This window comes from Azospirillum thermophilum, assembly GCF_003130795.1.
GTDB classification, from domain to species: Bacteria; Pseudomonadota; Alphaproteobacteria; order Azospirillales; family Azospirillaceae; genus Azospirillum; species Azospirillum thermophilum.
Genome location: NZ_CP029353.1, coordinates 475,001 through 529,186 on the forward strand (window position 1 = coordinate 475,001; position 54,186 = coordinate 529,186).

The following is a 54,186-nucleotide window of genomic DNA, read 5'->3' on the forward strand; positions in this document are numbered from 1 at the left end:
GTTAAGCCGGCCTGCGCCGAAAATGTAACGGGGCTCAAGCCGTGTACCGAAGCTGCGGATGTGATCGTCAGATCACGTGGTAGCGGAGCGTTCCGTAAGCCTGCGAAGGGTGTCCGTGAGGCCGCCTGGAGGTATCGGAAGTGAGAATGCTGACATGAGTAGCGACAAAGAGTGTGAGAAACACTCTCGCCGAAAGTCCAAGGGTTCCTGCGCAAGGTTAATCCACGCAGGGTGAGCCGGCCCCTAAGGCGAGGCCGAAAGGCGTAGTCGATGGGAACCAGGTTAATAGTCCTGGGCCTGGCGGAGGTGACGGATGGGAAAGCGTGTACGCCCTTATCGGATTGGGCGTGCTGTGGACCCGTCCCAGGAAACAGCCCCGCCGTACAGACCGTACCCGAAACCGACACAGGTGGACTGGTAGAGCATACCCAGGCGCTTGAGAGAATGGTGTTGAAGGAACTCGGCAAATTGCCCTCGTAACTTCGGAAGAAGAGGGCCCCATGGGTGGGCAACCACCTGTGGGGGGCACAGACCAGGGGGTGGCGACTGTTTACTAAAAACACAGGGCTCTGCGAAGCCACACAAGGCGACGTATAGGGTCTGACGCCTGCCCGGTGCCGGAAGGTTAAGAGGAGAGGTGCAAGCCTTGAATTGAAGCCCCGGTAAACGGCGGCCGTAACTATAACGGTCCTAAGGTAGCGAAATTCCTTGTCGGGTAAGTTCCGACCTGCACGAATGGCGTAACGACTTCCCCGCTGTCTCCAACACCAACTCAGCGAAATTGAACTCTCCGTGAAGATGCGGAGTACCCGCGGTCAGACGGAAAGACCCCGTGCACCTTTACTACAGCTTTGCAGTGGTGCTAGGGATCTCATGTGTAGGATAGGTGGGAGGCTAGGAAGCCCGGGCGCCAGCTCGGGTGGAGCCACCCTTGAAATACCACCCTTGAGGTCTCTGGCATCTAACCGCGCTCCGTGATCCGGAGCCGGGACCCTGCATGGCGGGTAGTTTGACTGGGGCGGTCGCCTCCCAAAGAGTAACGGAGGCGCGCGATGGTGGGCTCAGAGCGGTCGGAAATCGCTCGTCGAGTGCAATGGCATAAGCCCGCCTGACTGCAAGACCGACAAGTCGAGCAGAGACGAAAGTCGGCCATAGTGATCCGGTGGTTCCACGTGGACGGGCCATCGCTCAACGGATAAAAGGTACGCCGGGGATAACAGGCTGATGACGCCCAAGAGTCCATATCGACGGCGTCGTTTGGCACCTCGATGTCGGCTCATCACATCCTGGGGCTGGAGCAGGTCCCAAGGGTTCGGCTGTTCGCCGATTAAAGTGGTACGTGAGCTGGGTTTAGAACGTCGTGAGACAGTTCGGTCCCTATCTGCCGTGGGTGTCGGAGTTTTGCGAGGATCTGTCCCTAGTACGAGAGGACCGGGATGGACGCACCTCTGGTGTACCGGTTGTCACGCCAGTGGCACAGCCGGGTAGCTAAGTGCGGACGGGATAACCGCTGAAAGCATCTAAGCGGGAAACCCACCTCTAAACCAGACCTCCCCACAAGAGCCGTGATAGACCATCACGTCGATAGGAGGCGTGTGGAAGGGTGGCAACACCTGAAGCTAAGCCTTACTAATCGCTCGAGCGGCTTGATTTCAGCCTTCGAGCCGGCGCCGCGCGCAGCAGCAAGCCTGCCTGCACGCGCCAGCCAGACGCCTTGTCGATGACGCCCCTGGAGGGGCGTGTCCTTGGACGAAAAACACTTGCAACGCCGGGCCCGGGCCGCTACGACAGCGGCACGCGCCGGCAAGCGCGATCCCCGAGCGGGGGCGGACGGTGAGGCATCCTTGTGCCGCGGTGACCTGGTGGTCATGGCGAGGTGTCAAACACCCGATCCCATTCCGAACTCGGCCGTGAAAAGCCTCAGCGCCGATGGTACTGCATCTTAAGATGTGGGAGAGTAGGTCGCCGCCAGGTCACCACGGCACAAGTTGGCCCCGTCCTCCCAAGCTCAGGGTTCGCACTCTTCTCATCGTCATGCCGATCCTCCCCCGGACCCACGCCGCCCACGCGTTCCGGCCGGATGCCGGACCACGGTCTTCCCGCGGGGTGGAGCAGCCCGGTAGCTCGTCAGGCTCATAACCTGAAGGTCGCAGGTTCAAATCCTGCCCCCGCAACCACCGATACAGACAGCCCGCCTCCAACGAGGCGGGCTGTCGACGTTTCGGGTCGGCGTCGCTGCACACCGCCAGCACGCCCGCCAGCGCGCCGTGTGATCTTGCCCCGGTTGGGTGGACACAGGTTCACGCAGATCTTAGCTCGGCCTGTTCGGGGGTGATGTATCCGATGGCCGAGTGGGCGCGTTGGCGATTGTAGTAGGTTTCGATGTAGGCGAACACCTCCCGGCGCGCCTGGTCGCGGGTTTCGAACCGAGTACGATGGACCAACTCGACCTTGAGAGTGTGGAAGAAGCTCTCCATGGGAGCATTATCGTAGCAGCAGCCCTTGCGCGACATGGATTGCCGCATCCCGGCCGCCTGCAACAGGTCCCGGTGTACCGCGGCCCGGATTTGAGACACCCGGCTGGGCTTCTTCAGGCGGCCAAGGGTAGCTCGGCGCACGACGGCTGATCAACCCGAAGTTGGTCGGCGCGCACCTGGGCCGGAGTGCGGTGTCCATGCCGGGCGACGAGCCAGGTTTCGTTGTAGTGGCGGGCGAACTCGACCAGAGCGCGGCGCAGCTCCTCGATGGTGTCGAAGGTGTGGACCCAGAGGAAGTTCTCCTTGAGCGTCCGGATGAAGCGCTCGGCCACGCCGTTGCCCTCCGGCTCGCGCACAAAGGACGGTGAACTGGTGATGCCCAGGCATGTGATCTCGGCTTGGAAGTCGCCGGACATGTGGTTCGAGCCGTGATCGTGGCGCAGCTTCAGCCCGGTCGCGACGCCCGGGCCGATGGCGCCGAAGTGGCGCAGCACGCCTTGGCGGACCGGCTCCAGGGCCTCGAAGCGGTTGCCGCTTTTCGAGGCGTGAATGCCGACTACCTCGGAGTTGGCGTGATCGACCGCGATGAAGACGCGCGCCACGCCCTCGGCCACGGTGATCGTCTCGCTCATGTCGGTGCCCCACATCGTGTTCACCGTCTCGGTGACGATGGTGCCGTCGTGCGCCCGTGCGCGCCGCCGCCCGACCCGATGCGGCGCCAGCAGCCCGTGTGCGCCCATCAGCCGCCTTACCCGGCGGGCCGAGGTGCGGATCCCCGCAAAGCGCAGACGCGCCCAGATCTTGCGATATCCCTCGCCATGGAAGCGCGAGACGAGGATCTGCTGGCGGATGTGCTCGACCAACTCGGCATCCGAGCAGGGGCCGAGCGGACCTCGGCGCCCGGGCATCGGTGCCGGGCCGACCGCCCGGTGGCGATACACAGTGGCGCGGGATACCCGCCACGTCCGAGCAACCCGGGCCAGACCGTAGGGGCGACCGGTGGAGGGCGAGGTGGTCCGGCTCATCGCCTCGGCCTCCGTCGGGCCAAAGGGCGTTTGCCCTCCAGGGCGGCGATCTTTTCCTCCAGCAGCTCGTTGGCCATCGTGATCTCGCCGACCTTGGCCTTCAGGCGCGCGATCTCCTCATCGCGCTCGTCGCGTTCGCGTTCCTTCATGGCGGACGCGGCCGCCGCCAGGGCGCGCTCGCGCCACTCCGACAGGCGCGCCACCGTGACGTTCAGCTCGCGGGCGACCACCTCCAGCGGTTCGCCGCGCAGCAGGCGCGTGACCGCCGCCACCTTGCGCGCCGCGGAGAAGCGTTGGGGCGTGCTGGCGTCCGCGCCCGAGGGGGCGCCTGAGCCAGCGTGGTGGGCGCGCTCCGGCGCCCCCTCGGGCTTACCCCCCTGTTCCTTGTCCATCTCAATGACCTCCGGTTGCGGTTCAATCTACCGCAGCCGGGTGTCTCATCGAACCGTACCGCGCCCCACATCCCGGCCGCCTGCAACAGGTCCCGGTAATCCCGGGAGGCATACTGACTGCCGCGATCGGAATGCTGGACGAGGCCCACGGCTGGCCGTTGACGCTGGATGGCCATGACCAGGGCGGAGGTGGCGAGTTCGGCGCGCATATGGTCGCGCATCGCCCATCCAACGATCTTCCGGGTCGCCAAGTCGAGGAGAGCCGCCAGATACAGCCAGCCTTCAGCGGTGGGCAGGTAGGTGATGTCGGCAAGCCAGACCCGGTTGGGCTCTGCTACCTGGAAGGCTTGGCCCAGCAGATCGGGAGCGACTGGCAGGCCATGGCGGCTGTCGGTCGTGACGGGCCGGAACCGGCGTGCGGCGGCACCCCGGATGCCGTGCCGGCGCATCAGACGCGCCACCCGGCCCCGGCTGGCGGCGACGCCCTCCGCGCGGAGGGCTGCATGCACGCGCGGGCTGCCATAGCGGCCATGGTGGTGACCATGAACGCGTCGGACCTCGACCAGAAGCTGTCGGTTGGCGGCGGCCCGCTGGCTTTCCGGCCGCCCACGCCACGCGTAGTAACCTCTGGCGGACACCTCGAGCACCGAGCACATAAGCCGGGTCGGGAACTCGTCCCGGTGGTCCTCAATGAAGCGGAACCTCATCTCAGTGTTTCCGAGAAGATGCTGATGGCCTTTTTTAAAATGTCGCGTTCCTGCCGGACGCGATCCAGCTCGCGTCGCAGCCTCGCGATCTCCGCCGTCTGCTCATCCGGCTTGGCCGGCATGGCCGTGTCGGATACGGCAGGGGAACCAGACCGTGGGCGCGGCGGGTGGCCTTGGGCTACCCGCCGCCAGTTCCGCAGCACCGAGGCCTGCAGGCCCAACTCCCGCGCCACATGCTCCAGGGGCCGACCGCTCGCTTCCAGCAGGGCAACAGCCTCACGCTTGAACTCGTCCGTGAAGGATCGCCTCGTCTTCGTCATCAGACACCTTCCCGCTCCACTCGGAGCTTAGCTGAGATGTCCACCGAACCGAGGCAAGATCACTTGCCGGTGTTCGGATCCTTGAGATAACGCAGCCGGTTCCAGACCAGGCGGCCGATGTACAATTCGTTGTTCAGGATGCCGGTGCCACGCTCATGGTTGCCGTAGATGGTCGAGGGCGACCATGCGGCGCCGGACGGGCCGGAAACGCCCTCGCCGTTGAGCGCCAGGGCGATGCGCTTGGGCGACAGACCGTTGGCGAAGTCGCGGAAGATGCGGCGCACGACCGCCGCTTCGGCCTCGTTGATGCGGCGCTGTCCGCGGCCCTCGCCCGCGGGGCCGGACACGACGTCATAGCCGTAGCACAAGCCGCCCCCCGAGGCGCCCGCCTCGACACGGCCGCGCAGGCCTCGGCGGGTCTTATCCGCGAGATCCTTGAGGAAGAGCGCGTTCATCGTACCCTTCAGGCCGACGTGGAGGTCGGTGATCTCGCCCTCGGCCAGAGTGATGATCGGCACGCCGGCGAATTGAAGGCGCTTGAACACGGCGGCCACGTCGGCCTGGTCGCGCGAGAGGCGGTCGAGCGCCTCGGCCACGATGACGTCGTACTCGGCCGCCATGGCCCCGGCGAGCAGCCCCTGCATGCCGGAGCGCAGCAACGTCGCGCCGCTCTTCGCGCGGTCGGCGAAGGTCTTTACGAGACTCCAGCCCTCGCGATCAATGCGCTCGCGGCACAGGCGCACCTGGTCCTCGATCGAGGCGGCGCGCTGCTGGTCTGAGGAATAGCGTGCGTAGATCACCGCTCGCATCGCTTAGGCTCCTTTATGGACGGTTGGGCGTTTGCGGCGCTCCAGCCGGACGGTGGTCTGGAGATCGCGCGCCGCCTTGGCCGAGCGGGCCATGTTGTAATGTTTCTCCGAGGTGCGCAGGGTGCTGTGCCCGAGGATGGAGGTGATGATCGGCGTATTCTCCGGGTCGTGCAAGGCGACCGTGGTCGCGGCGGCGTGGCGGAAAAAGTGCGGCGGCACCTCAATGCCGAGCGTCCGCCGTGTGGCGGCGCGGATCGCTTCTATGCAGCCGTCCCGCGTCAGGGGCCCGACGCGCCCCAGCCAGAGCTGCGACGAGGGCTCCGCGAGCAGCGTCGGGCGATGGATGGATAGGTACGTCCGCAAGGCGGGCACCAAGGCGGGAGGCCACAGGAACGCCAGCGGGCGGCGGGTCTTGACCTCCTCGGCCGGAAAGCGGACGCGGACAAGGTCGCCGTCGAACTCCAGGTGGCGGTCCAACGTCATGCCCGCGCAATTGCCTATGCGGACCGGGCGCATTGCCAGAACGGCGAGCATAAGGCCGTCACGGAAGGCGAGAGCGCGTGTGCGGGGGTTCCTGTAGGAGCGGGTCTCGGCCTCGGCCATCAGGTCCAGACCAGCCTGCACCAGGCGGGCCGAGTCGACCAGACGTGGGGTGATCTCCCGGGTGGGGAGGGCCCGGGTGATCTTGCCTCGGTTCGGTGGACATCTCAGCTAAGCTCCGAGTGGAGCGGGAAGGTGTCTGATGACGAAGACGAGGCGATCCTTCACGGACGAGTTCAAGCGTGAGGCTGTTGCCCTGCTGGAAGCGAGCGGCCGGCCCCTGGAGCATGTGGCGCGGGAGTTGGGCCTGCAGGCCTCGGTGCTGCGGAACTGGCGGCGGGTAGCCCAAGGCCACCCGCCGCGCTCACGGTCTGGTTCCCCTGCCGTATCCGACACGGCCATGCCGGCCAAGCCGGATGAGCAGACGGCGGAGATCGCGAGGCTGCGACGCGAGCTGGAGCGCGTCCGGCAGGAACGCGACATTTTAAAAAAGGCCATCAGCATCTTCTCGGAAACACTGAGATGAGGTTCCGCTTCATTGAGGACCACCGGGACGAGTTCCCGACCCGGCTTATGTGCTCGGTGCTCGAGGTGTCCGCCAGCGGTTACTACGCGTGGCGTGGGCGGCCGGAAAGCCAGCGGGCCGCCGCCAACCGACAGCTTCTGGTCGAGGTCCGACGCGTTCATGGTCACCACCATGGCCTGCCAGTCGCTCCCGTACTCGGTTCGAAACCCGCGACCAGGCGCGCCGGGAGGTGTTCGCCTACATCGAAACCTACTACAATCGCCAACGCGCCCACTCGGCCATCGGATACATCACCCCCGAACAGGCCGAGCTAAGATCTGCGTGAACCTGTGTCCACCCAACCGGGGCAAGATCACTGTTCGTCGAGCGCGGTCCGCCGGACTTCCTCCGCTCCGACAATGGCCCGGAGTTCGCCGCCACGGCGGTGCGCGAGTGGCTGGAGCGGGTCGGAGTGAAGACGCTGTTCATCGAGCCGGGTAGCCCGTGGGAGAACGGCTACAACGAGAGTTTCAACGGCAAGCTGCGCGACGAGTTGCTCGCCCGTGAGATCTTCTACACCCTGCCCGAGGCCCAGGTGCTCATCGAGCGCTGGCGCGTCACCTACAATACCGTGCGTCCGCACAGCACGCTCGGCTACCGCCCACCGGCGCCGGCCGCGGTGGTGCCGGCTCCTGTCCAGCCCGGCTCCGCTACGCTCCGCCGGACTGGACAGGAGCCGCCGGGCGGTGTTTGGCTAACATAGTCTCTGGTGTCCCACGTGGGGGCAGGTCACTCGATCTGGCGCGCACGGATGGACGGCGGTTAAGGCTCGTGCCGCAACGCAGCTTCGGCGCCGCCTGACCATTCCGCAGCGTCAGCTACACGCAGCGTCCGGACCTTGCCCTGGAGGTCACGCGGCCCGGCGCGCCGCCGGTGCTGCTGCTCCTCGACCCGAAGTACAAGATCGATGACGCCAACGGGACCCGTCCCAAAAAGGACGACATCGACAAGATGCATGCCTACCGCGACTCCATCGTATGCGGAGATGGCGCGCGCGGTTGTCCACGCGGCAATCCTCTATCCCGGCCCGCCGGTGCGGTTCGGCGAAGGCGTGTCGGCAATCCGTGCGGATCCCGAGGCGTCGGAGCAACTGGTCGGGACGATCGAGCGACTGCTCTGCGAGCATGTCTTTGGCGAGCCGACACAGCCTGCTGCTTCGTATAGTCCGGACCGAGCCTTGATTCCAGATAAGTCAAGACCGTTAGTGGGCAATTGATGCCGACAGAACTTCCGGCGCAAGAAAGGATTGTGTGCCGTAGACATCGCTCGATTATCTGCATTTTCTTCGTTCCCGACGGCGCCCGGATTGGGCTCACACATTCGGCGTGGCGATGGAGGTGTGCGTGCGTGGGATTGGTCCTGTTCGGAGATTCAACGCTACGATGGCTTGTGTGTTGGCCCTTGGGGTTTCGGCATGCAGCAGCACGGCTGTGGACTTGACCTACAACAGGGCGGCTGTCTCTGCGACATTGCCGAAGGCAAAGCCGACCGTGGAAGTGTTTGGCGTAACAGACTCCCGGAAAAATTCATCGACCCGGATCGGTGCCATTCGGGGTGGATTCGGAAACCCGATCAAGACTTTGGAAGCTTCCGCTCCGGTTAAGGACGTCGTCCGCCAAGCGTTTCTCGACGGGCTCAGCGCCCGCGGTCTCTTGGCTGCACCTGGGGCGGGAAGCTACGGCATCGAATTGACCGTGAAACGGCTTGACTCCAGCCAGCTCGTGCGGCGCGAGGCCCATTCGGATTTTGTGTTCTCCGTCATCGAAAAGACGTCGGGCCGTCAGATCTACAGCAAGGACGTCGCGGACAACCGCGCCGACGAAGGAAGCTTGGCGGGTGGCATCCTCGGTTCGGTCGAGGAGCTTCGGAAAATCACCAACGACAGCCTGCAAGCCGCCGTCGATCAGGCGCTGGACAACCCTGCCTTCCTCTCGGTCATTGGCGTGCGCTGATTCGTCCGACACACCTCCTCGGGTCGCTGGAGGGCGTTGGATTTTCGCGCCCCGCACCACCACTTAAGTCCAAGCTTCCAGGAGGGGGAGTGTGCGGTTTGCGGTCGGCATAGCTCTCGTTCTCGCGGTCATGGCGCTGCTCATGGCTTGTGGGACGGACACAGCCCCGACCGTGGTGCAGCAAAAGTCCGCACTGCCGACCTTGGGCCAGGACGTCATGACCGCGGACGACGGCATGGACCTCCCCATCCACAGTTGGGTGGCGCAGGACGAGACGCGCGCGGTCGTAATTGCGGCCCATGGAATGAACGACTATGCCGGATCGTTCGACCAACCGGCGCGCGCCTGGACTCTATCCGGGATCACGACCTACGCCATCGACCAGCGTGGCTTCGGCCGCGCTGGCCGGCGGGGCCTCTGGTACGGGGCCGACCGCATGGCGAATGACCTCCTCACGCTTGCGCGTCTGGCGCGCCAGCGCCACTCCGGCGTCCTGGTCTTCCTGCTGGGGGAAAGCATGGGAGGTGCGGTCGCGGTTCTGGCCGCGGCGCGGGCGGAACCGAACCTGTTGGCCGGCCTTGTGCTGGCGGCCCCGGCCATATGGGGGAAGGGCGCGCGGGCGGAGTTGCTGTACAGCGCGGCCATGGCCCTCAGCACCGTGGTCCCCGCCTTCACCGTGCCGCCGCTGTCGGTCGAGAACCCGTCCACGGACGACCCGGTCGTGCTGAAACGGCTGCGCGAGGACCCGCTGATCATCCATCGCACGCGCCTCGACACGCTGGCCGGGATCGTCGCCCTGATGCGCAACGCGCGCGAAGGAGCGGGGGCGGTGGCCGTTCCGACACTGGTGCTTCTGGGCGATCTCGACAGGCACGTGCCGCGGGATGGCGTTGCCGCGCTGCTGGAGCGCCTGCCGCAGCCGGGCGCCGCTCCGGGGACGACGCTGGCCTTGTACGACCATGGCCGGCACTTGCTGATGCGGTCTCTGAATGGCGGTCGAGTGACCGCCGACATTGCCGCCTGGATGCTGAGCCCGGGCCAGCATCTTCCCTCTGCCGCGGATGCGCGCGCCAAGGCTTGTCCGCAGCTTTTGCTGGCGCCAAACCGCGCGTGTGCCGCCGACCGGATTGCGGCGTCCGCCGAGCGGAAAGCGCAATAGAAGCGTGCGCTGAGCAACTTATCATTTTTGTTTCATGGTTGCAATCCAATGTCCCTACCCATTCTTTCCGGTGTGTGATAAGGAACCCCGAACTGAAAGGTTGCTTTGAATCACCGGCGCACTGGAGTTTTAGCGTGACAGCGCATTTCCGCCCTTTCGGCCCCGGCCTTTGCGCCGTTCTGCTGGCCGCGACGTTTGTTTTGGGGGGGTGCCAACGCATGCAACCCATCTACTCCGTGCAGGGGCACGCTGTTCCGGCCGCCGTGCAAAAGCTGCCGCTCAGTTCCATCGAACGCACCATTTATGAGGCGGCGACCGCGCGCGGCTGGAATGTGGACCGAGTCCGACCGGGTCTGATGCAGGCGACGCAGAAGTGGCGCGACCATTCGGCGACGGTGAACATCGTCTACTCGAACGAGAGCTTCAGCATCGACCATGTCGGTTCGTCGAACCTGAAGGAGCAGGGCGACCAAATCCACCGCGCCTACAACAAGAACGTCCACGCGCTGGAAGACGAAATCGAAAAGCGTCTGTACCGCGCGAGCTATTGAACGGCGGCGTGAGCGTGTCGATGATGAGCGCCGGTCTGCGCTTCTCCGTTCTCGATTGGTGGGCCTGGGCGCCGGGACGCGAGGGCCGGGCGGCATGGCGCGATTGGGCTGGGGGCCGTCCCGAGGCTGCAGACGGGCCAGAGCCGTCGCCGTTGCCCATGATGCTGCGCCGGCGGACTACGTCCTTCGGGCAAAAGATGGTCGCCGGCGCGCTCGCCTGCGGGCCCTTCGCTGGCAATGCCCGGTGCGTTCTGGCCTCGCGCCATGGCGAACTTTCGCGCACGCTGGGGATCCTTCGGGCGCAGTCCGTGGGGAATTGCCGTCCCCCACCGAGTTTAGCATGTCGGTCCATCATGGGCTGGTGGGTCTTCTGTCGATCCACACCGGCAACCGTGCGGGACACACGGCGTTGGCCGCTGGGCCGGACAGCTTCGGATTCGGCCTCATGGAGGCGCTGGCCGGGCTGGCCGAACGGCCGGGGGAACCGGTCCTGCTCGTCTATGGGGACGAGCCGTTGCCCGACGCCTACGCTTCTTTCCGCACGGGCGACGAGGCGGGTTTGCCGCTGGTCGTGGTACTCGCGCTGGGCGCCGCCACGGAGGGGGAACGCGCGCTGACCATGTCGGCCGGTCCGTCGGGTGATGGCTCCTCCGCCCCTGGGATGGCTGCGTTTGAGTTCCTGCGCTTCTTCCTGGCGGGGGCGGACAGCGCTGCCGCGGCGGGCGAGCGCATGCGCTGGGAGTGGCGCCGCAATGCGTGAGCGCCTCGACCGTCTCTGGCGCCTCGCCGGCACGGGCTTCGCCTTCGCTTTCCTGTTCGGCGGCGGTGCCGTCCTTGCGCTCACGGCATTTCCGCTGGTGCACCTCGTCACCCCGCCAGGCCCGCGGCGCCGGGAACGGAACCAGCGGTTGATCCACTGGGTCTTCCGCTTTTATGTGCGAATGCTGCTGGTCCTGCGCATCATCGACCTGGATCTGGTTGCGGCCGAGCGGCTGCGCGACGGCGCCGGCGGAATGATCATCGCCAACCATCCGTCGCTGCTCGACGTGGTGTTGCTGATGGCGCTCGTGCCGCGCGCACAATGCATCGTGAAGAAGGAGCTGTGGGCCAGCCCTTATCTGGGCAATCTCGTGCGCGGCACTGGCTACATCCGCAACGACCTGGAGCCCGAGGAACTGTTGGAAGCCTGCCAGAAGGCCGTCCTGGCCGGCAACAGCCTGATCGTTTTTCCTGAGGGCACTCGCTCCGTTCCCGGCGAACCGATGCGCCTGCGACGGGGCTTCGCCAACATCGCCACGCTGCTGGGTGCGGAACTCCAGCTCGTCACCATCACCTGCTCGCCGCCGACCTTGATCAAGGGCGAGCCGTGGTGGGCGATCCCGCCGCGCCGTCCGCGCTTTCGTGTCGAGGTGGGAGACCGCATCGACGCCAAGGCTTGGCTTGGCGACCAGTACCGCTCGCTTGCCGCGCGCAAGCTGGTGCGTTTCATCGAACAGTATTACGTGGAACGGCTTGCCCATGGATGACCTCGAATCTGAAGTCAAAGCATTGATCGTCACGTCGCTAAACCTCGAGGACCTGGGGCCCGAGGACATCGACAGCGAGGAACCGCTGTTCGTGGAGGGTCTCGGGCTCGACTCCATCGACGCACTGGAACTCGGCGTCGCCCTGCGCAAGAAGTACGGCCTGAAGATCGAGTCCGTGGGCGAGGACATCAAGGCGCACTTCGCCACCGTGCGCAGCCTGGCGCGGTTCATACGGTCCCAGCAGGCGGCCCAGCAGGCATAATGGAGGAATCCATGGCGGAAACGGTGATGCTCTCGCGCGACGAGATCTACGAGAAGCTGAAGGGCTACCTGGAAGACATGTTCGAGGTGCCTCCGGAACGCGTGTCGCTGGAGGCGCGCCTGTTCGACGACCTGGACCTGGACAGCATTGATGCGGTCGACCTCGTGGTGAAGCTCCAGGAGCTGACGGGCCGTAAGTTCAAGCCTGAGGAGTTCAAGAGCGTCCGCACCGTCGGCGACATTCTCGACCGGGTGCATGCGCTGCTCGCGGTTTAAGGCGCCGCATCCCGGCACCGCGGGGCTCGTCGCGGCGAGCCTCGCCTATCCGGGGGTGGTCTACCTGGGTCGGGGCGCGGTTCCGCCGCAGGTCTTCGTCGCCGTCGCGCTGGCGTTGATCGGGCTGCGGCTGGCGGCATTAGCCGGCCCAACGGCCCGCGCCTGGCGCGCGCCGCTGTTTGGGGCGGCGGCGGTCGTGGCCGCGCTTGCGCTTCTCGACCCGGCGCTCGCCGCCAAGGCTTACCCCGTCGCGGTGAGCTTGGGCTTCGCCGTCGCCTTTGGCGTGACGTTGTGGCGCCCGCCCAGCCTGATCGAACGCATTGCGCGTCTGCGGGAACCGGACCTGCCCCCGCGCGGCGTCGCCTATTGCCGCACCGTGACGGTGCTGTGGACAGTCTGGCTTCTGGGCAATGCTGGTATCGCCGCCGCGCTGGCGGTGGCTGGCAGCGTCGAGGCTTGGGCGCTTTGGACCGGCCTGCTCTCCTACCTCGTCACCGGCGTGCTGTTTGCCGGGGAGCTTCTGGTCCGACGCACCGTGCGGCGCCGGGGGCCTGCATGACCACGCTCGCGCTGTCGCGCCTGTTCGCCGGGAATCGTTCCCCCGCGGTGCCCGTCGCAGTCACGGGCGGTGCCCTGGTGGACGTCGTCCGTTTCCGAACCGATGTGGCCGGTAACGCGGCGCGGCTGTTGCACGCCGGCTGCCGTCGCGGGTTGCTGGTGACGCAGGACGCCTATTGGGGCGCGGTCGGGCTGTTCGCCTTGCTGCACGCCGGAGCGGAAGCCATCCTGCCGCCGAACGGCCAGCCCGGCACGCTGGCCGCGCTGGCCGGGGCCTGGGACTGGCTGGTCTGCGACCGCCCGCCGGGCGACGCTGGCCCCGCGCTGGTGCTGCGGCCGGGAGGGGAGGGCTTGCCCCTCGGTCCGCTGGACCCGGCAGCACCCCTCACGGTCTTCACCTCCGGTTCGACCGGGGAGGCCAAGCGGGTTGCCAAGACGCTTGCCCTGGTGGAGCGCGAGGCGGCAACGCTTGACCGCGTCCTTGGCGATGTCGTGCCGGCAGGGGCAACGGTGCACGGCACCGTCACGCACCAGCACGTCTACGGGCTCGCCTTCCGCCTGTGCTGGCCGCTCGCCAGCGGACGGGTCGTCGCCGGCCCGGCGCACGAGATCTGGGAAAGCGCGCTGGGTGCGCTGGCCGGCGGCGACGTGCTGGTCACCAGCCCGGCGCATCTGTCACGGCTGGAAGGGATCGCTCCGCTCGCCCTCGGAAAGCGGCCGAGCGTCGTCCTCTCGGCCGGCGCTCCCCTGGCGGAGGATGCGGCCCGCGCCGCGGCCGGCTTGTTCGGCGTTCCCGTGACGGAGATCTTCGGCAGCACCGAAACCGGCGCCATTGCCCTGCGGCAGCGGGCGGAATCGGATCCTCCTTGGCGCCCGCTGCCCGGAGTTGCCGTGGAGAGGGGGGCGAATGAGCTGCTTCGGGTACGAACGCCCTTCGTCGCTGGCGATGAAGGCGGTGGTGATGGGCTGTTCGAGGGTGCCGACCGGATCGTCCTATTGGACGAGGGCGGGTTCCGCCTGCTCGGCCGTGCCGACCAGATCGTGAAGATCGAGGGCAAACGCGTCAGCCTGACGGAGGTGGAGGAGCGCCTGCGCGCCCTGCCGGAGGTCACGGACGCCGTTGTCATCGACCTTGTCCATCCCACGACGCGCCTTGCCGCGGTCGTGGTTCCGAGCGTCGCCGGCGCCGCGCGTCTGGCGGAGATGGGCGCCTTTCGCTTCGGTCGGCTGCTGCGCCGTGCCCTGGCGGCAACCCAGGAACCGGCGGGCTTGCCACGGCAATGGCGTTTCGTGGATACCCTGCCGTCCGGTCCGCTCGGCAAGCGGCGCCGCGCCGACATTGTATCGCTGTTCGAGGACCCCGCATCCATGGACCACACATCCGACGCCTTGCGTGGTCGGCCGACCGAGCCCGACGTTCGTTCGATGCGTCCGCTGGAGGACGGGCTGGAGATGGAGTTGTTCCTGCCGGCCGACCTCGCGCAGTTGGACGGCCACTTCCCCGGCATGCCCATCGTGCCGGGCGTTGCGCAGATCGACTGGGTGGCGAAGCTGGCCGCCCGCCATCTCGGCGTCGGCGACGGCGTGGCGCGGCGTTTCCAGGTGAAGTTCCGCCGCGTGACCGTGCCGGACGCCACCGTCACCCTGACGCTGCGGCACGTGCCGGCGCGGCGTCGGCTGAACTTTGAATACCGGGCTGCCGACGAGGTTCTGACCAGCGGCTCCATAGCACTGGAGGGGTCGTGACCGCTCCCTTCCGCCCTTGCGCCATCGTGCCCAGCCGCAACCACTGGCGCGCCGTCGGCGCGGTGGTGGCCGGCCTGCGGGCGCGCGGGCTGCCGGTCTTCGTCATCGACGATGGCAGCGAGGAGCCGGCGCGCTCCACATTGGCCGCGCTGCACGACCCTGCGGGCGGGGTGACGGTGCGCCGGCTGGAGGTGAACCAGGGCAAGGGCGGCGCCGTGTTGGAAGGCTTCCGCATGGCCCTGGCGGGCGGCTTCACCCACGCGGCACAGGTCGACGCGGACGAGCAGCACGACCCGGAGGCGGTGCCCGACCTGCTGGACCTCGCACGTCGGCATCCGGACGCGCTGGTCACCGGGGTGCCGGTCTACGACGCGACCATCCCCAAGGGGCGGGCTATCGGCCGCTGGGTCACGCATGTCTGGGTGTGGGTGGAAACGCTGTCCCTGCGCATCCGCGACTCCATGTGCGGCTTCCGCGTCTATCCGCTCGCGGCCGTGGAGCGGCTGCTGGCGTCCGGCGAGCGGCTGGGCCGGCGCATGGATTTCGACACGGAGGTGATGGTCCGCCTGTTCTGGCGCGGCACGCCGGTCGCCGAACTGCCGGTGCGCGTGACCTACCCGCCGGACAACACCTCCAACTTCGACCTTCTGCGTGACAACGTCCGCATCTCGGCGATGCACACGCGGCTGGTCTGCACCATGCTGCTGCGCCTGCCTGGCATCCTTCGGAACCGGCCACGCCGCCTGGAGGGCGTCACGCACTGGGCCGGGCTGGCGGAACGGGGCTTGTATTGGGGCCTGCGCTTCTGTGCGGCGGCCTATCGGCTTCTGGGGCGGCGCGGCTGCCTGGCGGTCATCGCGCCGGTGGTCTTGTATTTTTATCTTACGGGGGCGGAGCAGCGCCGCGCGTCCGCCGCGTTCCTGGCGCGCGCCTTCAAGGCGCAGGGGGAGCGGCGACGGCCCACGCCTTTGGACGGTTTTCGCCATTTCCTGTCCTTCGCCGGGCGCGCGCTCGACACCTTCGCCGGCTGGACCGGCTGGCTGGGGCCGGACGCGGTGCAGCCCGGCGAGGTCGGTGCCCTGCGAGAGGCGGCGGCGCAGGACCGCGGCGCGCTCTTCATCGTCGCGCATCTCGGGAACGTCGACCTGTCGCGCGCGGTGCTGGACGCGGCGACGCGGCGGCGCCTGCTGGTGCTGGTCCACACGCGCCACGCCGAGAACTACAACCGCATCCTGCGCGAATGGAATCCGGAGGCCGCGGTCAACACGCGTCAGGTGACGGAGATCGGGCCGGAGACGGCCATCGCGCTGAAGGAGCGGGTGGAGCAGGGCCAGTGGATCGTCATCGCCGGCGACCGCGTGCCGGTGCAGAGCCGCGGGCGTGTCAGCCTCGTGCCCTTCCTGGGTGAACCGGCGCCCTTCTCGCAGGGGCCATACATCCTGGCGGCGCTGCTGGATTGCCCGGTCTACCTGCTGTTCTGCCGGCGTGAGGGCGGGCGCTACCGGCTCGACGCCGAAAAGCTGGCGGAGCGGGTGGTCCTGCCGCGCGGGCGGCGGGGGGAGGCGCTGGCCGGCTACGCCGCCGCCTTCGCCGGCCGGCTGGAGCAACACGCGCTCGCCGACCCGTACCAGTGGTTCAACTTCTTCGATTTCTGGGCCCGCCCGAAAGGGAGCACGCCGTCATGATTTCCGCGGATGTCACCATCCAGGCCCAGTTCTACGACCTGGACCCCATGGAGGTGGTCTGGCACGGCAACTACGTCCGCTACCTGGAGCAGGCACGCTGCGCCCTGCTGGACCGCATCGGCTACAATTACCCCGACATGGCGGCGTCCGGCTTCATGTGGCCGATCGTGGACATGCAGCTGAAATACGTGCGGCCCATCCGCTTCGCCCAGACGGTGGTGGTCACCGCGACCCTGTCCGAATACGAGAACCGCATCCGGATCGACTACCGCATCCGCGACGAGAAGACCGGGGAGCTGCTGACCAAGGCCCGCACCGTGCAGCTGGCCGTGAACGCCAACACCGGGGAGCTGTCCTTCGAATCCCCATCCGTGCTGATCGAGAAGGTGAGGGCGCTGCTGTGACCCGCTTCATCGTTGTCCTGCTGGCCCTCCTCGCCCTCGCCGAGACGGCCTTCGCCGCCCCGCCGGAGCCCGCAACCCTCGGCGAGGGGCAGGTGCTGCGCGGGCGCTTCGTGCAGGAACGCCATCTGAAGGGCTTCCAGGCGCCGCTGAAGAGCGAAGGGCACTTCACGCTGGTGCCCGGCCGTGGGCTGCTGTGGCGCACCGACACGCCCTTCGCCGTGACCACCGTGATGAGCCCGTCCGGCATTGTGCAGGAGGTGCGCGGGACGGAGACCATGCGGCTGCCGGCGTCCAAGCTGCCGTTCCTGTCGCGGCTCTATGCCATGCTCGGTGGGGCGCTGGGGGGCGACCTGAAGGCGCTGGAGAGCATGTTCGCCGTCGTGCGGGAGGCCGACGCGTCGGGCTGGCGGCTGGTGCTGACGCCGTTGAAGGCCGACGACCCGGCCATGCCGATCCGCAGCATCACGCTGAAGGGCGCCCGCCTCGTGGAGGAGGTGGAGATCGCCAAACCCGACGGCGACTTCGACCGCCTGCGCTTCCTCGACCAGGACCTGACAGCCGGCCCGCCCGCTGCGGAAGAGGTTCAGCTGTTGGGTTCCGCGGGCCGGTCATGAAACGCCTTGCCGCACTGGCGTGGCTGGCGCTCGTCCTGCTGGCCGGCTTGTATCTCGCCTACCGCGTCCAGGATGGACTGACCTTCCGCACCGACCTGTTGGCGCTGTTGCCGCGGGAGGAGCAGGACCCCACGCTTCAACGCGCCAACGAGGCCGTATCCCGCGCTCTCGGGCGGCGGGTGGTGGCGCTGGTCGGCGATCCCTCGCGGGAGCGGGCGCGCGCCGCGGCTTTGGCGCTGTCCGCCGACCTGAAGGTGACGGGGCTGGTCTCCTCCGCCGGGGACGAGATCGACGCCGACCGGATGAAGGCAATGGGCAGCCTGTATTTTCCGCACCGTCGCGGGCTGCTGAGCGCCGGTGACCGTACGCTGCTGCTCGCTGGCCGGGGCGAGGACATCGCGCTCCGCGCGCTCTCACAGGCTTTCGGCGTGTTCGGCATGGCCGACGCGAACCTGCTGCGCAACGATCCCTTCCTGCTGTTACCTTCCTTCTTCACGGGGCTGCCGTTTCCGCTGTCGCGGCTGACGCCCGACGACGGGCTGCTGACGGTGGTGGAGGACGGCACCACCTGGATCCTCGTGTCCGCCGCCCTGGCCGGAGAGCCGTTCGAGCTGGACGTACAGGAGCGGGTCATCGGCGCCTTCGACGCGTCCGTCGAGCGGCTGCGGCAGACGGCGCCCAATCTTCAGGTCAAACGGCTGGGCGCGGTGTTCTTCGCGCAGGCCGGGTCGCAGGCGGCGCTGGACGAATCGACGTGGCTATCGACCCTGTCGCTGGGCGGGACAGTGCTGCTGATCCTTCTGGTCTTCCGGCGCGTCGGGCCGCTCTTGCACAACCTGCTGGCGCTTGGCGTCGGGTTGGGCGTCGGTCTGTCCGGCAGCCTCGCCCTGTTCGGGGAACTGCACGTGGCTGCCCTTCTGTTCGGGACCAGCCTGATCGGCGTCGCCGTGGATTACAGCCTGCACTACAGCGCCTGCCTATTCGACCGCACCTGCGCGACCTCGCGCGACCGGCTTGCCCATGTCCTGCCGGGGATCACGCTGGGGCTCGTGACCACGCTGATCGGCTACATGGCCCTGATGCTGGCGCCTTTTCCAGGGCTGCGGCAGATCGCCGTGTTTTCCATACTCGGGCTGATCGCCGCCTTCCTCACCGTGGTGCTGTGGCTGCCGCCGCTGGACCACGCCGCCCCGCTGCGCCACGGTCATGGCATGCTGGCCGCCGCCGGTCATCTCTGGCGCTTTTGGGAGGACGCACGGTTCCGCGTCCCGCGGGTGCTGCTTCTGCTGCTCCTGGTGGTGGTCGGGGTGGTGGGGCTGACGCGGCTGCACGCGAATGACGACGTGCGCCGCCTGCAGTCCCTGTCCCCCGCCCTGGTGCAGGAGCAGGAGGAGATCCAGCGCCGCATCGGCGCCACCGCGGCGAGCCAGTTCCTGCTGGTGCGCGCGGCCGACGACGAGCAGGCCCTGCGGCGGCAGGAGGCCATCGCCGCCACGCTCGACCGGCTGGTGGGGGAACGGGCGATCGCCGGCTACCATATGCCGGCGGCCTTCGTGCCCTCGGCGCAGCGGCAGGCGGAGAACCGCGCCCTGCTGCGCGACGCGTTGGAAAGCCCCTGGCTGGCGTCGCAGCGGGAGCTGCTCGGCCTTCCGCCGGCTTCGCCGGAGAGGGATGATCCGGTGCCGCCCCTCACCCTCGCCGCGGCCCTGGGGCAGGGCGGCGTGCCGTTCCTCGGCGATCTGGTGCTGGGGTCCGGCCTGCATGTGGTTGCCCTTCAGGGGCTTGCGCGGCCGGACGCAGTGCGCGCAGCGCTGGCGGGGGTGGAGGGCGTGCGGCTGGTCGATCCCACCGCGGACTTCAGCGCGCTGCTGGGCAAGTACCGGCAGCGGGCGCTCCTGCTGATCGCCGCGTCCGCCCTGCTGATGGTCCCGGCGCTGGTCTGGCGCTACGGCTGGCGGGGGCGCTGCGGACCATGGTGCCCTCCGCGCTGGCCCTGGCCCTGGCCCCTGCGGTGGCGGCGTTGGCGGGCCAGGGCTTCACCTTCTTCCACGCCATGGCGCTGGTCTTGATCCTTTCAGCTGGCGTCGACTACAGCATCTTCTGCGCGGAAGCCGGTATTGGCGGCCCGCCCGGGGATAGCCCTGGGGATGGCCCTGGGGACGGCCCTGGGGACGGTCGAGCGACCGATCGCCGGCCGGTCACTATGATGGCGGTGTGGCTCGCGACGCTGACCACGCTGCTGTCCTTCGGGTTGCTGGCCTTCAGCCAGGTCGCCGCGGTCCACAGTTTTGGGCTGACGATGCTGGTGGGTGTCTCGCTGTCCTTTCTGCTGGCCCCGATCGCCGCGCCGAAGGGGAGCAAAATCACAACGCCATCGCGTGCACTTTGATGCGGTTTGTGTAATATCAGGCGTTCTTTTCCGGGGTGCGCGCGCTTTGGTTCAGGTCTTTCGACGATCGCTTCTTCTGTTGGGTCTGCTTCTAGGCGCCTGCACCGCCATGTCCGTCTCACCGGGCGACGCGCGCGCGCCGATGCTTGGGCCGTCGCAGCGCTTGGCGCTGCCCCGCCCCGCCGACCTCGGCCGCAGCGTGGAGGCGGCGCAGCTGATCACCGCGCACCGCGGCGGGGAGACCTTCGTGTTCGAGGGACATGTCAGCGTGACGCCGGAGCGCTTCATGCTCGTCGGGCTCGACACTCTGGGCCGGCGCGCCATGACCGTCACCTGGACCGACGCCGGGGTGGAGGTGGAGACTGCCCCCTGGCTGCCCGAGGGCGTGCGGCCCGGCGCCATGCTGGCCGACCTCGTCGTGCTCTATTGGCCGGAGGCGGTGGTGCGCAAGGCGCTCGCCCCCGCGGGCGCGGATCTGGCGGCCGACGCGGCGTCGCGCACCGTGCGCGCCGATGGGCACGACCTGCTGCGCGCGACCTACGGCTGGCCCGCGGGGGCGCCCTGGACCGGCACGCTGCGCTACGCCAACCTCGCCTGGGGTTATGAGATCGAGGTGCAGTCGCAGGAGCTTGGCCGATGACCGCGAGCTCTCAAGCCATCTCCAAGGAGCGCTTCGGCCTGCCCGCGATGGGGCTCGCCACCCCATCGGCACCGGCGCCGCAGCGGTCGCCGATGCGCTGTTCTCCGGCACCCGCGCCGGGCTGGTGCCGCGCGAGGGTTTCATTCCCGGACGTCCGGTGCATGTCGGCGCGGTGGACGACGCGCTGCCGCCCGTTCCCGACGGGCTGGAGGCCTGGGAGTCCCGCAACAACCGCCTGATGCTGCTGGCCCTGGACCAGATCGCGGGTGCCGTCGAGGACGCCGCCCGGCGTTTCGGCCGGCATCGCGTCGCCGTCGTTTTGGGCACCAGCACCGCCGGCATAGCCGAAGGCGAAGTGGCCTTTGCCGTTCGCGAACGGGACGGCGCATGGCCCACCGGCTTCGACTACCGCCAGCAGGAGACGGGCAGCCTGGCCGACTTCGCCGCCCGCGCGTTGCGGTTGACCGGGCCGGCCTACACGGTGGCGACCGCCTGCTCGTCCAGTGGCAAGGTCTTCGGGTCGGCGCGCCGCCTGATCCGCGCCGGGCTGGCGGACGCCGTGGTGGTCGGTGGGGCTGACACGCTCTGCCGCATGACGGTGGGCGGCTTCGCGTCGCTGGAGGCGGTATCGGCGGGGCTGTGCAACCCGTTCAGCGCGAACCGCGATGGCATCAACATCGGCGAGGCGGCCGCCGCCTTCCTGATGACACGGGAACCGGCGGAGGTGTCCTTGCTGGGGCTCGGCGAAAGCTCCGACGCGCACCATGTCAGCGCGCCGGATCCAGAGGGGCGCGGCGCGCTGGCAGCGATGGCGGCGGCGCTGGACGACGCCGGCCTGTCGCCGCGCGACATCGCCTACGTCAACCTGCACGGCACCGGCACGCCGCTGAACGATTCCATGGAAGGCAAGGCGATGAGCGCCCTGTTCGGCACCGGAACGCCCTGCAGTTCCACCAAGGCCATGACCGGCCACACGCTGGGTGCAGCGGGGGCGTGCGAGGCGGCTTTCCTGTGGCTGACCCTGCACCGGGGCCACAATCCAGACGGGCGCCTGCCGCCGCATCTTTGGGACGGAGTCGCTGATCCGGCCCTTCCGCCGCTGGCCCTGACGGTGACAGGGACCGCCTTGACCGACCCGCGAGGGCCGGCGGCCATGCTCAGCAGTTCCTTCGCTTTTGGCGGCAGCAACGTGGCGCTGGTGCTCGGGCGGGGAGGGCAGCCGTGAAGCCCTGCCCCCACCCCATGGAGGCCCTGCTGCCGCACGCCCGGCCGATGATCCTGCTGGACGAGGTCGTCGGGCGTGACGAGGCGCGGCTGGTCGCCGCTTTGACCGTGCGCGCCCGCGCCCCCTTCTTCGAGCCCGGCCGCGGTATGGCCGCCCACGTTGCCATCGAGTGGATGGCCCAAGCCTGCGGCGCCTTTGTCGGCGCGGAGGCGTTGGAGAGCGGCGGGGTCGTGCGGCTCGGCCTCTTGCTGGGCACGCGGAGCTTTTCGTCGTCTATCTCCTGGTTTCCGGAGGGCGCGCGGGTGGAGGTGTCGGCCACGCTCGACTACCGGGACGGTGAAATGGGGGTGTTCGACTGTACCGCTACGCTGCGCGGGCCCGAGGTGGACGGGCCAGAAGGGGACGGGCAAGAGGCGGCCAGCGCGCAGCTGACCGTCTACCAGCCCGCCGACGCGGGGGCGCTGCTGGCGAGCCAAGGGGTAAAGATCACATCATGACACGCACGATTCTCGTCACCGGTGCCAGCAAGGGCATTGGGCGCGCCATCGCCGAGCGGCTGGCCTGCGACGGCTTTGCCATCGTCGTCCATTACGGCCGCGACGCCGAGGGAGCCGAGGCCACGCTCGCCGCCATCACGGCTGCGGGCGGGCAGGGGCGAACACTCGGTTTCGACATCGCCGATCGAGCAGCCTGCCGAACGGCGCTGGAGACCGACATCGAGGCGCACGGCATGTACTACGGCGTCGTCCTGAACGCCGGCATCGCCCGTGACGCCGCCTTCCCCGCCCTCAGCGACGAGGACTGGGACAGCGTTCTGGGCACCAATATGGACGGCTTCTACAACGTGCTGAAGCCGCTGGTCATGCCCATGGTCTCCGCGCGCAAGGGCGGGCGCATCGTCACGCTGTCGTCGGTGTCCGGTCTGGCCGGCAACCGGGGGCAGGTCAACTACAGCGCCGCCAAGGCCGGCATCATCGGCGCCACCAAGGCGCTGGCGATCGAGATGGCGAAGCGGAACATCACCGTCAACTGTGTCGCCCCCGGTGTCATCGAGACGCAGATGGTCGAAGGGTTGCCGATGGACGAGGTGATGAAGATGGTGCCCATGCGCCGCCTCGGCCGGCCGGAGGACGTGGCGGCGGCCGTCTCCTTCCTGTGCTCCGACGAGGCGGGCTACATCACGCGGCAGGTCATTTCGGTGAACGGAGGCATGGTCTGATGCGCAGGGTCGTGGTTACAGGGTTCGGCGGCGTCACCGCGCTGGGGCAGGACTGGCCCTCCATCCGCGCCCGCATGGACCGGGGGGAGACGGCCATCCGCACCATGGCGGAGTGGGATCGGTTCGAGGGCATCAACACGCGCTTGGCCGCCCCGTCACCGACTTCTCCATCGAGGACCGCTACCCGCGCAAGAAGACCCGGACCATGGGGCCTGTGTCGCGCATGGCCGTCTACGCCACGGAACGCGCGCTGGCCGACGCCGGCCTGACCGATGACCCGGTGGTGAAGGGCGGGCGCACGGGCATCGCTTACGGCTCCTCCTTCGGCAGCCCTGCGCCGGTCATCGCCTTCGCCGAGCTGATGACGGAGGGGCGGTCCAAGTCGCTGAATGCCACCAGCTACATCCAGATGATGAGCCACACGGCGGCGGTGAACATCGGTCTGTTCTTCGGCGTGACCGGCCGCATCATCACGACCAGCAGCGCCTGCACGTCCGGCAGCCAGGGCATCGGTTACGCCTATGAGGCAATCAAGTGGGGCAAGGCCGACGTGATGATCGCCGGCGGCGCCGACGAGCTGGACGTGACGGAATCCGCCGTCTTCGACACGCTGTTCGCCACCTCCACTCGCAACGACCGCCCGCACACCTCGCCCCGGCCCTACGACCGCGACCGCGACGGGCTGGTGATCGGCGAGGGCGCCTGCACCCTGATCGTGGAAGAGTACGAGCGCGCGGTTGCCCGGGGTGCCAAGATCCACGCGGAACTGGTCGGCTTCGGCAGCAATTCCGATGGCAACCACGTCACCCAGCCGCAGGCAGAAACCATGGAGATCGCCCTGCGACTGGCCCTGGAGGACGCGGGCCTTGGTCCCGACGCCATCGGCTTTGTGAACGGCCACGGCACGGCGACGGAGTGGGGCGACATCGCGGAGACGAAGGCGACCCATGCCGTCTTCGGCGAACGGATGCCCATCCACTCCCTGAAGAGCTATTTTGGCCACACGCTGGGCGCCTGCGGCGCGCTGGAGGCGTGGCTGGGCATCGAGATGATGCGCGAGGAGCGCTTCGTTCCCACCATCAACCTGGACGCGGTCGACGACCGCTGCGCCCCGCTGGACTACGTGACCGGCGACGCGCGGCGGCTGGACACCGAATACCTGATGTCCAACAACTTCGCCTTCGGCGGCATCAACACGTCGCTGGTATTCCGCCGGGTGTGAAGCCAGTGATGATGTGCCCCAGGTGCTTCGATAACAGAGCTTCAAGCCTGAAGGGTCCTGGTGCTGCTTCGGTTTGCTGGCGCGAGACCGCGTGCGCTGACGAGCAAACAAAGGCGGTTGCGCGCCCCCGCAACCACCGATACCAGACAGCCCGCCTCCAAAATGGAGCGCGGGCTTTTGCCTGTTCGGACGGTGGCCTGTCACCCGCACCATGGTGGCGGCGAGAGCTGCTCCGCGAGCCAAGCCGAAAAGACGCGGACTTTGCCCGACGTGAAGCGTGCGGACGGGCGGATCGGATGGCGTCGCCATCGCGCTGGACGGGGCGCGCTGATGAGGACGGGCCGCGCCCCGGTGGGAGGCATGGCCTTGTCCGTCCGGTTCCCTCGCCGGTTCCGGGTCAGGCCGGTGCCGCCCGTGGCTCGCCCTCCATCGCTCGACGCGGGTTGTAGCCGGCGGACGACCAGCCCTTCACGAAGGCCTCGAGCGCCGGGTCGGGCTGGTCCGGCAGGGTGATCCGCAGGGTGACATACTGGTCGCCGCGGCTGCCGGCATGCGGGTCGCGGATGCCCTTGCCCTTCAGGCGCAGGACGGTGCCGTTGTTGGCGCCGCGCGGCACGGTCAGCATCACCGGCCCGTCGATGGTCGGGACCCGCAGCTTGCCGCCCAGCACCGCCTCGGCCAGCGTGACCGGCAGGTCCATGTGCACGTCGTCGCCGTTCCGGCGGAACCAGGGATGCGGCCGCACCTGCACGGTGACCAGGGCATCGCCCGGCGGCCCGCCGCCGATGCCGGGAAGCCCCTGGCCCTTCAGGCGCACGGTGCCACCATCCTCTATGCCGGCCGGCAGGTCGATGTCGAGCATCCGGCCGTCCGGCAGGGTGACCCGCCGCGTGCCGCCGCGCGCGGCGTCAAGGAAGTCGAGGGTCAGCGACAGCGCCAGATTGCCCCCCTTCCCGCGCATCCCGTCGTGGCCGGCCCGGCCCCCGGCGGCGAATCCGCCGAAGCCGCGGCTGCCGAACAGGTCGGCGAAGATGTGCTCCAGATCGTCGTCGGCGACGGTGGCGCCGCCCGGGTGGCGGGCACCGGCATAATCGCCGCGGTAGCGATGCTGCGGCCGGTCCTGGCCCTGCTCGTCGATCTCGCCGCGGTCGAAGCGGGCGCGCTTGTCCGGATCGGACAGCAGATCGTAGGCGGCGGTCACTTCCTTGAAGCGCTGCTCCGCCTCCGGTTGTCCGGGGTTGAGGTCGGGATGGTATCTCTTCGCGAGCTTGCGGTACGCCTTGCGGATCTCATCCGCCGAGGCGGTTGGCGAAACGCCCAGGATTTCGTAGGGAGTGCTCATGGTCGCAACGGAACGGATCAGGGTTGTCCTGCACTTGGATGTGCGCCCTAAATCCCATAATTCAAGTGGGAGATACCGCCCGGTCCTATACCGTTGGTGCAGGTCCGCGCCGCAGCCGCTGCGCGTGTCCGGCAGGGCGTATACGCCCGGGGCGGGTGGGAAAACCGCGTGCGGGTAGCGGATAATATCCCCAATATCCCATTTGCCGTGCGCGCTATCCTTCGCGCCTGCGGCGGTGCACCGCTGGTCGCCGGTAGACTGCAGGGCATGACGGACCTGCGGCGTTGCGCCTGGGCCCCTCCGCGGGAGGGGCGGGCGCACGGAATGGCGGGTCGCGCGACAGACTGCGTACCGACCCAGAGGACCTTCGCCATGACCGCACAATTGACCGGCGCCATACACATCATCGACTCCGACCCGGCGGTGCGCGCGGGGCTCGCCCGCAGCCTGGCGGCCTTCGGAATCGCCTGTCGCCTTCACGCGACGGGGGACGACGCGCTGCGGGCGCTGGGCCCGGCCACCGTCTGCATCGTGGCGGAGGCCGAACTGCCCGATATGGACGCGGTGGAACTGATCGCCGAGGCGGCGCTGCGCGGCTGCACCGCCCCGGTGCTGGTGGTGACCGCCGAGGGCGACGTCGAGGCGGCGGTGCGGGCGATGAAGGCCGGGGCCGCCGACTGCGTGGCCAAGCCCCTGCCGGCGGCGACGCTGGCGGAACGGGTGCGCGGCTGCCTCGCCGCCGAGACGCCGGAGGCGCAGCGACGCCAGCGCGCCCGTGACGCCGACCGCCGCCTGGCCCTGCTGAGCCGGCGGGAGGCCGAGGTTCTGCGGCTGATCGTCGAGGGCAAGCAGAGCAAGACCATCGCCTGGGAGCTGGGAATCAGCATCAAGACCATCGAGGTGCACCGTGCCCGCATCATGGAGAAGACCGGCTGCGGCTCCATCGTGGCGCTCGGCCGGCTGTGGGAGGCGGCGGCGTGCCTGCGCGAGCGGTCCGCCCAGCCGGTGCGGCGCCCGGTCCCGGCGGAGGATCTTTGCCTCGCCGTCTCATGAGCCGTCTCCGAGCCGGGCGCGATGCGACGCGAAGCGGCGCGGCGGCGATACGCGGCAGTATGGATGACTTCGTCCGGGCTGCAACCCGGCCGCGATGAAGCGCTTGGGTTTGAATGACACCAGACGTTAAACTTCTTTCTCTAATGATAGATTCCACCGCCTTCAGGAACCCTTGATGCTCCCGGATCACTGCCATCGCCGGATCGACGTGTCCGCCGAGACCGATGTCGAGGCCGCAAGGGCGATCGCCGCCTCGCTGGCCGAGGGGCTGCTGTCCGAAGGCGATGCCGGACGCTTCGACGCGGCGCTCGCGGTGGTCGGGGGCCATCTGGTCGCCCAGCCCGGCGGCGGCACGATGCTGGTGCGGCGGTTCGGCCGCAGGGCGGGGATGGAGTGCGTCGCCTTCGACCGCGGGCCGGGCTTCGCGGATTCCGAGGCCGCGATGGCCGAGGAGGCGGGCAACGGCTTCGCCTCGCTGCGCCGTTCGGTGGAGCGGTTCGCCGTGCACGCCGCGCCCGGCGTCGGCACGGCCGTGCTGGTCCGCGTGCTGCGGCCGGGCATGACCGACGTGGTGACGGGCGACGAGGTGATCGCCGAAGGCGGCGTGGTGATGGTGACCAGGCGCGGCGCCGAGTATTGCGGCGACGGCTGGTTCATCCGCCCCGACGGGGTGGCCGCGGTGATCAACGGCACCCCGGACGACGCGCGCTCCGCCGCCATCGCCCGGCGGGTCGAAACCATCGTCAGCGCCACGGTGCCGGGAATCACGTCGCAGATGGTGATCGGGGCGATCCGCCGCGGCTTCGCCAACAAGGTGGACACTACCGTCGCCGCGCTGCGGATGGATGGGCGGGCGGTGGACTACACGGCGCTGGGCACCGTTCCGGCGGCGGTGGTGCGGCGGACCACCGTGACCTCGTTGTCCGGCCGCTGGGCGATGGTGGGCTACAATCCGCATGTCCCGGCGAGCGTCCACATCCTGTGGCAGCCGGGCGACAATGTGCTGATGAGCAGCGAGGGCTGCGGCCGGCTGCCCACCCTGTTCCTGAACCGCGACCTGCACGAGGTGGATCCCACGCTGGCCGCTGCGATCCTGATGCGCGACGGCGGCCAGCCGGACCATGACCACACCGTCGTCGTGCTGCGCAACCGCGCCCGGCTGCCGCCGGAGACGGCGACCTGACCTCGCGGCCCCGCCGCCGGCGGAAGCGGCGCGTTCGCCCCTGCGAAGACATCGTGCCGGATCCCGGCGTGCCCGACGCGGTCGGCCGCGACCATGCCGCCGGGCATCGCTCCCCTGCTCAATAGCCGCGGCCGTGGTGGTCCCAGCCACCATGTCCCCAGCCACCATGTCCCCAACCGCCGCGGCTCCGGCCCCAGCCGCCGTCGTGATGATGGTGGCGGTGCGGACGTCCCCAGCCGGGACGCGGGGCTTCGTAATAGCCGTAATAGCCCTGCGGGTAGACGACCGCCGGCGGTCCGTAGGCGTAGCTGCTGCGGTGGTGGACGGTGCAGCCCGAGACCGCGGCGAGGAGAAGGACGAGCGCGGCGAGGCGGCCGGCGCTGAGGCGTCCGGTGGCGAGGCGGGCGGGGAGCGGCGGGAAGGCGGTCATGGCGGGACGTCCGGATTGTGTGGATGTTGGACGAACGTGTGCCGCTCCCGATTCATTCCCTGCTTGGCCGGGGCAGGCCCCGCGGCATCTTGTCAATCGCGAAGCGCGATCGCAAAGACAACAACTATGAATTTCCGATATCGACCGGCCGGGGGCAAGGTTGCGGCATCCGAACCCGTTCAACCGCCCGTTCATCCGCCCGTTCATCCGAAGGAGCTGCGCCATGAAGGCCGTCGCCTATTCGAAGCCCCTGCCGGCCGACGATCCCGCCTCGCTGCAGGACATCACCCTCGACCGGCCCGTCGCCACCGGCCATGACCTGCTGGTCCGTGTCGAGGCGGTCTCGGTCAACCCGGTCGACACCAAGCTCCGCCGCAACGCCACCCCGCCGGAGGGCTCGCCCCGCGTGCTGGGTTTCGACGCCGCCGGCGTGGTCGAGGCGGTCGGGCCGGACGTGACGCTGTTCCGTCCGGGTGACGCGGTGTTCTATGCCGGCTCCATCGACCGGCCCGGCACCAACGCGGAGTATCACCTGGTGGACGAGCGCATCGTCGGGCGCAAGCCGGCCTCGCTGGACTTCGCCGAGGCCGCCGCCCTGCCGCTGACCTCCATCACCGCCTGGGAGATGCTGTTCGACCGGCTGGGCATCGCGCGTACCGGCGCAGCGGGTGGCGAAGAGGGCAAGAGCCTGCTGGTGGTCGGCGGCGCCGGCGGCGTCGGATCGATGGCGGTGCAGCTCGCCCGCCGGCTGACCGGGCTGACGGTGATCGCCACCGCCTCGCGGCCGGAGACCGAGGCGTGGGTCAGGGAACTCGGCGCGCACCATGTGGTGAACCATCACGGATCGATCCCCGATCAGGTGCGGGCGCTGGGGATCGAGGGGGTGGACTACATCTTCTCCACCACCGCGACCGACCGGCACTTCGCCGGGCTGGCCGAGATCGTGGCGCCGCAGGGCCATATCGGGCTGATCGATGATCCGGAGCCGATCGACGTCCGGCTGCTGAAGCGCAAGAGCGTCGCGCTGCACTGGGAACTGATGTTCACCCGTCCGGTCTTTCGCACCGCCGACATGATCGCCCAGCACAGGCTGCTGACCGAGGTGTCGGCGCTGGTCGACGACGGGACGCTGCGGACCACGCTGACCGGCACGCTGGGCCGCATCGACGCCGCCACGCTGCGCCGGGCACATGCGCTGATCGAGTCCGGCACGGCCCGCGGCAAGCTGGTGCTGGCCGGCTTCTAGGGCGGAGCGTCAGGCCGCCTCGGCTTCCGCGGGCAGGTCCGCGGGAGCCGAGGCGGCGGCCGGACGCAGGGCGCGCAGGCTGTCCAGGATGAAGCCGACCAGCGGTTCCGCCAAGCGGCGGTTGCGCGCGGTCTCCCCGAACACGGCGATCTCGACCTCGCCCAGCTCGGGGAGCCCCTCCTCCGGTCCGAGCACCCGCATCCCCTCGACCACCGAACTTTCCCCCAGCACCGTCACCCCCAGCCCGGCGCGCACCGCCGCCTGGACGCCGATCATGCTGGAGCTGGTGTAGACGAGACGCCAGGGCCGGCCGGTCTCGGCCAGCGCCTTGATGGCGAGGCCGCGGAACATGCAGGGCGCCCGCAGCGCGCAGAGCGGCACCGGCAGCGACGGGTCGGGCAGGGTGAAGGAAACGGGCGCGGCCCAGCGCAGCGGATCCCGCCAGATCATGCGGCCGCGCCGCTCGCCGTTCTCCCGCTTGGCGATGACGAGGTCGAGGTCGCCGGCGTCGAGGGCCGCGACCATCTCGCTGCTCATCCCCACCTGCACCTCGACGTTCACCCGCGGGTAGACCTTGGCGAAGCGGCCGAGCACGGTCGCCAGATGCTGCGGCACGAAATACTCCGCCACCCCCAGTCGCAGGTCCCCCTCGGCCGCCGGCTCGGCGAAGCGGCGCACCGTCTCGTCGTTCAGTTCCAGCAGGCGGCGGGCGTAGCCCAGCAGAAGCTCCCCGTCGCGGGTGACGGCGAAGCTGCGGCTGGTGCGTTCGAAAACGCGGCGGCCCAGCGCATCCTCCAGCCGCTTGATCTTCACGCTGATCGCCGACTGGGTGCGGCCCAGCCGTTCCGCGGCCGCGGTGAAGCCGCCGGCATCCGCCACGGTCACGAATGCGCGCAGCGCGTCAATGTCGAGATCGGGGAGGCTCATGTCTATTCCGATCTATGATCAAAAGCGGCCTGTCGATCATCGAAGCGTATCGGTAAGACGCCCCTGCCGCAAGATCGGGACATCAGCCGCGGAGATGACGATGAACACCACAGTGATGACGACCACGGGCAAGGTTGCCGGAGCCCTCCTTTCGCTGCTGCTGGTCGCCGGGTGCCAGTTCCCCGGGACCCAGCCGCCCCCGCAGCAGGCGGCCCTGACGCCGCCGCCCCCGCCGCCGCCGGAGGAGCGGGGCATCTGGATCGTCGGCAGCCCGGCGCTGACCGGCACGGTGCAGAGCGCCGCGGCGAAGTTCGGCGGCGGGCCGGACACCAGGCCGCGCCTGGCGGCGCAGGGGACGGCCGCGGGCTTCCGCAGCTTCTGCGCCGGTGTCGGGATCGAGCATCCGGACATGGTGGCGTCGGACCGGCCGATCCGGCCGGAGGAGGCCAAGCGCTGCCGCGACAAGGGCATCACGCTGACCGAGTACCGGCTGGGGGCGAAGCAGATCCTCTACGTCAAGGACAGCCACATGGCCGCCGTCCCCGGCGTGCGCGACTTCACCGCCAGCCTGGGCGTCGCCGGCAAGCCGGTTTCCGCCTCCCCCACCACCGGGAGCTGAGGGGGCCTACGCCCCGCCGGGGAGGTCGCCGGCCCTGGCCGGACCGGCGGGGCCGTCGGCGGGCGCCTCCGCGTTGGGGTCGCCGAGCGCCGTCTCCCAGCCCAGCGCCGGCAGCGCGATGCTGCGGGTGTTGCCCAGCCCGTTGCGCGTGACGATGTGGCCGCGCTGCTCCATGTAGGTGAGCAGGCGGCGCGCCCGGCCCGGCGAGCGGCTGCCGCAGGCGCGGGCGACCTCGGGGTCGGACGGGCAGGGGGCATGGTCCAGCGCCGCGCGGGCCAGCAGCAGGAAGACCGGCTGGATGTCCTCCTCCAGGGCGGCGGCGGCGGCGGTCGCCCGCTCCCAGGCGGGATCCCCGGTCATGCCGGCGCCGGCGCGGGCGGCGGTCAGCCTGCGGCGGAAGGCGGGCAGGGCGAGCCGGTCGCCCTCCACCCCATGGCCGCGGCAGCGCACCAGGAAATCCTGGTAGAGCACGGCGAGCGAGCGGTAGGGCGCCTCCGGGTCGGCCAGCACCTCGCGCAGCACCGCCTCGTAGCGGGCCTCGCGTTCGGCCGCCTGTTCGGGCGTCTCCTCCGGCTCGGGCGGCGGGGCGGGCGGGGCGTCCTCGTCGACCGCGGCCGGTGGTGGCGGGGCAGCGCGCCCGGCGGCGAGGCGGGCCATCAAATCGGCGCTGGCGCTGGCCGAGGGGCGGCGGACGGGATAGCGCGGCGGCTCCGGCTCCGTCGCGGTGAAGATCAGGTCGCGGGCGTCCTCCACCGGCGTGGCGGGCAGCGGCATCAGCTTCGGGCTGCCGGCGCGGCCCTGCGTCTCCACCTCGCCGATGCGCACCGGCAGCGGCCGGCGCGACATGGCCGGGCCGAGCGCGATGAAGTGGCCGCGCTCCAGGTCGCGGAACATCTCCGCCTGCCGGCGCTCCATGCCCAGCAGGTCGGCGGCGCGCGCCATGTCGATGTCGAGGAAGGTGCGCCCCATCAGGAAGTTGGAGGCCTCCGCCGCGACGTTCTTGGCGAGCTTGGCGAGGCGCTGGGTGGCGATGACCCCGGCGAGGCCGCGCTTGCGTCCGCGGCACATCAGGTTGGTCATGGCGCCGAGCGAGACCTTGCGCGCCTCGTCCGACACCTCGCCGGCGGCCGACGGCGCGAAGAGCTGCGCCTCGTCCACCACCACCAGCATCGGGTACCAGAAGTCACGGTCGGCGTCGAACAGCCCGCCGAGGAAGGCGGCGGTCGCCCGCATCTGCATCTCGGTGTCCAGCCCCTCCAGGTTCAGGACGACGGAGACGCGGTGCTGCCGCACGCGGGCGGCGATGGACTGGAGCGCCGGCTCGGTATGCTCGTCGGCCTCGACCACCACATGGCCGAACCGCTCGGCCAGCGTGACGAAGTCGCCCTCCGGATCGATCACCGCCTGCTGCACCCAGGCGGCGCTCTGCTCGATCAGCCGGCGCAGCAGGTGCGACTTGCCCGAGCCGGAGTTGCCCTGAACCAGCAGGCGCGTCGCCAGCAGCTCCTCCAGGTCGATCGTCGCCGGCGTGCCCGCCGTCGTCCGTCCCATGTCGATGCCGACCTTCATCCCACCGCTCCCGAAGAGGCTTCCGTCCTGCCCGAGCGGGCTCCTATAGCGCAGTCCGGCCCGGCCGTGCGCGGGCAAAATCCCGACCTGCGAAAAAGTGGTGGCGGGAGTCACGAAACCGAAAAACAGAGCTGCTAAACCTGCCGGTTGTCGAAGAGCACCGCGACATCCTATGGCGCGCGAACCCGGAAGACCGGCGTGCCCCCGGCAGGAAACGGATCATGGACTGGCTGACGAAGGATCGGGTGATGAGCGTCCGGCCGCGCGTCCCGCAGGGGCCATCGGCACCGGTCGGCCGGGGCGGCGACCCGTGGGACGCGGCGGTGACCCCGCTCGCCTACGCCTTCCAGCCCATCGTCCAGCTCCGCAGCGGGCGCTGCCACGGCTATGAGGCGCTGCTGCGCGGCTTCGAGCGCACGCCCTTCGCCCATGCGCACCACCTGCTCGACTCCGCGGCCAAGGCGGGGGCGCTGGACCGCGTCGAGTCGGCGCTGCATGCCAAGGCGGTGGCGGCCTACCGGGCGCTGCCCGGCTGGCGCGACGCCAAGCTGTTCCTGAACCTGGACGCCCGGCTGGTCGGGCTGCCGGGATCGCCCTGGCTGGCGGCCGACGGCGGGGCGAAGCCGCCGCCGGGACTGACGCTGGAGATCTCCGAGCGGCAGGAGGTGGTCGGCGACGAGGGGGTGGAGCGCATGGTGGAGCGCTACCGCCGCGCCGGGGTCGGCATCGCGCTGGACGATTTCGGGGTCGGCCATGCCGGGCTGCGGCTGCTCTACGAGGCGAAGCCGGACTATGTGAAGCTCGACCGCTATTTCGTCTCGGGCATCGACCGCGATACGCGCAAGCGGGCCATCGCCAGCCTGCTGGTCGGCTACGCCCATGCGCTGGGCGTCCAGATCATCGCGGAGGGGGTGGAGACGGAGACCGAGTTCTACGTCGTCCGCGACCTCGGCTGCGACTTCGCGCAGGGCTACCTGATCGCCCGGCCGCGCACCGACCTGACCGAGCTTCCCGGCCAGTTCGCCATCGTCGACGAGCTCAACCGCCGCGACCGCCGCCAGCCCAGCGACTCGCACCGCCGCCTGTCGGAGGTGATCGAGCGGCTGCCGACGCTGCGCGTCAGCTCGCGCAAGACCGACCTGCTCGACTATTTCAAGGGCAACACGGCGCCGCCCATCGTGCCCATCGTGGACGACCACGACCGGCCGCTGGGGCTGATCCGCGAGCGCGACCTGAAGCGCTTCGTCTACTCGCGCTTCGGCGGCGAACTCCTGCGCAACCGCGGGCTGGGCGACACGCTGGATGCGCTGGTCATCAAGAGCCCGGTCTGCGACATCGCCACGCCGCTGAACCGGGTGATCGAGGCCTTCTCGACCGAGGCGGCGAGCGACGGCATCATCATCGTCGAGGGTGGGGAATATGTCGGCGTGCTCTCCTCCGGCGCGCTGATCCGGCTGGTGCACGAGCGCAACCTCGCCATGGCGACGGACCAGAACCCGCTGACCCGGCTGCCGGGCAACGCCGCCATCGTCCGCCACATCGACGGGGCGCTGGCCGACCGCGGGCGTGGCCATGTGCTGGCCTATCTCGACTTCGACAACTTCAAGCCCTTCAACGACAATTTCGGCTTCCGCCAGGGCGACCGCGCCATCCTGATGTTCAGCGAGCGGCTGAAGAGCTGGGCCGGCGGCACCGACGCCTTCGCCGGCCATATCGGCGGCGACGACTTCTTCCTCGGCGTCAGCGGGGCCGGCGAGGGGGAGACGCTGGCCCGGCTGGCCGAGCTGCTCGCCCTGTTCCGCTCCGACGCCGAGAGCCTCTACGACCCGCAGACCCGGCAGACCGGCCGCTTCGTCGCCAAGGACCGCTACGGCAACGACCGCAGCTTCCCGCTGTTGTCGGCGAGCGGCGTGGTGGTGACGATCCCGCCCGGCGACCACGAGCTGACCCCGGACGCCATCAACGCCGCCATCGCCGCCAACAAGGCCGCCGCCAAGGGGGCGGAGGACAAGCTCTGCGTGGTGCGGCTGGGCGGGCCGGCTCAGGCATAGTCCCGGAAGGCGGCGGCGGCGGCGCGGTCGTAGCCCTGGCTGGCGCGCAGGAGCTGGCGGGTGTAGCCCTCGCGCGCCTCGCCGCGGTGGAGCCGGGCGATGTCCATCTCCTCGACGATCCGGCCGCGGTTCATCACCGCCAGCCGGTCGCACAGCACCCCCACCACCGCGAGGTTGTGGCTGACCAGGATGTAGGTCAGGCCATGCTCGGCCCGCAGCCGCTTCAGCAGGTTCAGGATCTCCGCCTGCACCGACACGTCGAGCGCCGAGGTCGGCTCGTCGAGCAGCAGCACGCGCGGCTCCAGGATCAGGGCGCGCGCGATGGCGACGCGCTGGCGCTGGCCGCCGGAGAGCTGGTGCGGGTAGCGGAAGCGGAAGGACGGCCCCAGCCCCACCTCGCGCAGCACCCGGTCGATGCGGCGGTCGGCGTCGCCCAGCCGGTGGATGGCCACCGGTTCCGCCAGGATGCGGTCCACGCTGTGGCGGGGGTGGAGCGAGCCGTAGGGGTCCTGGAAGACCATCTGGCAGGACTTGTAGAAAGGCTTGTCGCGGTGCGGGCCGAGCTGGCGGCCGGCGACGGCGATGCGGCCGCTCCAATGGTCGTTGAGGCCGGTGATGGTGCGCAGCACGGTGGTCTTGCCGGAGCCCGACTCGCCGACCAGCCCGAAGCTCTCCCCCTCGCGCACGGTGAAGCCGACGCCGCTGACGGCGGTGACCATCTCGGCCCCGTTGGAGAAGGTGACCCGCAGGTCCTCGACCTCGATCATGTCGCGTCCGGTCATCGGTCCTCCTCCGCCCATGACGGATCGCGGGTCAGCACCGGCAGTTCCGTCCGGTCATCGTCGAGCCGCGGCAGGCTCGCCAGCAGGCCGCGGGTGTAGGGGTGCTGGGCCATGTGCAGTTCCGACGCGCGGCAGCTCTCCACCACCCGGCCGGCATACATGATCAGCACGCGGTCGCAGAAGGAGGCGACGAGGTTCAGGTCGTGGCTGATGAAGACCATCCCCATGCCGCGCGAGCTGCAGAGGTCGTCGAGGATCGCCAGCACCTGCATCTGCACCGTGACGTCCAGCGCCGAGGTCGGCTCGTCGGCGATCAGCAGGTCGGGGTTGGGGATCAGCATCATGGCGATCATGATGCGCTGGCCCATGCCGCCCGACACCTCGTGCGGGTAGAGGCCCCAGACCCGTTCCGGATCGCGGATGCGCACGGCCTCCAGCATCTCCAGCGTGCGGCGCTTCGCCTCGGCGGCGTCGGCGTCGCTGTGGACGCGGTAGGCCTCGGCGATCTGGCGGCCGACCGTCATCACCGGGTTGAGCGAGAATTTCGGGTCCTGCATGACCATGGAGACGCGCCGGCCGCGGATGTCGCGCAGCCGTTTCTCCGACGCGGTCAGCAGGTCCTCGCCCAGGAAGGACAGCCGGTCGGCGGTGACCTGCCCCGGCCGCGGCACCAGCCGCAGGATGGAGCGCCCGGTCATCGACTTGCCCGATCCCGATTCGCCGACGATGCCCAGCTTCTCCCGCCCGACGGTGAAGGAGACGCCGCGCACCGCCTGGGTCACGCCCGTGCGGGTGGGGAAGGAGACGCGCAGGTTGCGCACCTCCAGCAGCGGCTCCGGCGGCTCCGCGCCCGGCCCGGAGGAAAGCCCGGCGGGGGGCGAGGTGGGGGAAATGTCGCTCATCGCCTTCAGTCCCCCTTCGGGTCCAGCACGTCGCGCAGGCCGTCGCCCAGCAGGTTGAAGCCGAGGCTGACGACCAGGATCGCCATGCCCGGCATGGCGGCGACCCACCACTGCTCCAGCACGTTGTGGCGGCCGGCGGCGATCATCGCCCCCCATTCCGGCAGCGGCGGCTGGGCGCCGAGCCCGAGGAAGCCCAGCCCCGCCGCGGTCAGGATGACGCCCGCCATGTCCAGCGTCGTCCGCACGATCAGCGAGGCGGTGCAGAGCGGCACGACATGGCCGAGGATGATGCGCGGCCGCGACGCCCCCTGCAGGCGGACGGCGCTGATGTAGTCGCTGCGCCGGATGGTCAGCGTCTCCGCCCGCGCGATGCGGGCATAGGCCGGCCAGGAGGTGATGGCGATGGCGATGATGGCGTTCTCGATCCCCGGCCCGAGCGCCGAGACGAAGGCCAGCGCCAGGATCAGCTTGGGGAAGGCCAGCGCGATGTCGGTGATGCGCATCAGCACGGCATCGACCCAGCCGCCGAGATAGCCGGCCACCGTCCCGATGGCGAGGCCGATCACCGGGGCGGTCAGCGCCACCAGCACCACCACCATCAGCGTCAGCCGCGTGCCGTGGATCAGCCGCGACAGGATGTCCCGCCCGAAGGCGTCGGTGCCGAGCCAGTGCAGCGGACCCGGCGGCGCCAGACGGTTCGCCAGATCCTGCGTGTAGGGATGGTAGGGCGCCAGCAGCGGGGCCAGCGCCGCCACCAGCAGCAGCGCCAGCACGATGGCCAGACCCGCCATGGCCAGCCCGTTGCGGCGGAAGGCCAGCCAGCCGTGCCACAGCCGGCCCATGCGGGCCTGCAGGCGGGAGTGCGGCGTCTCGGTGGTCAGCCAGGCGCGCCAGCCGGCGGCCTGGGTCGTCGTGTCGGTCATCGCGACCTCGGGTCCAGCAGGCGGTAGAGCAGGTCGGTCACCAGGTTCAGCGCGATGAAGACCAGCCCGACCAGCAGCGTGCCGCCCAGCACCGCGTTCATGTCGGCGCTGAGCAGCGAGTTGGTGATGTAGAGCCCCAGCCCCGGCCAGGCGAAGACCGTCTCGGTCAGCACCGAGCCCTCCAGCAGCGTGGCGTAGGACAGCGCCACCACCGTCAGCAGGGGAATCGCGATGTTGCCCATGGCGTGGCGCCAGATCACCCGCGACTCCGACAGCCCCTTCACCCGCGCGGTGGTGATGTATTCCTGGCGGAGCTGGTCGAGCATGAAGCTGCGCGTCATGCGTGCGATGTAGGCGACGCTGTAGAGCCCCAGCACCCCGGCCGGCAGCACGAGGTGGTGCAGGGCGTTCCAGAAGATGTCGGTCTCTCCGGCCATCAGGGCGTCCAGCGTGATGATGCCGGTCACCGGCTCCACCATGCCCTCGTAGAAGACGTCGACCCGGCCGGGGCCGGGAGCGATGTCGAGCCGGGCGTAGAACAGCAGCAGCGCCATCAGCCCGAGCCAGAAGATCGGCACCGAATGGCCGAGCAGGCCGAGCAGCCGGATCACATGGTCAGGCCAGCGCCCGCGGTTGACCGCCGCCAGCACTCCCGCCGGGACACCGAGGAGAACGCCGAGCAGAACGCCGCAGGTGGCGAGTTCCAGCGTCGCGGGGAAGACGCGGGCGACATCCTCCAGCACCGGGCGGGAGGTCAGCACCGATTCGCCGAGGTCGCCCTGCATCACCGACCAGACATAGCGCAGGAACTGCTGCCAGAGCGGCAGGTCCAGCCCCATCTCCTGGCGGACGCGGGCATAGGTTTCGGCGCTGGCGCGGTCGCCGACCATCGCCAGTACCGGGTCGATGGGCACCACCCGGCCGATCAGGAAGGTGACGAGCAGAAGCCCGAGGACGGTGAAGACGATCGTCGCGGCGAGCCCGGCGAGTCGGCGCGTCGCGTGGTGTAACCGCGAGCGGGACCGGGGGAGCGGGAAGGGCTGGCTGAGGCCACGGCGGGTGCCTGCTTGCTGGACGGACAGAGTCAGGCGCTAAGGGAATCATAGAGTTGCCGCTTTGGCAAAGCGGGAACGGAGTCGTAGGGCGTATCGGGGCGCGGGACGGATCAGGCCGCCTTGGAGCGGCGGCTGGCCTGGGAGGGGATGGTCAGGGTGAAGGCGGCACCGCCGCTGCGGTCGATGGACAGCGAGCCGCCGGCCTGATGGGCCAGGGCCTGCACCAGGACGAGGCCCAGCCCGTTGCCGCCGCTGCGCTTGCCGGCCGGGGCGGCATGTCGGGGGGAAGGCCGACGCCGTCGTCGCGGATCGTCAGGCGCATGCCCCCGTCGATCTGGCCCCCACCGATCGGCCCACCTCCGATTGGGCCGAGCCCGACCGTGACCGTGCCGGGATGGCCGGAGGGGAAGGCGTGCAGCAGGGCGTTCGACACCAGCTCGCTGGCGATCAGGGCGAGCGGCGTCGCCTGGTCCACGTCCACCGTCCAGTCCTCCGCCTCCACCACCAGCCGGGCGCCGGTGGGATTCTCCGACCGGGCGAGCCCGTCGCAGAGCTGGCGGAAGAAGTCCGCGATGTTGATCCGGCCGGGCTGGTCGGACCGGTAGATCAGCTCGTGCAGCAGGCTCAGCGTCTGGATGCGGCGCAGGCTCTCGTCGAAGCCGCGGCGGGCCTTGTCGTCGATCCGGGCGGCCTGCAGGCGCAAGAGGCTGCAGATGACCTGAAGGTTGTTCTTCACCCGGTGCTGGACCTCCTTCAGCAGCACCTCCTTGTCGGTCAGGGCGTTTTCCAGGCGGGCATTGGCCGACTCCAGCTCGGTCGTGCGGGTGCGGACATGCTCCTCCAGCGTGTCGTAGGCATGCTGCAGGGCGTCCTCCGCCTGCCGTTCGCGCCGCGCGCGCTGGATGGCGAGGGCGCCGACCGCCAGCACGGTCGCCACCGCGGCCAGCGCGAAGGCGACATAGGTCCACAGCTCGTCCCGCCAGTGCTTGAGGATGCTGGAGGTGGCGATCACCACCTCGGCGGTCAGGCCGTTGCCGTCCACCCGGCGCTGCACCGCGATGTCGGTGGGCAGCGGCGGGTTGCCGCCGGTTCCCGTGCCCTCGGGATCGCGGATCAGCACGCTGCCGTCGGCGGCGCGCAGCGTGATGGTGTGGCCGTAGCCGACCTCCAGCCCGCGCAGGACGTGACGGAGCTGGTCGGGGTTCAGCCCGACGACGATGCTGCCGCGCGGGGCGCCGGCCGGGCCGGGCAGGGTCCGCTTCATCACCACCGCCGGCTGGTTGGCGACGCGGCCGGGAACCAGCGCCAGCTCCGGCAGGTCGGCGACCGGCACGGCGGCGCCCTGCGCCGGCGGGACCGGATGGACGCGGCTCGACAGCAGGGTGCGCCCCTCGGCGTCGCGCAGCTCGATGGCCGCGATGTGGGACACCGGGCCGGCGAGCACGGCGAGCTGCCGCGCGGTCTGCGCATCGGCGGGCAGCGGGGCGTCGGGCGGGCCGGCCAGCGCCGCCGCCTGCCCGGTCACCACGGCGGTCGACTCGACGAGGCGGGCGGCATGCTCGGCCACCAGGAGGCTGACGTTGCCGGCGACGGCTCTCGCCTGCTCCACCGCGTCGACCCGGGCGCGCCAGACGAAGACGGCGGACAGCGCCACCGTCACCAGCACGGCGGCGGTGCAGGCGAGCAGGATCAGGGCGGTGCCGGGCATCCGGTACAGCATCGAAGGATGGGAGCGGAGCGAGCGCAAGGGCATGTCGTGGTTGGGGTCGGGAAGCGGGTGCGCCGGAAAACGGGGGCCGGCGAAGGAACAGTCGTCGGTGCGAATTGGTTGCAGGGAAGCTACGTGCGTTGAATAGCCAGGCGCCACCGCCTATTGTGGATTGCCGATAAAGACATGATGCGGGTGGGGGAGGCCTTATGAAAATCGACGGAGCCGCCTATCGGACAATCTGGCCGGCCGAGGACGGGCGTTCGGTTTCGATCATCGACCAGACGCGGCTGCCGCACGACTTCGCGGTGGTGTCGCTGACGACGCTGGACGAGGCCGCGCACGCCATCCGCGCCATGCTGGTGCGCGGCGCTCCGCTGATCGGCGCCACCGCCGCCTATGGCATGGCGCTGGCGATGCGGGCCGATGCGGGCGATGCCGCTCTGGAGCGGGCCCATGCCACCCTGCTCGCTACCCGTCCGACGGCGATCAATCTGCGCTGGGCGCTCGACCGCGTGCGGGCGAAGCTGGCGCCGCTGCCGCCGGCCGCCCGTGCCGAGGCGGCGCTGATCGAGGCCGACCTGATCGCCGACGAGGACGTCGCGATCAACCAGGCGATCGGCGAGCATGGCGCCGCCCTGATCCGCGCCGCGGCGGCGGAGAAGGGGCCGGACGAGCCGGTCAACGTGCTGACCCACTGCAACGCCGGCTGGCTTGCCACCGTGGACTGGGGCACGGCGCTCGCCCCGATCTACGTCGCCTTCGAGGAGGGCATCCGCCTGCATGTCTGGGTGGACGAGACGCGTCCGCGCAACCAGGGCGCCAGCCTGACCGCCTGGGAGCTGAACCATCACGGCGTGCCGCACACCGTCGTCGCCGACAATGTCGGCGGCCACCTGATGCAGCACGGCATGGTGGACCTGTGCATCGTCGGCACCGACCGCACCACGGCCGGCGGCGACGTCTGCAACAAGATCGGCACCTACCTGAAGGCGCTGGCCGCCCACGACAACGGCGTGCCCTTCTACGTGGCGCTGCCCTCGCCGACCATCGACTGGGGGATCGAGGACGGGGTGCGCGACATCCCGATCGAACAGCGCGACGGCCGCGAGGTCAGCGAGATGACCGGCCGTACCGCCGACGGGCGGGTCGAGACGGTGCGGATCACGCCGGACGGCAGCCCGGTCGCCAACTATGCCTTCGACGTGACGCCGGCGCGGCTGGTCACCGGCCTGATCACCGAGCGCGGCCTGTGCCCGGCCTCGCGCGCCGGGCTGTTGACGCTGTTCCCCGAACAGCGCTGATCGCAGGGGAGGACGGGGCGGGGACGGGCAGCGGCCGGCCTTCGGGTCGGCGGGCGGCCCGCGCCTCTCCCCCGGCCCCGGCTGCCCCTCGGCGGCGGCCCCCTCAGCCCTGGCGGTCGCCGAGCAGGCGCCGCCAGAGCGGCGGCTGCGCGCGGTCTTCCGTCTGCTTGCCGGCCAGCCATTCGTCCGCCAGTTCCCGGACCTGCCAGTCGCCGAGGAAGCGGTCGCAGTCGATGGCCGTGTAAAGCCGCACCCGGGTCTGGCCCAGCCGTTCGAAATAGTCGAGCGTTCGTCTACGATCGATTTCTTCCATGATCCGTCCATCGACATGCCCGCGCCGGGGAATTTCAAGGCAGTCGCCTGCCATTCCTGCCGCGGAGTGACTCACGTCTTGCCATGGTGGGCAACGCGACGGACGGTCGCAAGGGTCCATTGGAGGGTGGGGGGCCTCTCCGAAGAGCAGGGCGTCCCGGGGTGGTCAGGGAAGCGAGCCGGTCTCGATCGCGATGCTGGACAGGGCGATGCCGGCACGCTCCGCCGCGGCGGTCAGCGCCTCACGGCTGTCCCAGCAGTTGCGGCCGTCGATCTCCGCCAGCCGGCCATCATGCTTCACCGCCCACACGCCGGTGGACGCCATGTGGATGACCTGTCCCAGCCGCGCGGCCTGCGGTGCCGGGGCGCTCGCCGCCTGCGGGGCTGCCGGACGCCGGATATCGGAGTGGTTGGCGGCCGGCCGCGCCCCGGTGGTCCGCTCGAAGAAGGGGACGGTGGCGACCCCGGAGGTGGGGAAGCTCTCGCTCCGCTCCCGCCGGTCGGTCGGTCGGCAGGGGGCGGGGGTCAGGACGGGGGTGGGACGGTTGGTCTGGGGCATGGTCGGGGCGGGGGAGGGCGGACTGTCGGTCGGCACACTTTATTTCAAGCTAATGTGCAAAAGAAAAGTCCGGACGGATGTGTTTTCGTCATGTCTATGATGCAAAATCCCGCAAAACTAAAATATTAATCCGGAAGCTGGTAATACCTGATCCGAGTGTGGCTAATATCGCCGCCGGGGCGGCTGCCGTGGCCGGATGAGGTGACGGGCGCCGGTCGGGAAACCTCAGGGCTTCGGACAGGGTTTAGGAGTCGGCATGGAGCTGTTCTTCGTGCCCGCAATCTGCCCCTGCAGCGGAGGATCCCGTCATGACCGCCGACAAGCCGCATACCGACAAGCCGCATACCGACAAGCCGCTCAACGAAGGCGAAGGCAACCGGACCGCCGACGCCCGCTACCGCAGCGGCGTCCAGGACCATGTGCGCAACCACGACGTCCAGGGCGACGCCGCCCGCGCCCGCGAGGCGCTGGACGGGCCGGAGGGCGAGGACCTTCGCCGCGCCGAGGAGGAGGGCCGGCGCCGCGCCAAGGGGGAGGACCCGCAGCTCAAGCGCTGACCCGGCCGGGCCGCTTTCCCCGATGGGGCTCAAAACCGGGCCCGGAATCGGGCGGAGCGGCAGCGGCCGGGAATACGCCCGGTGCGTTACCACGGATTAATCACACGCCCCTATATGTTTGTCTCGTAATCATGAGCGTGGCCGTTGGCCGGTCCGGCCGGCGGCGACGGAACGAACAGGATGTAGGGACGATCATGATGATCCGGGTTTCGAAGGCCGCCCCGAAGGCAGCGGTCGCGGCGGTGCTGCTGGGCACCGTCCTGCTCGGCGGTTGCTCCAACCTCAGCCATCGGGAGAACCGGGCGCTGACCGGCGGCGCCATCGGCGCCGCGGGCGGTGCCGCCATCGGGGCCGTCACCGGCGGCAGCGCCGTGGTCGGCGGGCTGGTGGGCGGTGCGGCCGGCGCCGCGGTGGGCGCCCTGACCGCCGACGAAGGCGGCAAGCGCCGGCGCTGATCCTGCAGCCGGATCGGGGGCCGGCTCAGCCCTCCTCGTCCTCGCCGAGCGAGTCGAGGGTCAGGGGCCGCGCCTCCGGCACCCGCGCCGGCTGCTGCGGAAGCGCCTGCCGGGCGGGGGCCGCCGCGCGACCGCGTTGGGGGCCGCGGCCGGTTCCTTCAGCGGCTGGTTGACCAGGCCCTTCGGCCCGATGCTCGGCGAGTCCCCGAAGTCGGGCAGCGGCGGGATGCGCTCCATCACCACGCGGATCAGGCCGGCGATGCGGTCGGCCTCCGCCCGCAGGGCCTGCCCGCGCTCCCCCTCGTAGAGCGGGTCGTCGAGGAACTTGCGGATCTCCTTCACGCCGCGCAGCTCCACCCCGCAGATCTCGTGCGTGCCGATGGGCAGGGCCTTCACCCGGGCGAAGACGGTGAAGAAGGCGGCGCTGCTCTCGACGAACAGCACCACCATGCGGGCGTGCAGCCGGTCGAGCGCGGTGGTCATCGGCCCGACCAGATCCTCCAGCTCCTCCGGGGCCGCGTCGATGCGTTCCTGCGCGACGGCGGCCAGGGCGAAGAAGTCGCGCACCTTGCGGGTGAAGCGGCGGTAGCGCCCCAGCCCCCGACCGAGACCCGCTCGCGCGCCTGCGCCCCCAGCTCCGTCGCCTGCTTCAGCAGGGTGTCGAGGCGGATGAGCTGCTTGGCGATCTCGCGCTGGCGCTGGGCCGCGCTCATCGCGGGGGCGGGCGGAGCCGGGCGGCGGTGCGGGGGCGGGCCATCACGATGGTCGTCTACTTGGCCGTGCGGAGGGTCAGGCTGCGCTGGGCGCCTCCGCGCACCACCGTGACCTCGACCGGGGTGCCGACGCGCAGCAGGCCGATGCGGTTGCGCAGGTCGGTGGCGCTGCGCACCGGCCGCCCGGCCACCGCGACCACCACGTCGCCGCTGCGCAGCCCGCCCTTGTCGGCGGGCGAGCCGGCCTCGACCTTGGCGATCAGGGCGCCCTCGTCGCCGGTGAGGCTCAGGCTCTCGGCGAGGTCGGGGTCAGGTCCTGGATGGCGACGCCGAGACGGCCGCGCCGCACCTCGCCGTATTCGCGGAGCTGCTCCATGACCGAGCGGACGATGGAGACCGGCACCGCGAAGCCGATGCCGACCGAACCGCCGGCCGGCCCGATGATGGCGGTGTTGATGCCGATCAGCTCGCCGTTGAAGTTGACCAGCGCGCCGCCGGAGTTGCCGGGATTGATCGAGGCGTCGGTCTGGATGAAGTCCTCGTAGCCCTCGACCTTCAGCCCGCTGCGCCCGAGGGCCGAGATGATGCCGGAGGTGACGGTCTGCCCCAGCCCGAACGGGTTGCCGATGGCGACCACGAAGTCGCCGACCTTCAGCCGGTCGGAATCGCCGAGAGGCAGGGCCGTCAGCCCCTTCGCCTCGATCTTCAGCAGGGCGATGTCGGTGGCGGCGTCGCGGCCGATCAGCTTGGCGCGCAGCCGGCGGCGGTCCTTCAGCGTGACCGCGATCTCCTGCGCGTTCTCCACCACGTGGTTGTTGGTGATGACGTAGCCGTTGGCGGCGTCGACGATGACGCCCGACCCGGCGCTGACCTGCGGCCGGCCCTGCGGCATCTCGTCGGGCAGGTTGAAGAAGCGGCGGAAGAAGGGATCGCGCAGCAGCGGGTTCTCCGCCTGGGGCGCCCGCGACAGGACGGAGATGTTGACGACCGCCGGGGTCACGGCCTCCAGCATGGGGGAGATGGTGTTGACCCCGGTGACGCCGGCCGGCAGGGCGGCCGGGGCGGGCGGGGGGGCCAGGACCACGCCGGTTCCCACAATCGCGGCGAGGCCCACCGCCATCAGCCGTGCCGTCTTGCGCCGCGCCGTCGCCGTCATGATGTCTCTCCTCCGTCAGCAGGCCCGTCTTGAGCCGGGCAGATCTGGTCGAAATATCCTGCCGGTTCAAGCCCGCAGCAAGAGTCCGGTTACCGTCGTGCCGTCCCGCCGGCTTTTTTGGCGCCGTCTTTCCGGAGGGGCGATCCGCCGCAGCAATTGCAAAGGACTGGTAAACCTTTTCGGTGGTACAGACGGCTCTGCGTGTGCCCGGCTTTGACCAGCGGTTCAGCCGTCAGTATGGTCTGCATGACCCAAAGGGCAAGCTGTGGTGCGGACAGGCGGACGAGCATGAACGACGGGGCGCTCCTCGAGCTGAGCGAGCAGGACTACCTGCAGATGGAAGAGGCGCTGTCGCAGACGGCACGCGGCCGCGCCTTCCTGCGCATGCGCGACCGCCGCACCCGCGTGGTGGCCGCCGACGACTTCAACCGGCTGGTCGGGTTGCTGGAGCAGCAGGTGTCGCGCCTGCAGGGCGCCGGCCCCGCCGTCGGCCTCACCGCCGCGGCCGGCGCCCCCGGCGAACTGCTGCAGCGCGAGTTGAGCGCCATCACCCAGGTCGTGCAGGAGACGCGCAGCGACATCGCCTCGCTGCGGGCCGCCGACACCGGCTCCAACCGCATCGAGGCGGCGACCGGCGAACTGGACGAGATCGTCGCGGCGACCGAGCGCGCCACCACCGACATCCTGAACGCGACCGAGAAGATACAGGAAATCACCATGTCGATGCCCCGCGACGACGCCGACCTGGCGGAGCGGATCGACGCCATCGAGGCGTGGTGCATCGAGATCATGACCGCCTGCTCCTTCCAGGACATCACCGGCCAGCGCACCACCAAGGTCGTCAACACGCTGCGCTACATCGAAGAGCGCGTGAACACGATGATCGAGATCTGGGGCGTCGACCGGCTGTCGGTCGCTCCGGCCGCCGCTCCGGCGGAGACCGCCTCGCACCGCAAGCTGGGCGACACCCGCCCCGACGCGCATCTGCTGAACGGGCCGCAGCTCGGCGGGCCGGAGGTCAGCCAGGACGCCATCGACGCCCTGTTCGACAGCGTGCCGGAGGTGCAGCAGCGGGCCGAGCCGGTGGCCGCCCGGCCGGAAACCCCGCCGCCGCCGCCCCCGCCGGCTCCTCCTCCTCCGCCGCCGCCGCCGCCGAAGCCGGCGCCTCCGCCGCCTCCGCCCTCCGATGCCGGGGGTGGGGGAATCTCCCAAGCTGACATCGACGCGCTGTTCGCTTAAGGAGGGCCATGGCGCACGACGGCAAATCCCGCATCCGCCTGACGCAGGACCAGCTCGACCGCGTGTGCGAGCGGCACCTGCGATTCGTCGAGGGGCGACCCAACGGCGCGCGCGCCAACCTGCCTTTCTTCGACCTGTCGGGGCTGACCCTGGCGGGGCGGAACCTGACGGGCGCCCACCTGTCCGGTGCGATCCTGCGCGACGCCGACCTGCGCGGCGCGACGCTCGACCATGCCGACCTCTACGGCGCCGACCTGCGCGGCGCCAACCTGTCGGAGGCGCGGCTCTACCGCACCGACATGCGCGGAGCCAACGTGCGCGGCGCCCTGCTGGACGGGGCGGTGATGGTGGAGGTCGACCTGCGCGACGGCAGCGTCGTCAGCCGCAACAGCGCCGGCGAGCTGAAGGTGGTCGGCTTCGACCCCGGCCCGGCCGACATGGCGTCCGCGCGGCTGACCAACGCCGACATGGCGCGGGCCAAGCTGTCCGGCAGCTTCGCGCGGGCGGCCGACTTCACCAATTCCCGCCTCGTCGGAGCGCGGCTGGACCGCACGGACCTGCGCGACTGCAACTTCTCGGGCGCCGACCTGCAGGGGGCCGACCTCGACGGGTCGGACCTGCGCGGCGCCATCCTGGACGGCGCCCAGGTGGAGGAGAGCCGGCTGTCGCGGGCGATCCGCACCGACGAGGAGGCGGAGGCCGCCGCCGCCCTGCCCAAGGCGCCGCCCGCCGCCGCCCCGGAGGAGGACGCGGCGGCGGAGCTGCCCGGCCTGCCGCGCGACCAGCTCGAGACGATGCTGAAGCAGCACATGATCTGGCTCGGCACCAGCGGCAAGCAGGGCAGCCAGCTCGACCTCAGCGGGCTGAACCTGGAGGGGGCCGACCTGTCGGGCAAGATCCTGACGCTGGCCAAGGGCAGCGGCGCCCGGCTGCGCCACGCCCGGCTGACCGGGGCCCAGCTCCAGGCCGCCCAGTTCGACGGCGCCGACCTGCGCTCCGCCGACCTGACGCGGGCCGACCTGCGCGGGGTGAAGCTGGACCGCGCCATCCTGATCGACAGCCGGCTGGACGGCGCCAACCTCGGCATGCTGCTGATCAGCGCCGGGGCCAAGGTGATGCGCGCCTCGCTGGTGCGCGCCCGGCTGGCCGGGGCCTCGCTGACCCAGACCAACATGAAGGGCAGCGACCTGACCATGGCCGACCTGACCGGCTGCGACCGCAGCAGCGCCCTGCTGGAGGACGCCATCCTGGAAGGCACCCGGATGGGGCTGCGCTGAGCGGCTGCAGCCTTACCGCGAGCGGGGCGGTACCCCGAAATCGGGCCGGTGGCAGGGCGGCCGGCGGCCCCGCCCCCTCCGGACGGGCCGGAGAAGGTGGGAAAGGGGTTGTACCATAACGGCTTAGCTTGACGTTGACCGACCCCGGTGGCACGCTTGCCCCCCAAACGGCACGCCCATCGAGCGCGCCGGTGCGGGACAAGGGGGGACCGTCCAACGCCATGACCAAGTCGGAGCTGATCCAGCGCCTGGCCGAACGCAATCCGCATCTCTACCAGCGCGACATCGAGAAGATCGTCGGCACGATCTTCGACGAGATCACAGAGGCGCTCGCCCGCGGCGACCGGGTGGAGCTTCGCGGGTTCGGCGCCTTTTCCGTCAAGAAGCGGGATGCGCGCACGGGCCGCAACCCGCGGACCGGCGAATCGGTTGACGTCGGTGAGAAATCCATTCCTTTCTTCAAGACCGGCAAGCAGCTTCGCGAGCGGCTGAACACCGATTGACCGCGGCGCCGCAGGCTGCCAGCCGGCACGATCGGCTCCGGCCGGCCGTCATGCCTGCATCCGCCTTTCAAGGCCTCGCCTTTCAAGGAATCGTCCCTTGCGCTATCTGACCTGGATCATCACCGTCCCCGTCGCCCTGGTGGCGGTGCTGTTCGCCATCTCCAACCGCGACATGGTCACCCTGTCGCTGTGGCCGCTGCCCTTCACGCTGGACGCCCCGCTCTATCTGGCGGCCCTGCTGGCGCTGGCGGTGGGCTTCCTGGCCGGCGGCTTCGTCACCTGGAACAGCCAGCGCCGCCATCGCCGCCGCGCCCGGCGCGAGGGCGACCGTGTCGTCTTCCTGGAGCGCGAGGTGAAGGAGGCGCAGGCCCGCGCCGCCGCCGCCGAGAAGCGGCTGGCCGAGCTGTCGCGCCCGGTCTCCGGCCCGGTTTCCGGTGCGGGGCTGCCGGCGACGGTCTCCGGTTCCGGCGCGCCGACGCTGCACTGAGCCCCGGCCGGCGGCCGGACGCCGGACCTGCGGGGCGGAAGGCGGCCCCACCTGCATGGGCCCATAGTTGCATATGCATGGTTGGCCGAAGCTTCGTCTGCCTATAGTCTCGTGACAGTGTCGTGACCACCGGCCCGTCCCTGGCGGCGGGCCGCAACGCGGATGCCGTTCCATGCGCACCATCACCGGGGCAGAGCTGAAGACCGTCCTGCACCACCGCATGCTGATCGAGCGCATGCGGCAGAGCTTCCGCAGCGAGATCAAGGTGCCGGTGCGCCACCATCACACGGTGGAGACCTACGGCGAGCAGGACGCCACGCTGCTTCTGATGCCGGCCTGGCAGGTGAACCAGTCGATCGGCGTGAAGATCGTCACGGTCTTCCCCGACAACGGGGCGAAGGATCTGCCGGCGGTGCAGGGCGTCTATCTGCTGATGGATGGCAAGACCGGCATTCCGCAGGCGCTGTTGGACGGGCAGGCGCTGACCAAGCGGCGCACCGCCGCCGCCTCGGCGCTGGCGGCGACCTATCTGGCGCGGCCCGACTCGCACCGGCTGCTGGTCGTCGGCACCGGCGCCCTGTCGCCGGAGCTGATCGAGGCCTACACCACCGTGCTGCCGATCAACCATGTGCTGGTCTGGGGCCGCAACATCGAGAAGGCGAAGAAGATCGTCTCGCGCTTCCACCGGCCGAAGTTCAAGCTGGAGGCGACCGACGACCTGGAGGGGGCGGTGCGCGGCGCCGACGTCATCTCCTGCGCCACCCTGGCGAAGGACCCCCTGATCAAGGGCGAATGGCTGCAGCCGGGCCAGCATCTCGACCTCATCGGCGGCTTCACGCCGGAGATGCGCGAGGCCGACGACGACTGCATCCGCCGTGCCCGCGTCTTCGTGGATACCCGCGAGGGGGCGTGCAAGGAGGCGGGCGACATCGTCCAGCCGCTGCAGTCCGGCCTCCTGACCCCCGACGACATCGCCGGCGACCTCTACGACCTGACCCGCGGCGAGCGGGCGGGCCGGCGCTATTACGACCAGATCACCCTGTTCAAGTCGGTCGGCACCGCGCTGGAGGATCTCTGCGCCGCCCAGCTCGCGGTGGAGATGGTGCTGCACAACGACTCGATCCGCTGACCCGCGCGGGAGACCGGCACCATGCGCGTCACCGTCGTCGGCGCTGGCATCATGGGGCTGACCACCGCCTGGGCGCTGGCCCGGCGCGGCCACAAGGTCGCCGTCTTCGATCGCGGCCATGTGCCCAACCCCTTCGGCAGCTCGGTCGACCAGCACCGGCTGTTCCGCCACGCCTATGGCGACCGCGCCGGCTATGCCCGCATGGCGGCGACCGCGGCGGCGGCCTGGGACCGGCTGTGGCAGGATCTGGGGGAGACGCTGCTGGTCCCCACCGGGACGCTCTGCGTCGCCGCGGCGGAGGACGGGCGGCGCTGGCTGGCCGACAGCGCCGCGGTGCTGGAGGGGCTGGGCCATCCGGTCCGCCGCCTGACCCCGGCCGGGATCGCCGCGGAGTTCCCGCTGGTCGACGCCTCCGCGCTGGCCGAGGGGCTGTATCTGGAGAGCGGCGGCGTGCTGCTGGCCGGCCGCATCGTCGAGCTGCTGTCGCACCATCTCAACAGCCTGGGGGTCACCGTCCATGCCCGCACCCCCGTCGCCTCGCTCGACCCGGAGCGGGCGGAAGTGACGCTGGCCGATCGGCGGGTGATCGGCGCCGACATGCTGGTGATCGCGGCGGGCGCCTGGGTCAACCGGCTGCTGCCGCGGACGACGGGCCGCCTCGTCCCGTCGCGGCAGGTCGTCGTCTACCTGACGGCGCCGGAGGGAACGCGCGCCGCCTGGAGCCGCGCGCCGATGCTGATCGACGCCGACGGGGAGAGCGGCGTCTATGTCGTGCCGCCGGTGGCAGGCACCACGCTGAAGGCCGGCGACCACCGCTTCTCGCGCAGCGGCGATCCCGATGCCGACCGCGATCCCGATCCGGAGGAGGCGGTGGCCGTGCTGGATACCGCCCGGCGGGTGCTGGCGGACGGACACCGCTACACGCTGGCCAATGCCGCCACCTGCTTCTACACCGTCACGGCCGACGAGCGGTTCGTGATCGAGCCGCTGACCGGGCGGAGCTGGCTGATGAGCCCCTGTTCCGGCCATGGCTTCAAGTTCGCCGCGGCGCTGGGAGAGGCGCTGGCGGAGGCGATCGACGAGCCGGCGAAGGCCGCCGCCCTGCCCGTCTGGTCGGCCGGACTCATTTAGTCTCGAAGGATCGGAACGCCGCCGGCTGGTTCCTGTTGCAGTGGGACACCCAAACCACCGCAATGAAAAGGACCGCAGCGATGGCCGAAGATCCTCGCAAAGTCGGCGTTTACGACAACGACACGACCGGCCGGACTGGCGCTGCCGGGCATATGAGCTGGTGGATCATCGCGCTGATCGCGCTGGTGGTGATCGTCGCGCTTTACCTGATCTTCTGAGCGCGCGGCATCGCCATGACTTCCGGCCGGGATCCGGAGGAACGCCGGATCGTCTTGCATGAGGAGGCGCTGTCCGTCGGCAAGCGGCCGGTGGAGCGCGGCTCCGTCAGCATCGCCACCATCGTCCACGAGCGTCGGGAGCAGGTGGACCTCGACCTCGACCGCGAGAGCGTGGAGGTGGTCCGCGTTCCGGTCAACCGGCCGGTCGAGGTGGCGCCGGCCCCGCGCCAGGACGGCGACACCCTGATCATCCCGATCCTGGAGGAGGAGCTGGTCGTCACCAAGCGGCTGGTCCTTCGGGAAGAACTGCATGTCCGCAAGAGGACCGAGCGCCGGACCGAACGGATCGCCGAGACGCTGCGCTCCGAGGAGGCCGTGGTGACGCGGCACGACGGTAGGACGCCGGACGAGTCCCAGACCAACCCCCCTTTCCGAGAGCAGGAGTGACCGCTCATGCAAGCCCAGACCTCCGCCAAGACCATCGTCGCGCTGTATGACGATCTGTCCGGCGCCCGGCAGGTGCTGACCGAGTTGCAGTCCGCCGGGCTGCGCAACGACTTCACCATGATGGGCGCCGAGAACGCCGCCCTCTCCACCGCCCATGATGGCGTAGACGGCGGCGTCGGCGGCGGCGCCGCCGATGGCGGGGGCTGGCGCCACGCGTCGGCGCTGGGCGGGACCAGCCTGCATGGCCGCGGCACGCGGGTCGATGCGCTGCAGCGGCTGGGCGTGCCGAAGGGCGATGCCGAGATCTTCGCCGAGGGCGTGCGGCGCGGCGGCGTGCTGGTGATCGGCCGGGTGGAGGATGCCCGCTGCGACGAGGCGCTGGCGGTGATCGAGCGTCACAGCCCGGTCGACATCCGCGAGCGCGGCGACTCCTACCGCTCCACCGGCTGGACCGGCTACGACGGCATGGGCGAGGACTATGACGAGACCCGCGCCCTGGAGGAGCGCACCCGCTACCGCGGCACCGCCTCCGGCACGATGACCGGCACCATGGCGGGGGCCGGCCTCACCGGCTCGACCGGGCTCAGCGGTGCCGACACCCAGCGGACCACGACCGACATGACGGGCGACGCGGGCCTCGGCGCAGGCACCGCCGGGACAGGCGTCGGCAGCGGAGCCGGCAGCGGGTTGGGTGCGGCGGCCCAGGGAATGCGCGACGTCAACGCCGGCGAGGAGGAACGCATCCCGGTCGTCGAGGAGCAGCTCAACGTCGGCAAGCGCGAAGTGGCGCGCGGCGGCGTGCGGGTCCGCAGCTATGTCGTCGAGACCCCGGTGGAGGAGCATGTCCGCCTGCGCGACGAAACCGTGACCGTGGAACGCCGCCCGGCCGATCTCGCCGCCGGCGACCTGCCGGCCGACGCCTTCCGCGAGCGGACCATCGAGGTGACCGAGACCGACGAGGAGGCGGTGGTCGAGAAGGCCGCCCGCGTGCGCGAGGAGGTGGTGATCCGCAAGGAGGTGGAGGTGCGCGACCAGGCCGTCTCCGATACTGTCCGCCGCACCGAGGTGGAGATCGAGGACGACCGCACCGCCGACCGTCCGCTCGACCGCGGTGTGGCCGACCGCGGCGTCTCCGACCGCTCGGTGACCGACCGCGTCGTCAACCCGGGTCGCGACCGCTCCGGCGCGTGACCTCGGACGATCCCGGCGGGGGAGGGGCGCCCCTCCCTCCCGCCGCTGGCATCGGGGGGCGTCCCTTGCTAGGGTGGCGCGGGGTCGACCCCTGTCTTCCGCGCTGATCCAAAGGACGCCTCCCATGATTTCGCCCGCCTCGCGCATCTTCTGCGCCGTGGACACCACGGACCTCGACGCCGCCCGCATTCTCGCCGGGCAAGTGGCCGGGGCGGTTGGCGGCATCAAGCTGGGGCTGGAGTTCTTCGTCGCCCAGGGGCCGGCCGGCGTGCGCGCGGTGATCGGCGAGGACGGCCCGCCGCTGTTCCTCGACCTGAAGCTGCACGACATCCCCAACACGGTGGCCGGCGGGGTGCGGGCGGCGCTGCCGCTGCGTCCGGCCTTCATGACCATCCATTCCTCCGGCGGCTCCGCCATGATGCGGGCGGCGGCGGAGGCCGCGTCGGTCGCCGGTCCCGACCGGCCGAAGATGCTGGCGGTCACCGTGCTGACCAGCCTCGATGCCGCCGACCTGTCGGCGGTCGGGCAGGACGCCGCGGTCGCCGACCAGGTGAAGCGGCTGGCCCTTCTGGCGAAGGAGTCGGGCATGGACGGCGTGATCTGTTCCCCGGCCGAGGTGGCGATGCTGCGCGCCGCCTGCGGTCCCGACTTCATCCTGATGGTCCCCGGCATCCGCCCGGTCTGGGCGGCGGCCAACGACCAGAAGCGGCTGATGACCCCGGCCCAGGCCGTGGCCGCCGGGGCCGACCATCTGGTGATCGGCCGCCCCATCACCGGCCAGCCCGACCCGGCCGAGGCGGCGCGCCGGATCGCCGCGGAGATCGAGGCTGCGGAAACCGGGGAGGCGGCCCGATGAGCGTCGCCATCAAGATCTGCGGCCTCAGCGAACCGGAGAGCCTGCGCGCCGCGGTGACCGGCGGGGCGCGCTATGTCGGCTTCGTCTTCTATCCGCCGAGCCCGCGGTCGGTGGCGCCGGCCATGGCGGCGGAGCTGGCCCGTCTGGTGCCGACCGGCGTGCGCGCCGTCGGGCTTTTCGTCGATCCCGACGACGAGCTGCTGGAGCATGTGACCGGGCAGGTGCCGCTCGACCTCATCCAGCTCCACGGCCGGGAGGAGCCGCGGCGCATCGCCGCCATCAAGTCGCGCTTCGCCCTGCCGGTGATGAAGGCGATCAAGGTGGGCGGGCCGGAGGATCTCGCGGCGGCGCTGGAGGCGGCGGAGGTCTGCGACCGGCTGCTGTTCGACGCCAAGCCGCCGCCCAAGGTGGCGGCCCTGCCGGGCGGCAACGGCATCGCCTTCGACTGGACCCTGCTGAAGGGACGGACCTGGCCGCGGCCCTGGATGCTGTCGGGCGGCCTCACCCCGGACAATCTGGCGGACGCCGTGGCGACCACCGGAGCGTCGGAAGTCGACGTGTCGTCGGGCGTCGAGGACCGGCCGGGCCACAAGGATCCCG

56 protein-coding genes, 1 tRNA gene, 2 rRNA genes and 6 pseudogenes (2 of these 65 only partly in view) are annotated in these 54,186 nt (G+C 70.1%); 46 read left to right on the plus strand and 19 right to left on the minus strand.

Going from position 1 to position 54,186, the window contains the following annotated elements; translation table 11 throughout:
- From DEW08_RS08285 to DEW08_RS08295, 3 genes are all read left to right on the plus strand, one after another.
- Window positions 1-1,654: ribosomal RNA gene (locus DEW08_RS08285) — 23S ribosomal RNA — on the plus strand; it begins 1,094 nt to the left of the window's first position.
- 204 nt (window positions 1,655-1,858) lie between these two features.
- Window positions 1,859-1,974: ribosomal RNA gene (gene rrf, locus DEW08_RS08290) — 5S ribosomal RNA — on the plus strand.
- A gap of 126 nt (window positions 1,975-2,100) precedes the next feature.
- Window positions 2,101-2,177, plus strand: a tRNA-Met gene (locus DEW08_RS08295).
- 123 nt (window positions 2,178-2,300) lie between these two features.
- Here DEW08_RS08295 and DEW08_RS08300 read toward each other — a convergent pair.
- From DEW08_RS08300 to DEW08_RS08330, 5 genes and pseudogenes are all read right to left on the minus strand, one after another.
- A pseudogene (locus tag DEW08_RS08300) lies at window positions 2,301-2,615 on the minus strand (IS3 family transposase); the annotation flags it as partial.
- Window positions 2,591-3,822 (minus strand): annotated as a pseudogene (locus DEW08_RS33725) (IS3 family transposase); the annotation flags it as partial. The pseudogenes DEW08_RS33725 and DEW08_RS08300, both read right to left, overlap by 25 nt.
- A gap of 143 nt (window positions 3,823-3,965) precedes the next feature.
- Window positions 3,966-4,921, minus strand: a pseudogene (locus DEW08_RS32155) (IS3 family transposase); the annotation flags it as partial.
- Window positions 4,922-4,980: 59 nt separating this feature from the next.
- The gene (locus tag DEW08_RS08325; RefSeq protein WP_109326147.1) at window positions 4,981-5,730 is read right to left on the minus strand and encodes a recombinase family protein; all 750 of its coding nucleotides are present in this window, start codon (window positions 5,728-5,730) and stop codon (window positions 4,981-4,983) included.
- A gap of 3 nt (window positions 5,731-5,733) precedes the next feature.
- A complete protein-coding gene (locus tag DEW08_RS08330) occupies window positions 5,734-6,333 on the minus strand; it encodes a tyrosine-type recombinase/integrase (protein WP_146214663.1) in 600 nt (199 codons plus the stop codon).
- Window positions 6,334-6,472: 139 nt separating this feature from the next.
- Here DEW08_RS08330 and DEW08_RS08335 point away from each other — a divergent pair, with 139 nt between their 5' ends.
- From DEW08_RS08335 to DEW08_RS08450, 24 genes and pseudogenes are all read left to right on the plus strand, one after another.
- The gene (locus tag DEW08_RS08335; protein WP_109326149.1) at window positions 6,473-6,796 is read left to right on the plus strand and encodes a transposase; all 324 of its coding nucleotides are present in this window, start codon (window positions 6,473-6,475) and stop codon (window positions 6,794-6,796) included.
- 196 nt (window positions 6,797-6,992) lie between these two features.
- Window positions 6,993-7,121: pseudogene (locus tag DEW08_RS33730) on the plus strand (IS3 family transposase); the annotation flags it as partial.
- 30 nt (window positions 7,122-7,151) lie between these two features.
- Window positions 7,152-7,538: pseudogene (locus tag DEW08_RS08345) on the plus strand (integrase core domain-containing protein); the annotation flags it as partial.
- Between the two features lie 140 nt (window positions 7,539-7,678).
- Window positions 7,679-7,999 carry a nuclease domain-containing protein gene (locus DEW08_RS33735; RefSeq protein ID WP_109326152.1) on the plus strand — a complete coding sequence of 107 codons (321 nt, stop codon included), beginning with the start codon at window positions 7,679-7,681 and terminating at the stop codon, window positions 7,997-7,999.
- Window positions 8,000-8,271: 272 nt separating this feature from the next.
- The gene (locus tag DEW08_RS08355) at window positions 8,272-8,787 is read left to right on the plus strand and encodes a YajG family lipoprotein (RefSeq protein WP_168220321.1); all 516 of its coding nucleotides are present in this window, start codon (window positions 8,272-8,274) and stop codon (window positions 8,785-8,787) included.
- 217 nt (window positions 8,788-9,004) lie between these two features.
- Entirely contained in the window at window positions 9,005-9,946 is a 942-nt protein-coding gene (locus DEW08_RS08360; protein WP_168220322.1) for an alpha/beta fold hydrolase, read from the plus strand.
- A 218-nt stretch (window positions 9,947-10,164) separates the two neighbouring features.
- Window positions 10,165-10,497, plus strand: a complete 333-nt coding sequence (locus DEW08_RS30700) for a hypothetical protein (protein ID WP_146214665.1) — start codon at window positions 10,165-10,167, stop codon at window positions 10,495-10,497.
- Between the two features lie 23 nt (window positions 10,498-10,520).
- Window positions 10,521-10,739 (plus strand): annotated as a pseudogene (locus DEW08_RS33740) (hypothetical protein); the annotation flags it as partial.
- 98 nt (window positions 10,740-10,837) lie between these two features.
- On the plus strand, window positions 10,838-11,257 hold the full coding sequence (locus tag DEW08_RS33135; protein ID WP_109326156.1) for a beta-ketoacyl synthase chain length factor: 420 nt from the start codon (window positions 10,838-10,840) through the stop codon (window positions 11,255-11,257).
- Window positions 11,250-12,023, plus strand: a complete 774-nt coding sequence (locus DEW08_RS08380) for a lysophospholipid acyltransferase family protein (protein WP_168220323.1) — start codon at window positions 11,250-11,252, stop codon at window positions 12,021-12,023. Before DEW08_RS33135 ends, DEW08_RS08380 begins: the two co-directional genes overlap by 8 nt.
- Entirely contained in the window at window positions 12,016-12,285 is a 270-nt protein-coding gene (locus tag DEW08_RS08385) for a phosphopantetheine-binding protein (RefSeq protein WP_109326158.1), read from the plus strand. The genes DEW08_RS08380 and DEW08_RS08385 overlap by 8 nt, the downstream gene beginning before the upstream one ends.
- A complete protein-coding gene (locus DEW08_RS08390) occupies window positions 12,285-12,560 on the plus strand; it encodes an acyl carrier protein (RefSeq protein ID WP_245986495.1) in 276 nt (91 codons plus the stop codon). The genes DEW08_RS08385 and DEW08_RS08390 overlap by 1 nt, the downstream gene beginning before the upstream one ends.
- Complete coding sequence (locus DEW08_RS08395) at window positions 12,541-13,119, plus strand: COG4648 family protein (protein ID WP_109326162.1); 579 nt, start codon at window positions 12,541-12,543, stop codon at window positions 13,117-13,119. Before DEW08_RS08390 ends, DEW08_RS08395 begins: the two co-directional genes overlap by 20 nt.
- Entirely contained in the window at window positions 13,116-14,864 is a 1,749-nt protein-coding gene (locus DEW08_RS08400) for an ApeI family dehydratase (protein WP_109326163.1), read from the plus strand. Before DEW08_RS08395 ends, DEW08_RS08400 begins: the two co-directional genes overlap by 4 nt.
- Window positions 14,861-16,549 carry a glycosyltransferase family 2 protein gene (locus DEW08_RS08405; protein WP_109326168.1) on the plus strand — a complete coding sequence of 563 codons (1,689 nt, stop codon included), beginning with the start codon at window positions 14,861-14,863 and terminating at the stop codon, window positions 16,547-16,549. Before DEW08_RS08400 ends, DEW08_RS08405 begins: the two co-directional genes overlap by 4 nt.
- On the plus strand, window positions 16,546-16,953 hold the full coding sequence (locus tag DEW08_RS08410) for an acyl-CoA thioesterase (protein WP_109326170.1): 408 nt from the start codon (window positions 16,546-16,548) through the stop codon (window positions 16,951-16,953). Before DEW08_RS08405 ends, DEW08_RS08410 begins: the two co-directional genes overlap by 4 nt.
- Entirely contained in the window at window positions 16,950-17,567 is a 618-nt protein-coding gene (locus DEW08_RS08415; RefSeq protein WP_109326172.1) for an outer membrane lipoprotein carrier protein LolA, read from the plus strand. Before DEW08_RS08410 ends, DEW08_RS08415 begins: the two co-directional genes overlap by 4 nt.
- A complete protein-coding gene (locus DEW08_RS08420) occupies window positions 17,564-19,636 on the plus strand; it encodes an MMPL family transporter (protein WP_109326173.1) in 2,073 nt (690 codons plus the stop codon). Before DEW08_RS08415 ends, DEW08_RS08420 begins: the two co-directional genes overlap by 4 nt.
- Entirely contained in the window at window positions 19,588-19,956 is a 369-nt protein-coding gene (locus tag DEW08_RS08425; RefSeq protein ID WP_146214666.1) for a hypothetical protein, read from the plus strand. The genes DEW08_RS08420 and DEW08_RS08425 overlap by 49 nt, the downstream gene beginning before the upstream one ends.
- A 109-nt stretch (window positions 19,957-20,065) precedes the next feature.
- Window positions 20,066-20,596 carry a DUF3261 domain-containing protein gene (locus DEW08_RS08430; protein WP_109326175.1) on the plus strand — a complete coding sequence of 177 codons (531 nt, stop codon included), beginning with the start codon at window positions 20,066-20,068 and terminating at the stop codon, window positions 20,594-20,596.
- On the plus strand, window positions 20,586-21,821 hold the full coding sequence (locus DEW08_RS08435) for a beta-ketoacyl-[acyl-carrier-protein] synthase family protein (protein ID WP_245986497.1): 1,236 nt from the start codon (window positions 20,586-20,588) through the stop codon (window positions 21,819-21,821). Before DEW08_RS08430 ends, DEW08_RS08435 begins: the two co-directional genes overlap by 11 nt.
- Before the next feature lie 17 nt (window positions 21,822-21,838).
- Entirely contained in the window at window positions 21,839-22,318 is a 480-nt protein-coding gene (locus DEW08_RS08440) for a hotdog family protein (RefSeq protein ID WP_109326177.1), read from the plus strand.
- Window positions 22,315-23,040, plus strand: a complete 726-nt coding sequence (locus tag DEW08_RS08445) for a 3-ketoacyl-ACP reductase FabG2 (RefSeq protein ID WP_109326178.1) — start codon at window positions 22,315-22,317, stop codon at window positions 23,038-23,040. Before DEW08_RS08440 ends, DEW08_RS08445 begins: the two co-directional genes overlap by 4 nt.
- 112 nt (window positions 23,041-23,152) lie before the next feature.
- Window positions 23,153-24,262, plus strand: coding sequence for a beta-ketoacyl-ACP synthase (locus DEW08_RS08450; protein ID WP_245986498.1), 1,110 nt, complete (start codon window positions 23,153-23,155; stop codon window positions 24,260-24,262).
- 397 nt (window positions 24,263-24,659) lie between these two features.
- Here DEW08_RS08450 and DEW08_RS08455 read toward each other — a convergent pair whose 3' ends face one another.
- Window positions 24,660-25,604, minus strand: coding sequence for a DnaJ C-terminal domain-containing protein (locus DEW08_RS08455; protein ID WP_109326182.1), 945 nt, complete (start codon window positions 25,602-25,604; stop codon window positions 24,660-24,662).
- 372 nt (window positions 25,605-25,976) lie between these two features.
- Here DEW08_RS08455 and DEW08_RS08460 point away from each other — a divergent pair, with 372 nt between their 5' ends.
- Complete coding sequence (locus tag DEW08_RS08460) at window positions 25,977-26,657, plus strand: response regulator transcription factor (protein WP_109326183.1); 681 nt, start codon at window positions 25,977-25,979, stop codon at window positions 26,655-26,657.
- A 175-nt stretch (window positions 26,658-26,832) separates the two neighbouring features.
- Complete coding sequence (locus DEW08_RS08465) at window positions 26,833-27,840, plus strand: ATP-binding protein (RefSeq protein WP_109326184.1); 1,008 nt, start codon at window positions 26,833-26,835, stop codon at window positions 27,838-27,840.
- A gap of 118 nt (window positions 27,841-27,958) precedes the next feature.
- Here the strand turns inward: DEW08_RS08465 and DEW08_RS08470 are convergent, their stop codons facing one another.
- The gene (locus DEW08_RS08470; RefSeq protein ID WP_109326185.1) at window positions 27,959-28,270 is read right to left on the minus strand and encodes a hypothetical protein; all 312 of its coding nucleotides are present in this window, start codon (window positions 28,268-28,270) and stop codon (window positions 27,959-27,961) included.
- Between the two features lie 223 nt (window positions 28,271-28,493).
- Here DEW08_RS08470 and DEW08_RS08475 point away from each other — a divergent pair, with 223 nt between their 5' ends.
- Window positions 28,494-29,516 (plus strand): zinc-binding alcohol dehydrogenase family protein, encoded by a 1,023-nt coding sequence (locus tag DEW08_RS08475; RefSeq protein ID WP_109326189.1) that lies wholly within the window; start codon window positions 28,494-28,496, stop codon window positions 29,514-29,516.
- A 9-nt stretch (window positions 29,517-29,525) separates the two neighbouring features.
- Here the strand turns inward: DEW08_RS08475 and DEW08_RS08480 are convergent, their stop codons facing one another.
- On the minus strand, window positions 29,526-30,443 hold the full coding sequence (locus DEW08_RS08480; protein ID WP_109326200.1) for a LysR substrate-binding domain-containing protein: 918 nt from the start codon (window positions 30,441-30,443) through the stop codon (window positions 29,526-29,528).
- A gap of 100 nt (window positions 30,444-30,543) precedes the next feature.
- Here DEW08_RS08480 and DEW08_RS08485 point away from each other — a divergent pair, with 100 nt between their 5' ends.
- Complete coding sequence (locus tag DEW08_RS08485; protein ID WP_245986499.1) at window positions 30,544-31,062, plus strand: substrate-binding domain-containing protein; 519 nt, start codon at window positions 30,544-30,546, stop codon at window positions 31,060-31,062.
- A gap of 6 nt (window positions 31,063-31,068) precedes the next feature.
- On the opposite strand, the gene DEW08_RS08490 is transcribed toward DEW08_RS08485, so the two are convergent.
- Window positions 31,069-32,631 (minus strand): ATP-binding protein, encoded by a 1,563-nt coding sequence (locus DEW08_RS08490; RefSeq protein ID WP_109326202.1) that lies wholly within the window; start codon window positions 32,629-32,631, stop codon window positions 31,069-31,071.
- A gap of 221 nt (window positions 32,632-32,852) precedes the next feature.
- On the opposite strand from DEW08_RS08490, the gene DEW08_RS08495 reads away from it, so the two are divergent.
- Complete coding sequence (locus tag DEW08_RS08495) at window positions 32,853-34,682, plus strand: GGDEF domain-containing protein (RefSeq protein ID WP_109326212.1); 1,830 nt, start codon at window positions 32,853-32,855, stop codon at window positions 34,680-34,682.
- Here the strand turns inward: DEW08_RS08495 and DEW08_RS08500 are convergent.
- From DEW08_RS08500 to DEW08_RS08520, 5 genes are all read right to left on the minus strand, one after another.
- On the minus strand, window positions 34,673-35,464 hold the full coding sequence (locus DEW08_RS08500) for an ABC transporter ATP-binding protein (RefSeq protein ID WP_245986500.1): 792 nt from the start codon (window positions 35,462-35,464) through the stop codon (window positions 34,673-34,675). The two genes, DEW08_RS08495 and DEW08_RS08500, sit on opposite strands and share 10 nt — an antisense overlap.
- Entirely contained in the window at window positions 35,461-36,366 is a 906-nt protein-coding gene (locus DEW08_RS08505; protein WP_109326217.1) for an ABC transporter ATP-binding protein, read from the minus strand. The genes DEW08_RS08500 and DEW08_RS08505 overlap by 4 nt, the downstream gene beginning before the upstream one ends.
- 5 nt (window positions 36,367-36,371) lie before the next feature.
- Window positions 36,372-37,289 (minus strand): nickel transporter permease, encoded by a 918-nt coding sequence (gene nikC / locus DEW08_RS08510; protein WP_109326218.1) that lies wholly within the window; start codon window positions 37,287-37,289, stop codon window positions 36,372-36,374.
- A complete protein-coding gene (locus DEW08_RS08515) occupies window positions 37,286-38,257 on the minus strand; it encodes an ABC transporter permease (protein ID WP_109326219.1) in 972 nt (323 codons plus the stop codon). The genes nikC and DEW08_RS08515 overlap by 4 nt, the downstream gene beginning before the upstream one ends.
- Window positions 38,258-38,495: 238 nt before the next feature.
- Window positions 38,496-40,052, minus strand: a complete 1,557-nt coding sequence (locus DEW08_RS08520; protein WP_245986502.1) for a sensor histidine kinase — start codon at window positions 40,050-40,052, stop codon at window positions 38,496-38,498.
- 209 nt (window positions 40,053-40,261) lie between these two features.
- On the opposite strand from DEW08_RS08520, the gene mtnA reads away from it, so the two are divergent.
- Window positions 40,262-41,356 carry an S-methyl-5-thioribose-1-phosphate isomerase gene (gene mtnA, locus DEW08_RS08525; RefSeq protein WP_109326220.1) on the plus strand — a complete coding sequence of 365 codons (1,095 nt, stop codon included), beginning with the start codon at window positions 40,262-40,264 and terminating at the stop codon, window positions 41,354-41,356.
- A gap of 103 nt (window positions 41,357-41,459) precedes the next feature.
- On the opposite strand, the gene DEW08_RS08530 is transcribed toward mtnA, so the two are convergent.
- Together DEW08_RS08530 and DEW08_RS08535 are read right to left on the minus strand one after the other, a co-directional pair.
- The gene (locus tag DEW08_RS08530; protein ID WP_109326221.1) at window positions 41,460-41,669 is read right to left on the minus strand and encodes a hypothetical protein; all 210 of its coding nucleotides are present in this window, start codon (window positions 41,667-41,669) and stop codon (window positions 41,460-41,462) included.
- A gap of 165 nt (window positions 41,670-41,834) precedes the next feature.
- A complete protein-coding gene (locus DEW08_RS08535) occupies window positions 41,835-42,263 on the minus strand; it encodes a hypothetical protein (protein ID WP_146214667.1) in 429 nt (142 codons plus the stop codon).
- A 272-nt stretch (window positions 42,264-42,535) separates the two neighbouring features.
- On the opposite strand from DEW08_RS08535, the gene DEW08_RS08540 reads away from it, so the two are divergent.
- Together DEW08_RS08540 and DEW08_RS08545 are read left to right on the plus strand one after the other, a co-directional pair.
- Entirely contained in the window at window positions 42,536-42,784 is a 249-nt protein-coding gene (locus tag DEW08_RS08540; protein ID WP_109326223.1) for a hypothetical protein, read from the plus strand.
- A 194-nt stretch (window positions 42,785-42,978) separates the two neighbouring features.
- The gene (locus DEW08_RS08545) at window positions 42,979-43,239 is read left to right on the plus strand and encodes a hypothetical protein (RefSeq protein WP_109326226.1); all 261 of its coding nucleotides are present in this window, start codon (window positions 42,979-42,981) and stop codon (window positions 43,237-43,239) included.
- Window positions 43,240-43,299: 60 nt separating this feature from the next.
- Here DEW08_RS08545 and DEW08_RS08550 read toward each other — a convergent pair whose 3' ends face one another.
- The 3 genes from DEW08_RS08550 to DEW08_RS08555 form a co-directional block, all read right to left on the minus strand.
- Entirely contained in the window at window positions 43,300-43,806 is a 507-nt protein-coding gene (locus DEW08_RS08550; protein ID WP_181449439.1) for a hypothetical protein, read from the minus strand.
- 202 nt (window positions 43,807-44,008) lie between these two features.
- Window positions 44,009-44,311: a PDZ domain-containing protein gene (locus DEW08_RS32165; protein WP_245986613.1), complete on the minus strand. Its 303-nt coding sequence runs from the start codon at window positions 44,309-44,311 to the stop codon at window positions 44,009-44,011.
- Entirely contained in the window at window positions 44,239-45,108 is an 870-nt protein-coding gene (locus tag DEW08_RS08555; protein ID WP_245986504.1) for a trypsin-like peptidase domain-containing protein, read from the minus strand. Before DEW08_RS08555 ends, DEW08_RS32165 begins: the two co-directional genes overlap by 73 nt.
- Window positions 45,109-45,396: 288 nt before the next feature.
- Here DEW08_RS08555 and DEW08_RS08560 point away from each other — a divergent pair, with 288 nt between their 5' ends.
- The 11 genes from DEW08_RS08560 to DEW08_RS08605 form a co-directional block, all read left to right on the plus strand.
- Window positions 45,397-46,347: a hypothetical protein gene (locus DEW08_RS08560; protein WP_109326227.1), complete on the plus strand. Its 951-nt coding sequence runs from the start codon at window positions 45,397-45,399 to the stop codon at window positions 46,345-46,347.
- Window positions 46,348-46,355: 8 nt separating this feature from the next.
- Window positions 46,356-47,624 carry a pentapeptide repeat-containing protein gene (locus tag DEW08_RS08565; protein ID WP_109326228.1) on the plus strand — a complete coding sequence of 423 codons (1,269 nt, stop codon included), beginning with the start codon at window positions 46,356-46,358 and terminating at the stop codon, window positions 47,622-47,624.
- A 221-nt stretch (window positions 47,625-47,845) separates the two neighbouring features.
- Window positions 47,846-48,127 (plus strand): integration host factor subunit beta, encoded by a 282-nt coding sequence (gene ihfB, locus DEW08_RS08570; protein WP_109326229.1) that lies wholly within the window; start codon window positions 47,846-47,848, stop codon window positions 48,125-48,127.
- Window positions 48,128-48,224: 97 nt separating this feature from the next.
- Window positions 48,225-48,614: a lipopolysaccharide assembly protein LapA domain-containing protein gene (locus DEW08_RS08575; protein WP_109326230.1), complete on the plus strand. Its 390-nt coding sequence runs from the start codon at window positions 48,225-48,227 to the stop codon at window positions 48,612-48,614.
- A 172-nt stretch (window positions 48,615-48,786) separates the two neighbouring features.
- Window positions 48,787-49,743 carry a bifunctional Delta(1)-pyrroline-2-carboxylate/Delta(1)-piperideine-2-carboxylate reductase gene (gene lhpI / locus DEW08_RS08580; RefSeq protein ID WP_109326231.1) on the plus strand — a complete coding sequence of 319 codons (957 nt, stop codon included), beginning with the start codon at window positions 48,787-48,789 and terminating at the stop codon, window positions 49,741-49,743.
- A 21-nt stretch (window positions 49,744-49,764) separates the two neighbouring features.
- Entirely contained in the window at window positions 49,765-50,874 is a 1,110-nt protein-coding gene (locus DEW08_RS08585; RefSeq protein WP_109326232.1) for an FAD-dependent oxidoreductase, read from the plus strand.
- 80 nt (window positions 50,875-50,954) lie between these two features.
- Window positions 50,955-51,092, plus strand: a complete 138-nt coding sequence (locus tag DEW08_RS31110) for a hypothetical protein (RefSeq protein WP_168220324.1) — start codon at window positions 50,955-50,957, stop codon at window positions 51,090-51,092.
- Between the two features lie 15 nt (window positions 51,093-51,107).
- On the plus strand, window positions 51,108-51,539 hold the full coding sequence (locus DEW08_RS08590) for a YsnF/AvaK domain-containing protein (protein ID WP_109326233.1): 432 nt from the start codon (window positions 51,108-51,110) through the stop codon (window positions 51,537-51,539).
- 6 nt (window positions 51,540-51,545) lie between these two features.
- On the plus strand, window positions 51,546-52,730 hold the full coding sequence (locus DEW08_RS32170) for a YsnF/AvaK domain-containing protein (protein WP_245986505.1): 1,185 nt from the start codon (window positions 51,546-51,548) through the stop codon (window positions 52,728-52,730).
- Window positions 52,731-52,854: 124 nt separating this feature from the next.
- Window positions 52,855-53,586: an orotidine-5'-phosphate decarboxylase gene (pyrF, locus tag DEW08_RS08600; RefSeq protein ID WP_109326234.1), complete on the plus strand. Its 732-nt coding sequence runs from the start codon at window positions 52,855-52,857 to the stop codon at window positions 53,584-53,586.
- Window positions 53,583-54,186, plus strand: the 5' portion of a protein-coding gene (locus DEW08_RS08605) for a phosphoribosylanthranilate isomerase (protein WP_109326236.1). 41 nt of this gene lie beyond the right edge of the window; the window shows 604 of its 645 coding nt (coding positions 1-604); its start codon is at window positions 53,583-53,585; its stop codon lies off the right edge, out of view. Before pyrF ends, DEW08_RS08605 begins: the two co-directional genes overlap by 4 nt.

What these genes read in the sequence shown, in the direction of transcription:
- DEW08_RS08325 (WP_109326147.1), bottom strand. Translation starts at nt 5,730, where the DNA reads ATGCGAGCGGTGATCTACGCACGCTATTCCTCAGACCAGCAGCGCGCC.
- DEW08_RS08330 (WP_146214663.1), bottom strand. Translation starts at nt 6,333, where the DNA reads ATGGCCGAGGCCGAGACCCGCTCCTACAGGAACCCCCGCACACGCGCT.
- DEW08_RS08335 (WP_109326149.1), top strand. Translation starts at nt 6,473, where the DNA reads ATGACGAAGACGAGGCGATCCTTCACGGACGAGTTCAAGCGTGAGGCT.
- DEW08_RS08360 (WP_168220322.1), top strand. Translation starts at nt 9,005, where the DNA reads ATGACCGCGGACGACGGCATGGACCTCCCCATCCACAGTTGGGTGGCG.
- DEW08_RS30700 (WP_146214665.1), top strand. Translation starts at nt 10,165, where the DNA reads ATGCAACCCATCTACTCCGTGCAGGGGCACGCTGTTCCGGCCGCCGTG.
- DEW08_RS33135 (WP_109326156.1), top strand. Translation starts at nt 10,838, where the DNA reads ATGTCGGTCCATCATGGGCTGGTGGGTCTTCTGTCGATCCACACCGGC.
- DEW08_RS08380 (WP_168220323.1), top strand. Translation starts at nt 11,250, where the DNA reads ATGCGTGAGCGCCTCGACCGTCTCTGGCGCCTCGCCGGCACGGGCTTC.
- DEW08_RS08385 (WP_109326158.1), top strand. Translation starts at nt 12,016, where the DNA reads ATGGATGACCTCGAATCTGAAGTCAAAGCATTGATCGTCACGTCGCTA.
- DEW08_RS08390 (WP_245986495.1), top strand. Translation starts at nt 12,285, where the DNA reads ATGGAGGAATCCATGGCGGAAACGGTGATGCTCTCGCGCGACGAGATC.
- DEW08_RS08395 (WP_109326162.1), top strand. Translation starts at nt 12,541, where the DNA reads ATGCGCTGCTCGCGGTTTAAGGCGCCGCATCCCGGCACCGCGGGGCTC.
- DEW08_RS08400 (WP_109326163.1), top strand. Translation starts at nt 13,116, where the DNA reads ATGACCACGCTCGCGCTGTCGCGCCTGTTCGCCGGGAATCGTTCCCCC.
- DEW08_RS08410 (WP_109326170.1), top strand. Translation starts at nt 16,546, where the DNA reads ATGATTTCCGCGGATGTCACCATCCAGGCCCAGTTCTACGACCTGGAC.
- DEW08_RS08420 (WP_109326173.1), top strand. Translation starts at nt 17,564, where the DNA reads ATGAAACGCCTTGCCGCACTGGCGTGGCTGGCGCTCGTCCTGCTGGCC.
- DEW08_RS08430 (WP_109326175.1), top strand. Translation starts at nt 20,066, where the DNA reads ATGTCCGTCTCACCGGGCGACGCGCGCGCGCCGATGCTTGGGCCGTCG.
- DEW08_RS08440 (WP_109326177.1), top strand. Translation starts at nt 21,839, where the DNA reads ATGGAGGCCCTGCTGCCGCACGCCCGGCCGATGATCCTGCTGGACGAG.
- DEW08_RS08445 (WP_109326178.1), top strand. Translation starts at nt 22,315, where the DNA reads ATGACACGCACGATTCTCGTCACCGGTGCCAGCAAGGGCATTGGGCGC.
- DEW08_RS08455 (WP_109326182.1), bottom strand. Translation starts at nt 25,604, where the DNA reads ATGAGCACTCCCTACGAAATCCTGGGCGTTTCGCCAACCGCCTCGGCG.
- DEW08_RS08460 (WP_109326183.1), top strand. Translation starts at nt 25,977, where the DNA reads ATGACCGCACAATTGACCGGCGCCATACACATCATCGACTCCGACCCG.
- DEW08_RS08465 (WP_109326184.1), top strand. Translation starts at nt 26,833, where the DNA reads ATGCTCCCGGATCACTGCCATCGCCGGATCGACGTGTCCGCCGAGACC.
- DEW08_RS08470 (WP_109326185.1), bottom strand. Translation starts at nt 28,270, where the DNA reads ATGACCGCCTTCCCGCCGCTCCCCGCCCGCCTCGCCACCGGACGCCTC.
- DEW08_RS08475 (WP_109326189.1), top strand. Translation starts at nt 28,494, where the DNA reads ATGAAGGCCGTCGCCTATTCGAAGCCCCTGCCGGCCGACGATCCCGCC.
- DEW08_RS08480 (WP_109326200.1), bottom strand. Translation starts at nt 30,443, where the DNA reads ATGAGCCTCCCCGATCTCGACATTGACGCGCTGCGCGCATTCGTGACC.
- DEW08_RS08485 (WP_245986499.1), top strand. Translation starts at nt 30,544, where the DNA reads ATGAACACCACAGTGATGACGACCACGGGCAAGGTTGCCGGAGCCCTC.
- DEW08_RS08490 (WP_109326202.1), bottom strand. Translation starts at nt 32,631, where the DNA reads ATGAAGGTCGGCATCGACATGGGACGGACGACGGCGGGCACGCCGGCG.
- DEW08_RS08495 (WP_109326212.1), top strand. Translation starts at nt 32,853, where the DNA reads ATGGACTGGCTGACGAAGGATCGGGTGATGAGCGTCCGGCCGCGCGTC.
- DEW08_RS08500 (WP_245986500.1), bottom strand. Translation starts at nt 35,464, where the DNA reads ATGACCGGACGCGACATGATCGAGGTCGAGGACCTGCGGGTCACCTTC.
- DEW08_RS08505 (WP_109326217.1), bottom strand. Translation starts at nt 36,366, where the DNA reads ATGAGCGACATTTCCCCCACCTCGCCCCCCGCCGGGCTTTCCTCCGGG.
- nikC (WP_109326218.1), bottom strand. Translation starts at nt 37,289, where the DNA reads ATGACCGACACGACGACCCAGGCCGCCGGCTGGCGCGCCTGGCTGACC.
- DEW08_RS08520 (WP_245986502.1), bottom strand. Translation starts at nt 40,052, where the DNA reads ATGCCCGGCACCGCCCTGATCCTGCTCGCCTGCACCGCCGCCGTGCTG.
- mtnA (WP_109326220.1), top strand. Translation starts at nt 40,262, where the DNA reads ATGAAAATCGACGGAGCCGCCTATCGGACAATCTGGCCGGCCGAGGAC.
- DEW08_RS08530 (WP_109326221.1), bottom strand. Translation starts at nt 41,669, where the DNA reads ATGGAAGAAATCGATCGTAGACGAACGCTCGACTATTTCGAACGGCTG.
- DEW08_RS08540 (WP_109326223.1), top strand. Translation starts at nt 42,536, where the DNA reads ATGACCGCCGACAAGCCGCATACCGACAAGCCGCATACCGACAAGCCG.
- DEW08_RS08545 (WP_109326226.1), top strand. Translation starts at nt 42,979, where the DNA reads ATGATGATCCGGGTTTCGAAGGCCGCCCCGAAGGCAGCGGTCGCGGCG.
- DEW08_RS08555 (WP_245986504.1), bottom strand. Translation starts at nt 45,108, where the DNA reads ATGACGGCGACGGCGCGGCGCAAGACGGCACGGCTGATGGCGGTGGGC.
- DEW08_RS08560 (WP_109326227.1), top strand. Translation starts at nt 45,397, where the DNA reads ATGAACGACGGGGCGCTCCTCGAGCTGAGCGAGCAGGACTACCTGCAG.
- DEW08_RS08565 (WP_109326228.1), top strand. Translation starts at nt 46,356, where the DNA reads ATGGCGCACGACGGCAAATCCCGCATCCGCCTGACGCAGGACCAGCTC.
- ihfB (WP_109326229.1), top strand. Translation starts at nt 47,846, where the DNA reads ATGACCAAGTCGGAGCTGATCCAGCGCCTGGCCGAACGCAATCCGCAT.
- lhpI (WP_109326231.1), top strand. Translation starts at nt 48,787, where the DNA reads ATGCGCACCATCACCGGGGCAGAGCTGAAGACCGTCCTGCACCACCGC.
- DEW08_RS08585 (WP_109326232.1), top strand. Translation starts at nt 49,765, where the DNA reads ATGCGCGTCACCGTCGTCGGCGCTGGCATCATGGGGCTGACCACCGCC.
- DEW08_RS31110 (WP_168220324.1), top strand. Translation starts at nt 50,955, where the DNA reads ATGGCCGAAGATCCTCGCAAAGTCGGCGTTTACGACAACGACACGACC.
- DEW08_RS08590 (WP_109326233.1), top strand. Translation starts at nt 51,108, where the DNA reads ATGACTTCCGGCCGGGATCCGGAGGAACGCCGGATCGTCTTGCATGAG.
- DEW08_RS32170 (WP_245986505.1), top strand. Translation starts at nt 51,546, where the DNA reads ATGCAAGCCCAGACCTCCGCCAAGACCATCGTCGCGCTGTATGACGAT.
- pyrF (WP_109326234.1), top strand. Translation starts at nt 52,855, where the DNA reads ATGATTTCGCCCGCCTCGCGCATCTTCTGCGCCGTGGACACCACGGAC.